This window comes from Rhizobium sp. 57MFTsu3.2, assembly GCF_012932765.1.
Classification (GTDB): domain Bacteria; phylum Pseudomonadota; class Alphaproteobacteria; order Rhizobiales; family Rhizobiaceae; genus Rhizobium; species Rhizobium altiplani.
In genome coordinates, this window is record NZ_JDWI01000020.1 from 1 (window position 1) to 57,671 (window position 57,671).

Annotated in this window: 54 protein-coding genes and 1 pseudogene (1 of these 55 running past the window's edge); 28 read left to right on the plus strand and 27 right to left on the minus strand. The window is 60.7% G+C overall.

Going from position 1 to position 57,671, the window contains the following annotated elements:
• Both petA and AF71_RS19920 read right to left on the minus strand, forming a co-directional pair.
• A partial coding sequence (petA, locus tag AF71_RS19915; protein ID WP_169682750.1) for a ubiquinol-cytochrome c reductase iron-sulfur subunit occupies positions 1-530 on the minus strand: 530 nt, incomplete at its 3' end.
• Positions 531-853: 323 nt separating this feature from the next.
• Positions 854-2,773 (minus strand): ABC transporter ATP-binding protein, encoded by a 1,920-nt coding sequence (locus AF71_RS19920; RefSeq protein WP_113471832.1) that lies wholly within the window; start codon positions 2,771-2,773, stop codon positions 854-856.
• Positions 2,774-2,955: 182 nt separating this feature from the next.
• Here AF71_RS19920 and AF71_RS19925 point away from each other — a divergent pair, with 182 nt between their 5' ends.
• Positions 2,956-3,165, plus strand: coding sequence for a ribbon-helix-helix protein, CopG family (locus AF71_RS19925; protein ID WP_018857615.1), 210 nt, complete (start codon positions 2,956-2,958; stop codon positions 3,163-3,165).
• Positions 3,166-3,225: 60 nt separating this feature from the next.
• On the opposite strand, the gene AF71_RS19930 is transcribed toward AF71_RS19925, so the two are convergent.
• On the minus strand, positions 3,226-5,082 hold the full coding sequence (locus AF71_RS19930; RefSeq protein WP_062370252.1) for an ABC transporter ATP-binding protein: 1,857 nt from the start codon (positions 5,080-5,082) through the stop codon (positions 3,226-3,228).
• 388 nt (positions 5,083-5,470) lie between these two features.
• Between AF71_RS19930 and AF71_RS19935 the strand changes: the two genes are divergently transcribed.
• Entirely contained in the window at positions 5,471-5,932 is a 462-nt protein-coding gene (locus AF71_RS19935) for a tRNA (cytidine(34)-2'-O)-methyltransferase (RefSeq protein WP_018857613.1), read from the plus strand.
• Positions 5,933-6,125: 193 nt separating this feature from the next.
• Positions 6,126-7,772 (plus strand): Na/Pi cotransporter family protein, encoded by a 1,647-nt coding sequence (locus AF71_RS19940; RefSeq protein ID WP_018857612.1) that lies wholly within the window; start codon positions 6,126-6,128, stop codon positions 7,770-7,772.
• Positions 7,773-7,777: 5 nt separating this feature from the next.
• On the opposite strand, the gene AF71_RS19945 is transcribed toward AF71_RS19940, so the two are convergent.
• Positions 7,778-8,038: a hypothetical protein gene (locus AF71_RS19945; protein ID WP_026371829.1), complete on the minus strand. Its 261-nt coding sequence runs from the start codon at positions 8,036-8,038 to the stop codon at positions 7,778-7,780.
• Between the two features lie 166 nt (positions 8,039-8,204).
• Between AF71_RS19945 and hemF the strand changes: the two genes are divergently transcribed.
• The 3 genes from hemF (at position 8,205) to AF71_RS19960 (ending at position 9,767) form a co-directional block, all read left to right on the plus strand.
• On the plus strand, positions 8,205-9,119 hold the full coding sequence (hemF, locus tag AF71_RS19950) for an oxygen-dependent coproporphyrinogen oxidase (RefSeq protein ID WP_018857610.1): 915 nt from the start codon (positions 8,205-8,207) through the stop codon (positions 9,117-9,119).
• 90 nt (positions 9,120-9,209) lie between these two features.
• Positions 9,210-9,470 (plus strand): hypothetical protein, encoded by a 261-nt coding sequence (locus AF71_RS19955; RefSeq protein ID WP_025660392.1) that lies wholly within the window; start codon positions 9,210-9,212, stop codon positions 9,468-9,470.
• Positions 9,471-9,581: 111 nt separating this feature from the next.
• Entirely contained in the window at positions 9,582-9,767 is a 186-nt protein-coding gene (locus AF71_RS19960) for a DUF1059 domain-containing protein (protein ID WP_018857608.1), read from the plus strand.
• Position 9,768: 1 nt separating this feature from the next.
• Here the strand turns inward: AF71_RS19960 and AF71_RS19965 are convergent, their stop codons facing one another.
• From AF71_RS19965 to AF71_RS19975, 3 genes are read right to left on the minus strand one after another with little or no spacing between them, the layout of a single operon-like run.
• Positions 9,769-11,019, minus strand: coding sequence for a CCA tRNA nucleotidyltransferase (locus AF71_RS19965; RefSeq protein WP_018857607.1), 1,251 nt, complete (start codon positions 11,017-11,019; stop codon positions 9,769-9,771).
• A complete protein-coding gene (locus AF71_RS19970) occupies positions 11,016-11,666 on the minus strand; it encodes a CoA pyrophosphatase (RefSeq protein ID WP_018857606.1) in 651 nt (216 codons plus the stop codon). The genes AF71_RS19965 and AF71_RS19970 overlap by 4 nt, the downstream gene beginning before the upstream one ends.
• Positions 11,663-12,286, minus strand: a complete 624-nt coding sequence (locus AF71_RS19975; protein ID WP_018857605.1) for a DUF1285 domain-containing protein — start codon at positions 12,284-12,286, stop codon at positions 11,663-11,665. Before AF71_RS19975 ends, AF71_RS19970 begins: the two co-directional genes overlap by 4 nt.
• A gap of 158 nt (positions 12,287-12,444) precedes the next feature.
• Here AF71_RS19975 and AF71_RS19980 point away from each other — a divergent pair, with 158 nt between their 5' ends.
• The 5 genes from AF71_RS19980 to AF71_RS20000 are packed head-to-tail and all read left to right on the plus strand — an operon-like array spanning position 12,445 to position 19,690.
• Complete coding sequence (locus tag AF71_RS19980; protein ID WP_018857604.1) at positions 12,445-13,455, plus strand: MoxR family ATPase; 1,011 nt, start codon at positions 12,445-12,447, stop codon at positions 13,453-13,455.
• Between the two features lie 12 nt (positions 13,456-13,467).
• Positions 13,468-14,388, plus strand: coding sequence for a DUF58 domain-containing protein (locus tag AF71_RS19985; RefSeq protein ID WP_018857603.1), 921 nt, complete (start codon positions 13,468-13,470; stop codon positions 14,386-14,388).
• Positions 14,385-17,198 carry a DUF4159 domain-containing protein gene (locus AF71_RS19990; RefSeq protein WP_018857602.1) on the plus strand — a complete coding sequence of 938 codons (2,814 nt, stop codon included), beginning with the start codon at positions 14,385-14,387 and terminating at the stop codon, positions 17,196-17,198. The genes AF71_RS19985 and AF71_RS19990 overlap by 4 nt, the downstream gene beginning before the upstream one ends.
• 1 nt (position 17,199) lies before the next feature.
• Positions 17,200-19,269: a hypothetical protein gene (locus tag AF71_RS19995; RefSeq protein ID WP_169682751.1), complete on the plus strand. Its 2,070-nt coding sequence runs from the start codon at positions 17,200-17,202 to the stop codon at positions 19,267-19,269.
• Positions 19,270-19,273: 4 nt separating this feature from the next.
• Entirely contained in the window at positions 19,274-19,690 is a 417-nt protein-coding gene (locus AF71_RS20000) for a GNAT family N-acetyltransferase (RefSeq protein ID WP_018857600.1), read from the plus strand.
• Here AF71_RS20000 and AF71_RS20005 read toward each other — a convergent pair.
• Positions 19,687-20,997, minus strand: coding sequence for an MFS transporter (locus tag AF71_RS20005; RefSeq protein WP_169682754.1), 1,311 nt, complete (start codon positions 20,995-20,997; stop codon positions 19,687-19,689). The two genes, AF71_RS20000 and AF71_RS20005, sit on opposite strands and share 4 nt — an antisense overlap.
• A gap of 72 nt (positions 20,998-21,069) precedes the next feature.
• Positions 21,070-21,570 (minus strand): N-acetyltransferase, encoded by a 501-nt coding sequence (locus tag AF71_RS20010; protein WP_025660399.1) that lies wholly within the window; start codon positions 21,568-21,570, stop codon positions 21,070-21,072.
• A 270-nt stretch (positions 21,571-21,840) separates the two neighbouring features.
• Here AF71_RS20010 and AF71_RS20015 point away from each other — a divergent pair, with 270 nt between their 5' ends.
• Positions 21,841-22,827: a glutathione S-transferase family protein gene (locus AF71_RS20015; RefSeq protein WP_026371828.1), complete on the plus strand. Its 987-nt coding sequence runs from the start codon at positions 21,841-21,843 to the stop codon at positions 22,825-22,827.
• A 9-nt stretch (positions 22,828-22,836) separates the two neighbouring features.
• On the opposite strand, the gene AF71_RS20020 is transcribed toward AF71_RS20015, so the two are convergent.
• Complete coding sequence (locus tag AF71_RS20020; RefSeq protein ID WP_051085592.1) at positions 22,837-23,274, minus strand: NUDIX domain-containing protein; 438 nt, start codon at positions 23,272-23,274, stop codon at positions 22,837-22,839.
• A gap of 83 nt (positions 23,275-23,357) precedes the next feature.
• Between AF71_RS20020 and AF71_RS20025 the strand changes: the two genes are divergently transcribed.
• From AF71_RS20025 to AF71_RS20040, 4 genes are all read left to right on the plus strand, one after another.
• Positions 23,358-24,296, plus strand: a complete 939-nt coding sequence (locus tag AF71_RS20025) for a metallophosphoesterase (RefSeq protein WP_169682756.1) — start codon at positions 23,358-23,360, stop codon at positions 24,294-24,296.
• 150 nt (positions 24,297-24,446) lie between these two features.
• A complete protein-coding gene (locus AF71_RS20030) occupies positions 24,447-25,007 on the plus strand; it encodes a hypothetical protein (RefSeq protein ID WP_169682758.1) in 561 nt (186 codons plus the stop codon).
• A gap of 169 nt (positions 25,008-25,176) precedes the next feature.
• Entirely contained in the window at positions 25,177-25,683 is a 507-nt protein-coding gene (locus AF71_RS20035; RefSeq protein ID WP_018857593.1) for an RNA polymerase sigma factor, read from the plus strand.
• 1 nt (position 25,684) lies between these two features.
• Positions 25,685-26,527, plus strand: a complete 843-nt coding sequence (locus AF71_RS20040; RefSeq protein ID WP_169682808.1) for an anti-sigma factor — start codon at positions 25,685-25,687, stop codon at positions 26,525-26,527.
• Positions 26,528-26,553: 26 nt separating this feature from the next.
• On the opposite strand, the pseudogene AF71_RS20045 reads toward AF71_RS20040, so the two are convergent.
• A pseudogene (locus tag AF71_RS20045) lies at positions 26,554-27,516 on the minus strand (zinc-binding dehydrogenase).
• Positions 27,517-27,615: 99 nt separating this feature from the next.
• Here AF71_RS20045 and AF71_RS20050 point away from each other — a divergent pair.
• The gene (locus AF71_RS20050; RefSeq protein WP_169682760.1) at positions 27,616-27,990 is read left to right on the plus strand and encodes a helix-turn-helix domain-containing protein; all 375 of its coding nucleotides are present in this window, start codon (positions 27,616-27,618) and stop codon (positions 27,988-27,990) included.
• 44 nt (positions 27,991-28,034) lie between these two features.
• On the opposite strand, the gene leuA is transcribed toward AF71_RS20050, so the two are convergent.
• The 3 genes from leuA to AF71_RS20065 form a co-directional block, all read right to left on the minus strand.
• The gene (leuA, locus tag AF71_RS20055; protein ID WP_169682762.1) at positions 28,035-29,750 is read right to left on the minus strand and encodes a 2-isopropylmalate synthase; all 1,716 of its coding nucleotides are present in this window, start codon (positions 29,748-29,750) and stop codon (positions 28,035-28,037) included.
• Between the two features lie 331 nt (positions 29,751-30,081).
• The gene (locus AF71_RS20060; RefSeq protein ID WP_018857589.1) at positions 30,082-31,266 is read right to left on the minus strand and encodes a benzoate/H(+) symporter BenE family transporter; all 1,185 of its coding nucleotides are present in this window, start codon (positions 31,264-31,266) and stop codon (positions 30,082-30,084) included.
• Positions 31,267-31,495: 229 nt separating this feature from the next.
• Positions 31,496-32,083: an ATP-dependent Clp protease proteolytic subunit gene (locus tag AF71_RS20065; RefSeq protein ID WP_018857588.1), complete on the minus strand. Its 588-nt coding sequence runs from the start codon at positions 32,081-32,083 to the stop codon at positions 31,496-31,498.
• Between the two features lie 214 nt (positions 32,084-32,297).
• Here AF71_RS20065 and AF71_RS20070 point away from each other — a divergent pair, with 214 nt between their 5' ends.
• Together AF71_RS20070 and AF71_RS20075 are read left to right on the plus strand one after the other, a co-directional pair.
• Positions 32,298-33,101 carry a DUF2076 domain-containing protein gene (locus AF71_RS20070; RefSeq protein WP_025660408.1) on the plus strand — a complete coding sequence of 268 codons (804 nt, stop codon included), beginning with the start codon at positions 32,298-32,300 and terminating at the stop codon, positions 33,099-33,101.
• A gap of 126 nt (positions 33,102-33,227) precedes the next feature.
• Positions 33,228-34,022, plus strand: coding sequence for a glycosyltransferase family 25 protein (locus tag AF71_RS20075; RefSeq protein ID WP_018857586.1), 795 nt, complete (start codon positions 33,228-33,230; stop codon positions 34,020-34,022).
• A 45-nt stretch (positions 34,023-34,067) separates the two neighbouring features.
• Here AF71_RS20075 and queF read toward each other — a convergent pair whose 3' ends face one another.
• The 8 genes from queF to AF71_RS20115 form a co-directional block, all read right to left on the minus strand.
• Positions 34,068-34,532, minus strand: coding sequence for a preQ(1) synthase (queF, locus tag AF71_RS20080; protein ID WP_018857585.1), 465 nt, complete (start codon positions 34,530-34,532; stop codon positions 34,068-34,070).
• Complete coding sequence (gene emfA, locus AF71_RS20085) at positions 34,533-35,447, minus strand: CDF family cation efflux transporter EmfA (RefSeq protein WP_169682764.1); 915 nt, start codon at positions 35,445-35,447, stop codon at positions 34,533-34,535.
• A 252-nt stretch (positions 35,448-35,699) separates the two neighbouring features.
• Positions 35,700-36,353 (minus strand): hypothetical protein, encoded by a 654-nt coding sequence (locus AF71_RS20090; protein ID WP_025660412.1) that lies wholly within the window; start codon positions 36,351-36,353, stop codon positions 35,700-35,702.
• Between the two features lie 11 nt (positions 36,354-36,364).
• Positions 36,365-38,524 carry a xanthine dehydrogenase family protein molybdopterin-binding subunit gene (locus AF71_RS20095; RefSeq protein ID WP_169682766.1) on the minus strand — a complete coding sequence of 720 codons (2,160 nt, stop codon included), beginning with the start codon at positions 38,522-38,524 and terminating at the stop codon, positions 36,365-36,367.
• A gap of 3 nt (positions 38,525-38,527) precedes the next feature.
• Positions 38,528-38,986, minus strand: coding sequence for a (2Fe-2S)-binding protein (locus tag AF71_RS20100; protein ID WP_169682768.1), 459 nt, complete (start codon positions 38,984-38,986; stop codon positions 38,528-38,530).
• Positions 38,987-39,240: 254 nt separating this feature from the next.
• A complete protein-coding gene (locus AF71_RS20105; RefSeq protein WP_169682770.1) occupies positions 39,241-39,948 on the minus strand; it encodes a DUF2161 family putative PD-(D/E)XK-type phosphodiesterase in 708 nt (235 codons plus the stop codon).
• A gap of 17 nt (positions 39,949-39,965) precedes the next feature.
• Positions 39,966-42,155, minus strand: a complete 2,190-nt coding sequence (locus AF71_RS20110) for an anthranilate synthase (RefSeq protein WP_018857579.1) — start codon at positions 42,153-42,155, stop codon at positions 39,966-39,968.
• A 248-nt stretch (positions 42,156-42,403) separates the two neighbouring features.
• Positions 42,404-44,707: a TonB-dependent hemoglobin/transferrin/lactoferrin family receptor gene (locus tag AF71_RS20115; RefSeq protein WP_169682772.1), complete on the minus strand. Its 2,304-nt coding sequence runs from the start codon at positions 44,705-44,707 to the stop codon at positions 42,404-42,406.
• Positions 44,708-44,971: 264 nt separating this feature from the next.
• Between AF71_RS20115 and AF71_RS20120 the strand changes: the two genes are divergently transcribed.
• Positions 44,972-45,823, plus strand: coding sequence for an extensin family protein (locus tag AF71_RS20120; protein ID WP_018857577.1), 852 nt, complete (start codon positions 44,972-44,974; stop codon positions 45,821-45,823).
• 53 nt (positions 45,824-45,876) lie between these two features.
• Here AF71_RS20120 and AF71_RS20125 read toward each other — a convergent pair whose 3' ends face one another.
• Together AF71_RS20125 and AF71_RS20130 are read right to left on the minus strand one after the other, a co-directional pair.
• On the minus strand, positions 45,877-46,131 hold the full coding sequence (locus AF71_RS20125) for a hypothetical protein (protein WP_018857576.1): 255 nt from the start codon (positions 46,129-46,131) through the stop codon (positions 45,877-45,879).
• A 57-nt stretch (positions 46,132-46,188) separates the two neighbouring features.
• Complete coding sequence (locus tag AF71_RS20130) at positions 46,189-47,868, minus strand: formate--tetrahydrofolate ligase (RefSeq protein ID WP_018857575.1); 1,680 nt, start codon at positions 47,866-47,868, stop codon at positions 46,189-46,191.
• A 155-nt stretch (positions 47,869-48,023) separates the two neighbouring features.
• Here AF71_RS20130 and AF71_RS20135 point away from each other — a divergent pair, with 155 nt between their 5' ends.
• Both AF71_RS20135 and AF71_RS20140 read left to right on the plus strand, forming a co-directional pair.
• The gene (locus AF71_RS20135) at positions 48,024-48,548 is read left to right on the plus strand and encodes a TIGR00645 family protein (RefSeq protein WP_169682774.1); all 525 of its coding nucleotides are present in this window, start codon (positions 48,024-48,026) and stop codon (positions 48,546-48,548) included.
• A gap of 241 nt (positions 48,549-48,789) precedes the next feature.
• Positions 48,790-49,515, plus strand: a complete 726-nt coding sequence (locus tag AF71_RS20140) for a LuxR family transcriptional regulator (protein WP_025660418.1) — start codon at positions 48,790-48,792, stop codon at positions 49,513-49,515.
• Positions 49,516-49,523: 8 nt separating this feature from the next.
• Here the strand turns inward: AF71_RS20140 and AF71_RS20145 are convergent, their stop codons facing one another.
• From AF71_RS20145 to AF71_RS20155, 3 genes are all read right to left on the minus strand, one after another.
• Positions 49,524-50,645, minus strand: coding sequence for a DUF2333 family protein (locus AF71_RS20145; protein WP_062370298.1), 1,122 nt, complete (start codon positions 50,643-50,645; stop codon positions 49,524-49,526).
• Positions 50,646-50,720: 75 nt separating this feature from the next.
• Positions 50,721-51,815, minus strand: coding sequence for a hypothetical protein (locus AF71_RS20150; protein WP_169682776.1), 1,095 nt, complete (start codon positions 51,813-51,815; stop codon positions 50,721-50,723).
• Between the two features lie 57 nt (positions 51,816-51,872).
• Positions 51,873-52,490 carry a thymidine kinase gene (locus AF71_RS20155; protein ID WP_169682778.1) on the minus strand — a complete coding sequence of 206 codons (618 nt, stop codon included), beginning with the start codon at positions 52,488-52,490 and terminating at the stop codon, positions 51,873-51,875.
• A 237-nt stretch (positions 52,491-52,727) separates the two neighbouring features.
• On the opposite strand from AF71_RS20155, the gene AF71_RS20160 reads away from it, so the two are divergent.
• The 6 genes from AF71_RS20160 to AF71_RS20185 all read left to right on the plus strand — a co-directional run.
• A complete protein-coding gene (locus tag AF71_RS20160; RefSeq protein ID WP_169682781.1) occupies positions 52,728-53,684 on the plus strand; it encodes a choline ABC transporter substrate-binding protein in 957 nt (318 codons plus the stop codon).
• Between the two features lie 81 nt (positions 53,685-53,765).
• Positions 53,766-54,611 (plus strand): choline ABC transporter permease subunit, encoded by an 846-nt coding sequence (gene choW, locus AF71_RS20165; protein WP_018857568.1) that lies wholly within the window; start codon positions 53,766-53,768, stop codon positions 54,609-54,611.
• Positions 54,608-55,660, plus strand: a complete 1,053-nt coding sequence (gene choV, locus AF71_RS20170; RefSeq protein WP_169682783.1) for a choline ABC transporter ATP-binding protein — start codon at positions 54,608-54,610, stop codon at positions 55,658-55,660. The genes choW and choV overlap by 4 nt, the downstream gene beginning before the upstream one ends.
• Before the next feature lie 32 nt (positions 55,661-55,692).
• On the plus strand, positions 55,693-56,448 hold the full coding sequence (locus AF71_RS20175) for a pyridoxamine 5'-phosphate oxidase family protein (protein ID WP_018857566.1): 756 nt from the start codon (positions 55,693-55,695) through the stop codon (positions 56,446-56,448).
• 96 nt (positions 56,449-56,544) lie between these two features.
• A complete protein-coding gene (locus AF71_RS20180) occupies positions 56,545-56,862 on the plus strand; it encodes a metalloregulator ArsR/SmtB family transcription factor (protein WP_018857565.1) in 318 nt (105 codons plus the stop codon).
• A 265-nt stretch (positions 56,863-57,127) separates the two neighbouring features.
• On the plus strand, positions 57,128-57,671 hold the 5' end (the start) of the coding sequence (locus AF71_RS20185) for an aspartate aminotransferase family protein (protein WP_018857564.1). The gene runs 785 nt beyond the window's last position; 544 of the gene's 1,329 nt are visible here — the first part of the coding sequence; it begins with the start codon at positions 57,128-57,130; its stop codon lies beyond the right edge, outside the window.

Below are 57,671 nucleotides of genomic sequence, written 5' to 3' on the forward strand. Positions count from 1 at the left end.
GCCAGGTTCTGCGGCGCCGGACCTTTGCGGATGCGGCCGGCCGTGTCGTAGACCGAGCCATGGCAGGGACAGAACCAACCATTGTATTCGCCGGCCTGGCCGAGCGGGATGCAGCCGAGATGGGTGCACGAGCCGATCATGACGATCCAGTTTTCCTTGTCCTTGCCGGCCGAACGGTCGACGCCGGTCGCCTGCGCATCGGACGGCAGGTTGGCGTTGCGCGCCACCGGGTCCTTCAGGTCGGAAAGCGGCACCTCATCGGCAGCCTTCACTTCCTCGGGCGTACGGTTGCGGATGAAGATCGGCTTGCCGCGCCACTTGGCCGTCAGCGACATTCCCGGCTCGAGGCTGGAAACGTCAACCTCGATCGAGGCCAGCGCCAACGTCGAAGCATCCGGACGCATCTGGTCGATAAACGGCCATGCAACCGCAACGGCCCCAACCGCCCCCGCCATGCCTGTGGTGAGATAAAGGAAATCACGGCGAGTCGGCTCGCCCGTGATCTCGCCTGTCGTTTCGTGTTCGCTCACGGCTTATAACCATCCTCTACGCAAATTTTGCGGAACTCCGCCCCTGCTCCTCGCGGCGGCGAATCTGTCGCGACACAATTCGACCATAGATTCCCCACCAATCCGGCGCGTTCTAAGCTTGATCGCAAATTATGTCCAGCCTTGGCAAGGCCATGTGGGCACAATGTCGCGGGAATTTTCAGATGATTTTCGAAGACAATCACATGCTTGCCACAGCTGCGCATTGCACCAACTCGAGCCTTCGGCACCAGCGTCGACGGCGTTCCCGCCGACCGGCCACTACGGCTGAAACCATTCCAGTGGACCGAAGGTAATACTGCATCTCAGACGACTTTGGCCTCGTCGCCGAGTTTACGGTGTGCCTTTGAACCGGGCGGTGGCGCCTCGACATCGGTTGCGATGAACCCACCGGATTGCCGTGCCCAGAGTTCGGCATAGAGACCACCCTGTTTCAGCAGAGCTTCGTGCGTCCCCTCTTCTATAATCCCCCCCTCGTCGACGACGATCAATCGGTCGAGGGCGGCGATGGTCGAGAGCCGATGCGCGATGGCAAGCACCGTCTTGCCTTGCATGAGGCCGATCAGATTGGATTGGATCGCCTCTTCCACCTCGGAATCCAGCGCCGATGTTGCTTCGTCGAGAACGAGGATCGGCGCATCCTTCAGCATGACGCGCGCAATCGCGATACGCTGGCGCTGACCGCCGGAAAGCTTCACGCCACGCTCCCCGACGTGCGCGTCGAAACCCCTGCGGCCATTCTGGTCCTGCAGGCGCTCGATGAAGCCAAGCGCTTCCGCGCGCCGAGCCGCTTCGACCAACCGCGCCTCGCCCGCATCAGGGCGCCCAAACAAGATATTGTCCCGGACGGAACGATGCAGGAGCGACGTATCCTGGCTGACAACGCCGATCTGCATGCGCAGGGTTTCCTGCGTGACGGACGCAATGTCCTGGCCGTCGATCAAGATCCGTCCACCTTCGAGGTCGTAGAGCCGCAGCAGGAGGTTGACCAGTGTCGACTTGCCGGCGCCCGAGCGCCCGACGATGCCGACCTTCTCCCCCGGCTCGATCGTGAGCGAGAAGTTGTCGATAACGCCATCTGGTCTGCCGTAGTGGAAAGAGACGTTCTCGAAGCGGATGCCGGGCTGTCGAATAGTAAGGTCGCGGGCACCGGGGCGATCGACCAGTCCAAGCGGCTGCGAGATCAGCTCGGCAGCATTCTGGATCGTGCCGAGGTTGCGCATGATGCCGTTGAACTGGGTCATCAGCCGGCCGAGAAGGAAGTTGAGGCGCAGCACAAGCGCCAGCGAGAAGGCGACCGCGCCGGAACTGATGAGCCCCGCCAGCCAAAGATGAACGCTCAGTCCGGCCATCGTAACGATCATGATGCCCGAAAGCAGTGCCATCGAGGCGCGTACCCCGGTGATGAAGCGCGTGAACCGCAGGACAGTGTGCTGATAGAAGTCGAAGCCTTGCCGCATGTAGCGGTCGCTCTCTTCGTCACGCGCAAACAGCTTCAGTGTCTGGATGTTGCTGTAGGCGTCCACCATGCGCCCGTTGATCATCGACGCCGCTTCCGCCGTTTCCCGGGAATGCAATCGGATGCGGGGCACGAAATAACGCGCGAGAACGCCGAACACGCCGAGCCAGCAGAGCACGACCACGGCAAGCGAGAGATCCAGCCGCGCGACGAGCACCAGCGTTGTCGCCGCATAGATGCCGACGAACCAGACGCTCTCCATCAGCGACGTCACCAGATCGCCCGTGGCCTGGCCCGCCGACCAGACCTTGGTGACGACGCGGCCGGAGAAATCGCTTTGAAAGAACGAGAGCGATTGCCTCGAAACATGCAGGTAGGATTGCCAGCGCGCGAGGTTATAGAAGCCGGGCGTGATCACCTGCTGATCGACGAGCGCAATCAACAGCGCGACGACAAAGCGGACGATGCCGATAAGGACGAGCATACCGAAGAGTTCGGCGCCGTGCGCGGCAAGAAGGCCGCTCCAGCCTGCGGCCGGCGTGATCGTCGCGAGGATATCGACAAGCCGGCCGACGAACCAGAAGAGCGCCGCCTCGATTGCCGCCGACATCCCGCCGAGCACGAGCATCGCGACGAAGGGCGTCTTCGCCTGCCCGATATAGAACCAGATGAATCCAAGCGTGGAACGCGGGGGCTGAATGTTTTCCCGCGGCGCAAAGGGATTAATCCAATTTTCAAAGACACGAAGGAGTCGTTTTATCAGCATAAATGCGATATAGGCTTATTAGCCAGGGCGGGAAAGCAACGGCCCCAGGGCGCAACCTTATATTTTCGTAACAATCGGTAACAACAACGGCATCGTTGTTGAATGAGACTGACCTCGTCACAATCTCGAGGTACAATGGATTCTTACGGGAGACGGCCGCGATGCAAGCAAGGAAGACAGTATTGTCGAGTATTCCGCTGCCCCTTGCGGAACGACTTGATGCAATCGTTGAACAGTTGGAAATGTCCTACGACGAGGCAATCGCCGAGGCGATCTCTACGTGGGTCGATCGCGAGGAAGAGCGACGTCTGTTCGCATTGCGTACGCTTGTGTCGACCAATAGCATGCTTGTCGAAGGAAACCGGGTGAAAGACTGGGCAGACAGCCTCTGACACCACATCCATGGACACGAAAAGAGAAGCCCTCCCCGCATCCGCAGGGAGGGCTTCTTTCTATTCGGCCGCCTCTTCCGCCTCTTCCGAGTGATCCGCCAAGAAGCCGCCGGACTGACGGTTCCACAGGTCAGCGTAAATACCGCCCTGCTGGACCAGCTCTGCGTGGGCGCCGGCCTCGATGATCCTGCCCTTGTCGAGCACGATCAGACGGTCCATCTCGGTCAGGGTCGACAGGCGATGCGCGATCGCAATCACCGTCTTGCCTTCCATCAGCGCAAATAGGTTTTCCTGAATCGCTGCCTCGACCTCGGAGTCGAGCGCCGATGTCGCCTCGTCGAGCACCAGGATCGGCGCGTCCTTCAGGAAGACGCGGGCGATCGCGACGCGCTGACGCTGGCCGCCGGAGAGCTTCACGCCGCGTTCGCCTACCTGCGCGTCGAGCCCTGTGCGGCCCTGCATGTCGACAAGCCCTTCGATGAAGTCCCAGGCATTCGCACGCCTGGCGGCTTCGATCACCTGGGCGTCGGTCGCGTCCGGGCGGCCATAGGCGATGTTGTCGCGGATCGACCGGTGCAGCAGGGACGTATCCTGCGTCACGACGCCGATCAGTTCACGCAGGCTTTCCTGGGACACGCCCGAGATGTCCTGCCCATCGATCGTGATGCGGCCGGCCTCCAGATCGTAGAAGCGCAGCAACAGGTTCATCAGCGTCGTCTTGCCGGCACCGGAGCGACCGACCAGGCCGACCTTCTCACCCGCCTTGATGTCTAGGGAGAGATTGTCGATGACACCTTTGCCCTTGCCATAGTGGAAGCGGATGCGCTCGTAGTGGATTGCACCCTTCCTCGCTGACAACTGCGGCGCGTTCGGCTTGTCGACGATGTCATGCTTCTTCGTCATCATCTCCATGCCGTCATAGACCGTGCCGATGTTCTCGAACAGCGCCGAGACTTCCCACATGATCCACTGCGACATGCCGTTGACACGCATGGCAAGACCGATCGCAATAGCAATGGCACCGACCGAGATCTGTCCGTTCAGCCAGAACCAGATGGACAGGCCGGACACCACGAACAACGCCACGCAGTTGTTCATATAGACGGATATATGAAACAACGTGACGCGACGCATCTGCGAGTGGACAGTTTCGAGGAACTCCTCCATGCCGCTACGCGCATAGGTCTCTTCGCGGCCGGCATGCGAGAACAGCTTCACCGTCGCGATGTTCGTGTAGCTGTCGACCACCCGCCCCGTCATCATAGAGCGCGCATCCGCCTGCTGTGCCGCGATCTTGCGAAGCCGCGGCACGAAGTAGGACACGATTCCGATATAGACAGCGAGCCAAACGAGGATCGGTATCATCAGCCGCCAGTCGGCAGCAGCGATCACAATGATCATCGACAGGAAGTAGGTGACGACATAGACGAAGACATCGAGGATCTTCATCGTCGTTTCGCGAACCGCAAGCGACGTCTGCATCACCTTCGTCGCAACGCGTCCGGCGAATTCGTTGGCGAAAAAGGTCATGCTGTGACGCAGCAGGAAACGGTGCATCTGCCAGCGTGCGATCATCGGATAGTTGCCGAGTAGCACCTGATGCATGATGAGTGAATCCAGCCCCGCCGCCAGCGGCAGGCCGATGAGGATCAACGATCCCATCCATGCCAACCTCGGCCATTCCGACTCCAGAAATGTCGCCTTGTCGGCTTTAGTCAGCCAGTCCACGATATCACCGAGGAACTGGAAGAGCGCCACCTCGCCGACGGCGATCAGCGCCGTCAGCACTGCCATGATGGCGAGCCACGGTGCTGCCGGCTTCGTGTAGTGCCAGCAAAATGCAAAAAGACCCTTCGGAGGAGCAACCGGCTCCTCGGTCGGGAAAGGATTAAGTCGCTGCTCGAACCAGCCAAACATGAAAATGCTCCGAAACCTGATCGGTCCAGCCTCCCCGGCTCGCGCAAAACGGCGCTTGAGAGCTCATATGGGAACCGGACGTTCACGGGACGAGGCCATAACGGCCGCGCAAAGGTTAGAAATGGGAACTCAGGAGAGAAATGGCACTACGCGTGCCAGGTCGCCACTCGCGGGGTCACGCATCGAGAGCGCATACGCGGCAATATTTCCATCTTGGCGCTCCCTTCTGGCGATTAAAAGATGTGCACCCTTAACGCGAATCAAGCAGAATTTCCAGCCCCGACCGGCCGGAAATTGAACAATTATCGGCCAAAATGCGCCCTATTGCGCTGAAATCACAGTTGCAATAGGCGTCCTTCGACGAAAACCGAAAAATACGGCCTAGACCATGGCGATCCTCAGACTAGCGCTCTATCAGCCTGACATACCCGGCAATACGGGAACCATCCTGCGTCTCGCCGCCTGTCTTGGCTTCGCTGTCGACATTATCGAGCCTGCTGGTTTCGACATATCCGACCGCAACCTCAAACGGGCAGGCATGGACTATATCGCCGCAGCCGCCCTCACCCGCCATGTCAATTGGGATCGCTTCGAGGACTGGCGAAAGGCTACCGGTCGGCGTTTGGTGCTGGCGTCCACCAAGTCGTCCGACCGCTATACCGACTTCGCATTCCGTGACGACGACATCCTTCTTTTCGGCCGCGAGAGCGCCGGCGTCCCTGATCATGTCCACGCGGCAGCCGACGCCCGGATCCTCGTTCCCATGGTGGAAGGCCAACGCTCGATAAACGTCGCCGTCTCGGCTGCGATGATCGTCGGAGAAGCCATGCGGCAGACCGTCTGGCGCTGATTTCCGACCTTCGCGACCTCGACGACGATACCGCTTCAAAATATGTCGCGAACGACGTTGTGAATTTCCCCAAGCAGCGTATAGTTTTTAGCCGAGCAATAAAAATTGCGCGCGTAACGCCATATTTTCAAACACTTGAGAACCTATATTCGAAGGAACACCCTTCCCGCATAAGAGGCAAAGAAACGGCAGCATGGAATCGACGATCGTCATGATCAACCTGTTCGGCGCGGTAGCGCTGCTGCTGTTCGGCCTGGCCCAGGTGAAGGACGGCGTGTCGCGTGCGTTTGGGGCGCGGTTGCGCACCGGCCTTGCCACCGGCACGCGCAGCGGCCTGCGCTCGTTCGTCTCGGGCTTCTTTGCGACGATTGCGCTGCAGAGTTCGACGGCAACCGCGCTGATGGTCGCCTCCTTCGTCGAGCGCGAGCTGGTGAAGCCGCGCATGGCGCAGATCGTCCTGCTCGGCGCCAATGTCGGAACCGCGGTGACCGCCTGGATCGTCGCCACCGGCATCGCGTGGCTGTCACCACTGGTGATCCTTGCCGGCATGGTGCTGCATCGCAGCGGCTCGTCGTCGCGCCAGGGCGGCGGCACCGCACTGATCGGCATCGGCCTGATGCTGTTGTCGCTGCATCTTTTGAGCAGCGCCACCGAACCGATGCGGCAGTCGCCGGCGCTCGGCGCCTTCATTGCCCTGCTCGACAATGCCTGGCCGGTCGCACTCGCCTTTTCCGCAGTCATCGCCTTCATCTCGTCGTCGAGCCTTGCCGCCGTCGTCCTCATTCTCTCGCTGGCCTCGACGGGCATCCTGTCAGCAGGGCTGATCATCGTTCTGGTGCTCGGCGCCAATCTCGGCGGCGCCATTCCGCCGGTGATCGCCTCGCTTGCCGGTCCGGCAGCCGCCAGGCGCGTCACGCTCGGCAATCTGATCGTACGCGCCATCGGCTGCCTGATCGCATTGCCGCTCGCAGGCTACGGCGCCGACCTGCTTGGAACGCTGCCGCTGACGCCGGCGAAACTGCCGGTCGACGCCCATCTAGGCTTCAACCTGATGCTGGCTGCGCTCGCCTGGCCGTTCTCCCGCCCCCTCTCGCGGTTGATGCTCAGGCTGGTGCCGGAGGAGGCCCAGGCGGAGGGCGGACCACGCTATCTCGACCAGCAGGAGCTGGCGACACCGGTCGTGGCGCTGGCCAGTGCGACAAGGGAGGTGCTCGGCGTCGGTGACCTGATCGAACGCATGCTGATGCGCGCCTCGGATGCCTTCGAGGCCAACAACCTGGCGAACCTGAAGGAAATCCCGTCGCTGGAAAAGCGGGTCGACAGCCTGCAGCAGGAGGTGAAGATCTATCTCTCCAAGCTCGGCCATGCCGGGCTCAGCGAAGAGGACGGGCGCCGCTCGATCGTGATCATCGACTACGCCATCAATCTCGAACACATCGGCGACATCATCGAGAAGGGGCTGATGCCGCAGGTGACGAAGAAGGTTTCGCTCGGCTTGAAATTCTCCGAGGAAGGCTATGAGGAGCTGCGCAAGCTCTTCCACCTTACGATCGACAATCTGCGCATTGCCCAGACGATCCTCGTCACCGGCGACTTCAATCTCGCCAGGCAGTTGATGGAGGTGAAGGTCGAGGTTCGCCGGATGGAAAAGCAATCGTCGGAGCGGCATCTGGAGCGCCTGCGCGACGGTCGCGCCGACAGCCTGCAGACAAGCTCGCTGCACCTCGACATGCTGCGCGACCTAAAGCGCATCAACGCCCACATCGTCTCCGTCGCCCACCCCATCCTCGACGAAAGCGGCCTGCTCATCGAAAGCAGGTTGAAGGGTGCGGCCGAGTAGACCGATCAATCGGCGGACGGCAGCCGGCGCATGGTGAATTCGATCTGGTCGCCTTCCAACTGACGCCAACTCTCGACCTCCGTCCAGTACGCGGCCTTGGGATACTCGTCGAACCATTCGCGCGCCTTGGCGCGCGCGTCGAGCAGATTGAGGCAATAGGTTTGTCGCACGAAACGATCGTTATTCCGGGGTGTGCCTTCCGCCCGGTGGGTAGCAATCCGTCGCTTGAGACCGTCGAACGACGGAGGTCCAGGGATTTTCGTCATGAGCCTACCTCTGTGACAAAAAGTTAGTATCGAAAGCCGCCTTTTGCGAGTCGAATCTGAGGAGCCCTCAGGCATCGCCTCTGCTGGCAGGACCCTGCCCTACCTGCTATCAGAGCAGCAAAGACGAAAGCGCGAGTCGATGGCGACCCGCTCGGAGAGAGATGAAATGGAACGACCCGAACTTCCGATCGGCCTGCCGGACGATATCGAAGAGAAGAAGTCAGTCGCCCGCGCCTGGTTTGAAAGTCTTCGCGATACTATCTGCGCCTCATTCGAAGCGCTCGAAGACGAACTCTCGGGCCCACTCTCCGATAGAGAACCCGGCCTCTTCGTGGCGAAGGAATGGACGCGCGAAAATGGCGCCGGTGGCGGCGGCCGCATGTCGATGATGCATGGCCGCGTCTTCGAGAAGGTTGGCGTGCATACATCCACCGTCTATGGCGAATTCGCGCCTGATCTGCGCGCCCAGATGCCCGGCGCCAAGGAAGATCCGCGTTTCTGGGCCTCTGGCATCTCGCTGATCGCCCATCCGGTCAACCCCAACGTACCGGCCGTTCACATGAACACGCGCATGGTCGTAACCTCGAGCCGCTGGTTCGGCGGCGGCGCCGACCTGACGCCAGTGCTCGACCGCCGCCGTACGCAGGAAGATGAGGACAGCCAGCTGTTTCACAAGGCGATGGAGATCGCCTGCCGCAGCCACTCGGGCGTCGCCGATTACGCCGCCTACAAGAAATGGTGCGACGAGTATTTCTTCCTCAAGCACCGCAACGAAGCGCGCGGCATCGGGGGCATCTTCTATGACTGGCTGCATTCCGGCGAGGAAGCCGGCGGATGGGACGCCGATTTCGCCTTCACCCGCGACGTCGGACGGGCTTTCGCCATGGTTTATCCACGCATTGTTCGCACCAACTTCAATAAGCCGTGGACAGACGCGGATCGTGACGAACAATTGATTCGCCGTGGGCGCTATGTTGAGTTCAATTTACTCTATGATCGAGGTACAATCTTTGGCCTCAAGACAGGAGGAAACGTCGAGTCCATTCTCTCATCCTTGCCCCCTCTTGTCCGTTGGCCGTGATCAGACAAAAAAGACGTCTGAAGGGCTTAAATTCGGAGACTGGACCACTAACTCTGTGCATGTACGCGTAACAATCGGAGGAGGATTGTCATGACGGTACAAAGTAGCTCTGCGGCATCGGCGGGTGCGCCAGAGCAACCCCCATCTATGGATGCACCCGAATTTTTGAGCCGGATTGCAGAACGGCTCCGGGCGAAAAGCGGCTCCGACCTTCCCCTTTCCTGCTTTGTGGAACAAGTGAAGCTCCAGCTGGCAGGCGGCAAGACACCGGAAGAACTGGACCGTCTGGCAAAGCGTCCGGACAACAAGGCGGCGACAGATTGCTTCAGATCCTGGGCGATGCCCGAATAACAAGAAAATGACCAACCGGCCGGTCCTTCGCGCCGGCCGGAACCTTCTTACCCCTCGAGCATTCAGCCATTGCATCATCGCGCAATCGCATGAAACCGAAGGAGGAAAAGAATGAGACTCTTCGAATGCGGAACGCTCGTTCCTGGATGCGACTGGCATACCCGCGCGAATGACGATGCCGAAATCGTCCGTCGCGTTGTCGAACATATGCGCAACGCCCACGGCGAGACCGTGATCCGCGAAAACATGGTAGAAAACATCAAGGCCCGCATCCGCAACGAGGCGACAGCGGCCTAAACTACCCCACCAGATCCTTCAGCCGGGCGAGCAACGCCGCCCGGTCCGGTATGAAGTTTTCCTCGATCCAGGCGTTTTCCAAGACCGACAGCGTCTCGCCGACCTGCTTCCCGGCCGGGACACCGGCAGCCATGACGTCGCCGCCATTGATCGGGAATTGCGGTTTCTTCCAGTTATCCGCCAGTTCGAGCAGCTTGCCGAGCCTTGCCGAGCGAGCCATCTCCTGTGTGTCACCTTCCGCCTTGCCGCGTGCTGTTGCCAGCGCAAGTTTCAAGCGGGTATTGATGCCGTCGGCGCCGTGCCGAAAAAGCAGTCGTGAAAGGGCGGCCGAGGACAATTCATCATTGATAACAGGCGCCTTGGCCCATGCCTTGAACCAGGCGGCCTCGGCATTGGCCAGCTTGAGGCGCGCCGCCATCTTCTCCAGCCGATCGGCATCGGGCGGAATGATGGCAGCAAGACGCAGAAGCGGATCTGGCTTCCAGGCAAGCGCTTGCTCCGTACCGATCAATGTCGGAATGGTGTCGATCCCCCATTTCTCAGTCTCTGGCAGGATTTCGCTGAGCACGCCGACCTGTCGCATCCACAGAAGTGCCCGTCCGGGATCTTCGGCGCTGAGTAGCTTGCGCAGTTCCGACCAGACCCTTTCGGCTGAAAGCGTCTTCAGCTTGGCGCGAGCCGATGCGCAGGCTCTCAACCCATCAGCATCCGGACGACCGGAGCCATAGTAGGCGAAGAACCGGAAAAATCGCAGGATACGCAGATAGTCCTCGGCAACACGCGTCGCCGCGTCCCCAATGAAGCGGATATTGCGCTTCTCGATATCGGCGAGACCACCGACCAGGTCGATCACATCGCCTTTGGCGTCGACATAGAGCGCGTTGATCGTGAGGTCGCGGCGTTCCGCGTCTGTCCGCCAATCGGAACTGAAGGCTACCTTTGCACGCCGCCCATCGGTTTCCACGTCTGCCCTCAGCGTCGTGACCTCGAACGGCTTGCCATCGATGACGAGGGTCACAGTGCCGTGCGCCACGCCGGTCGGCACAGCCTTGATCCCAGCGGCAACCGCCCGCTCGATGACCTGCTCCGGCGTAAGGGTCGTGGCGACATCAATGTCACTGACCGGAAGCCGCATGAGGCTGTTGCGGACCGCCCCACCGACGACGCGCCCTTCTCCATCAGAGTTGAGCAACGCAAAAACACGCGTCAGAGCCGGATCCTTGAACCATGCCTCGTTGCCAAGGTTGGTCATGCATAGAGCCTTTCATAGAGGGTGCGAACGATGCCGGCGGTAATGCCCCAGATCATCCGGCTTTCATAGGGCATCCGGTAGAATTGTCGTTCGAGACCGTCAAGCACGCGCCTGTCGCGGCTGTGGTTGGCCGGGTTCATGAGAAAGGACAGCGGTACTTCGAACACGTCATCCACCTCGGTGGGGTTGAGTTTCAATTCGAAGCCGCGCCGAACAACGGCGAGCACTGGCGTTATACGGAAGCCGGTCGACGCCAGATAGTTCGGAAGCCGCGCCACGGTCTCGACAAAGGAGCCGTCGATGCCGATCTCCTCTTCGGTTTCCCGGATTGCGGCCTTTTCGGCGGAGCCGTCGATGGCGTCAATCTTTCCACCCGGGAACGCGATCTGTCCGGAATGCTTGCGCAGCGTCGCCGTGCGCTGCGTGAAAATCACATGCGCATCGTCACCATCGTCGATAACAGGCACCAGCACCGCGGCATCGCGAAGTTTGAAGGTCTCCACCTGCGTGACGATATCGGGGTTGAGAATGTGATCGCCGTGATCACGCCAGGAGAGATCCACCGGACCACCGCTCTGGTGAAGAGCGCGACGGCGGAATTCAGCCGCTGAATAGAGCGAACGGTTTTCGGTCAAAACATTGTTCATCGGGAGAGTGCATCCAGTTCTTCCGCCGGCATGACAGGAAAGGTCACACCGCCGGAGCGCAGACAGAACATCGTCTTACCGTCGACTTCAAGGCGTTCGCCGAGCTCGACGAGTTCGTACATGATCGGTCGCGAAACCAGCGCCTCCAGCCGCCCGCGAACATGAAGATAGGGCTTCAACTCGCTGTTTTCGCCATGAACTACAAAACGCAGCGGATGCTCCGGCCCAGCCTCGACCACGTCACCGACATTGGTCCGGAAAGTTAACAGCGGCTCGCCATCCCTTTCTCCGGCATTCATTTCAACGGCGACGAACGGCGCATCGACAACCCGGATACCAACCCGTTCGACGGGGGTTACAAGGTAGGTCTTCTCATCTTCGTCCTTGCGCAGGACCGTGGAGAACAACCTGACGAGCGGCGCCCGGCCGATCGGCGTTCCCATGTAGAACCATGTTCCGTCCGCTCGGATTTCCATGTCGATATCGCCGCAGAACGGCGGATTCCACTTGTCGACGGGCGGAAGGCCTCGGGCTTTGGCCCCTGCATCACCGGCGGCGCGCGAAATCAGCGCAGCAAGACCGGCCGCGTCTGTTGTCGCCTTGATCTCTTCGGCTGCCATTCTTCTGTCCCGGTTTGTCTTTAACTCAAGAAGGTCACGAGATAGTCATTCGGAACGAACTTGTCAGCCCGCAACATCTCCATAACTCTATCTGGTATGACGCTTGCGTGTAAGTCTGCCGATTCGCGACGAATGATATCACCCGCTGGAGATGCCTTATGGGTATGATGAAGACCGAAGCCCCCCTCGATGAAAAGGCGATCATCGCCGCGGCCGAGAAGGCCCTTGCAGATATTGCCGCCGTGCGGGGTGAAGTCTCGAAGGTGATCTTCGGCCAGGAAAGCGTCGTCGAGAACACTCTTCTCGCGGTTCTTTCGGGCGGCCATGCCCTGCTGGTCGGTGTGCCGGGCCTTGCCAAGACCAAACTCGTTACTACCCTCGGCGAAGTGCTTGGCCTCGCCTCCAACCGCATCCAGTTCACACCGGATCTGATGCCTTCCGATATCTTGGGCTCCGAAGTGATGGACCAAGATGACAGCGGCCGCCGTTCCTTCCGTTTCGTCAAGGGACCGGTGTTCGCCCAACTCCTCATGGCCGACGAAATCAACCGCGCGTCGCCGCGCACGCAATCGGCCCTGCTGCAGTCCATGCAGGAATACCACATCACCGTTGCCGGCCACCGCTACGATCTGCCCGCGCCCTTCCACGTCCTGGCCACCCAGAACCCGCTGGAGCAGGAAGGCACCTATCCCTTGCCCGAGGCGCAGCTCGACCGCTTCCTTCTCCAGGTAGACGTCCACTATCCGGAGCTCGCCGCCGAGCGACAGATCCTGCTCGAGACGACCGGGACCAGCGAAACGACGCCGCAAGCGATCCTGAACGCGGAGCGCCTCGTCGAAATCCAAACGCTCATTCGCCAGATGCCGGTCAGCGACAAGGTTGTCGACGCCATCCTCGCGCTTGTTCGCTCGGCCCGTCCGGGTCAGGGAAATGCCGCGACCGACAAGAACGTCGCCTGGGGCCCTGGTCCGCGCGCCGGCCAAGCCATGATGCTTTGCGCCCGCGCCCGTGCCCTTTACGAAGGCCGCCTGGCGCCGTCTATTGACGACGTCCATGCCCTCGCGGAACCGGTGCTGCAGCACCGCATGGCGCTGACATTTGCGGCCCGCGCGGAAGGCATGTCGGTTCGCGATGTCATCGAAGGGCTGGTCAAGCAGGCCAAGGGATAAGGAAGCGTCTGCGTGGCACCCATCGGACAGATCGTCAATCCGACCTCGGGCAATGACGCCCTCGCTCGCGCAAGGCAGCGGGCGAGCCTTGTGCCGGATTGTCTGGTCGAGGCCAAGCGGATCGCCAACACGGTGATCGCCGGCTGGCACGGTCGCCGCAAGCGCGGCATCGGCGAGAATTTCTGGCAGTTCCGTCCCTATACCGAGGGCGAAAGTCTATCCCGCATCGATTGGCGCCGTTCGGCGCGCGACGACCATACCTACATCCGCGACCGCGAGTGGGAAGCAGCCCATACGATCTGGCTCTGGGCCGACATGTCTCCCTCGATGATGTACAAGTCGACCTTCGGAAACGCCTCCAAGGAAGGCCGCGCGCTCGTCATCATGCTGGCGCTTGCCGAAATCCTGGCGCGTTCCGGCGAACGCATCGGATGTCCCGGCGTCATGGAACCGATTGCCGCACGCAATGCCGCGGAACGGCTTGCGACGGCATTGATGCACGCGCCGCTGAGCGGAGGGCTGCCCGATACGGCGATGATCCGCGGCTGGAGCGAACTCGTCTTGATTGGCGATTTTCTCGATGACGCGCGAGCAGTGATGGCGCGCATCGCCCCCTTGGCGCGGCGCGGTCTGCGCGGCCACGTGATCGAGATCGCCGATCCGGCCGAGGAGCTCTTCCCGTATGATGGCCGCACCGAATTCACCGACCCCGAGACAGGGTCGAAGCTGACATCCGGCCGCGCCGAGCATGTTCGCGAAGCCTATACCCGCGCCTATCTCGACCGCCGGGACGATCTCGGCCAGGCGCTGCGCCACATGGGCTGGACCTTCGTCAGCCACCGCACAGACCACCTAGCCTCTGAAGCGCTGGTCGCCGTCCACATGTACCTTTCGGGCATGCCCGCAAGGATGACGCAGGGAGAACGCGCGTGAACGCTCTCCCCTTTGCTTTTGCCTATCCCGCAATCCTCGGCGCCCTTGTGGCCTTGCCGATCATCTGGTGGCTTCTCAGACTGACGCCGCCGCGCCCGAAGACAGAAGTCTTCCCACCTCTGAAGATTCTCGCCACGGTCCTGAAGCGGGAAGAAACCCCTGCCCAGAGTCCCTGGTGGCTGACGCTGCTGCGCATGCTGCTTGCGACCGCAGTCATCCTGGCCATCGCCGATCCGGTCTTCAATCCGCGCACCAATTCAATCGCTTCCGGCGGTCCGCTCGTGCTCTTTGTTGACAACGGCTGGGCCACCTCGCCGGATTGGGATCGCCGCGTGAAGACCGCTGACGCCCTGATCGACGACGCGGAATCCGCTGGTACTCCGGTGGCGATCGCCTTCACCGCCGACCCGACCAACGATGCCGTCCCCGGAACGGCAGCCGTCGCCCGCGACAAGCTGCGTGCCGCAGAACCGAAGCCGCTTGTGCCGGATCGCCAGCGTGCTTTCGAGGCTCTCCGCGCCGCGCTGAACGGCGTCCATCCCGGCACTCTCGCCTTCCTTACGGATGGCGCCGCCGCAAGAGAGAACGACACGACCGTCCGCCAGCTTTCCGACCTCTCGCCTGCCCAATTGCGATTGATCTCAGGAGACGCAAACGAAACGATTGCGATCACGTCCGCAAGCAATGCCGCCGACGCGATGACGGTCACCGCCACGCGCCTCGACAGTGGCGCTGCCGCCTCGCGCCCGATCACCGCGCAGGACACGCAGGGACGCGCGATCGCGACCGGCTCGATCGACTTCCAGCCGGGTCAGAGCGTCGCGACCGGATCAATCACCGCACCGTTTGAGATGCGCAACGATTTCGCGCGCGTCAGCATCGACAACCACGCGACGGCTGGCGCCGTGCATCTGCTCGACGACGGTTTCAAGCGTCGCCGCGTGGTTCTGCTATCAGGTGAGGTCGGTGACACTTTCCAACCGCTGCTTTCGCCGCTTTATTACATCCAGCGCGCTTTGCAGCCTTATGCCGATTTGATCGAGCCGAACACGCCTGATCTCGCGACCTCGATCCCGGATCTCCTGTCGCAGAATCCATCTGTCATCATCATGGCGGATATCGGTCGCCTACCCCAGGAAACCTACGAGCCGCTGCAGCGCTGGATCGCAAATGGCGGAACACTTGTCCGCTTCGCCGGGCCGCGCCTTGCCGCCGCACCCGCCGACGATCCGCTGGTGCCGGTGACGTTGCGCCAGGGCGAGCGTGCATTGGGTGGCGCGCTCTCATGGGCCGAACCGCAGCCCCTCGCCGAATTTCCAACCTTCGGCCCCTTCGCCGGCATGCCGAAGCCGACCGATGTTACCGTCAAGCGGCAGGTTCTCGCAGAGCCGACGCCGGATCTTGCCGAGCGCACCTGGGCGAGCCTCGCCGATGGCACGCCGCTGGTCACGACGAAGCCGATCAATGCAGGCAGGATCGTCCTGTTCCATGTCAGCGCAGAAGCGACGTGGTCTGACCTGCCGATCTCGGGCAATTTTGTCGAGATGCTGCGCCGCCTCGTCCAGTTGTCGCGTTCCGGTGGCGTTACCGCTGAAGCCGGCGGTGCATCGACCGCCGAAGCGCTGCCGCCTTTCCGATTGTTGACCGCCAAAGGCGCACTCACGACCGAAACTGGCACGGCGCGTCCGCTGATCCCGAACGCGAAGGTCACGCCGGTCGCAAGCTTCGACAACCCGCCCGGCCTTTACGGCTCCGAAGAAGGATTTACCGCGCTGAACATCCTGCCGAAGAATGCCGAACTGAAGCCGCTTGATACGTCGGGTCTCACAGTCGTGCGCGAAGGGCTGATCGGCGGCGAAACCTGGTCGGCAAAGCCCGCGCTGTTCCTGATCGCCTTCCTGTTGCTGCTGGCCGACAGCCTGATCGTAATGTTCATGAGCGGCGCTTTCTCGAGGCTGCGCCCGGCGGCGCGAACAGCGGCGCTTGTCGCTGTGGCGGTCAGTGCGGCCTTCTTCCTGCAGCCGGGGCAATCGCATGCCGACGACTCCAAGCCCGGCGACGATCAGATCTTCCAGCGGCTCGACAATACGCACCTCGCCTATGTCGTCACCGGCGAACAGGACGTCGACCACATATCCGAACGCGGGCTGGAGGGCTTGACGGAATTCCTGACATACCGCACCACGTTGGAGCCATCACCGCCTGTCGGCGTGGATCTCACCAAGGATGAGCTCACCTTCTATCCGATCATCTATTGGCCGATCTCGGCCACCGCGCCGATGCCCTCGGCAGCTGCAATCAACAAGATCGATGCCTATATGCGCGCCGGCGGAACCGTGCTCTTCGATACGCGCGATCAGTTCAGCGCGCTCGACAACAATGGCGGCTCGGTCAGCGCCAACGGCGAGCGCTTGCAGCAAATCCTTGCCAATCTCGATATTCCGCCGCTGGAACCGGTGCCGTCGGACCACGTGCTGACGAAATCGTTCTACCTGCTCTCAAGCTTCCCCGGCCGCTACACGGGTAGCCCGCTCTGGATTGAAGCACGCCAGGAAAGTCGTCCCGAAAACGCCAAGTCGGCGGCCACGGCCGACGGCGTTTCCCCGATCCTCATCACCGGCAACGATTTTGCCGGTGCCTGGGCCGTCGATGACAATGGGGTACCGTTGTTGCCGACGGTCCCCCCGGACGAGACACAGCGCGAATACGCCTACCGCAGCGGCGTCAACATCATGATGTACATGCTAACCGGCAACTACAAGACCGATCAGGTCCACGTCCCCGCCCTGCTGGAACGGTTGGGACAGTGATATGACGGTTGATTTTTCACCCTTCATTCCTTGGTCGCTCCTGGCGGGTCTGGCGGTTATTGTTCTCGCAACCGCTGCCTTTGGCATCTGGCGCGGCGTGCGCGGCGCATGGATTCGTTCGATCGCGGCCCTTGCCTTGCTGGCTGCCCTCGCCAACCCTCTCTTGCTGCAGGAAGATCGCGACCCACTGTCGACCGTCGTGCCCGTCATCGTTGACCGCAGCCAGAGCCAGCAAACGCCTGATCGCATCAAGATGACCGACGATGCCCTGGCGCAGTTGAAGGATCGCCTCTCGCGCTTCCCCAATGTCGAGCCGCGCTACGTCGACGCGACGGAGCCGCAAGATTCCGATGCTCCCTCGACCCGGCTGTTCAATGTGCTTTCGGCGGCTGTCGCGGACGTGCCGCCCGCGCGCATCGGCGGCGCGATCATGCTGACGGACGGCGAAATCCACGACGTTCCCGGCGTCAATCAGGCGCTCGGCTTCGACGCGCCGATCCACGGCCTGATCACGGGCAAGGCCAACGAGTTCGACCGCCGCATCGAGGTCGTGAAGGCACCGCGCTTCGGGATCGTCAATGAGGAGCAGCAATTGATGCTGCGCGTCTTCGACGACGGACCGAGCCCCGGCGGCACGGCAAGCGTCACGGTGAAACTCAACGGCAACGAGATCGCCACGCTCCAGGCAACGCCTGGCCGCGACACGCCCTTTTCGTTCAAGGTCGAGCGCGGCGGCAGCAACGTTCTCGAATTTTCGGTCGCCGATCTTCCGGGCGAAGTCACCGACGCCAACAACCGCGCGGTCCACCTGATCGACGGCATTCGCGAAAACCTGCGCGTTCTGCTCGTCTCCGGCGAGCCGCATGCCGGCGAGCGCGCCTGGCGCAATCTCTTGAAGTCGGATGCCTCGGTGGATCTCGTCCACTTTACCATTCTGCGCCCGCCCGAAAAGCAGGACGGCACACCGATCAACGAACTGTCGCTGATCGCCTTCCCAACCCGCGAGCTGTTCGTCGATAAGATCAAGGACTTCGACCTGATCATCTTCGACCGCTATCAGCATCGCGGCGTGCTGCCGATCCTCTACTACGACTATATCGCCCAGTACGTGGAAAATGGCGGCGCGCTGTTGATCGCTGCCGGCCCAGAACATGCCGGCCAGGATTCGATTGCCCTGACGCCGCTATCGTCGGTGCTGCCGGCCGCACCGACCGGGCAGATGATCGAAAAAGCCTTTTACCCCCGGCTTTCGGAGGAAGGCCGCAAACACCCCGTTACCCGCGGCCTCGATGGATCCGCTGACGAACCGCCGCATTGGGGCCGCTGGTTCCGCAGCGTCGATGTGGAGCCGCCGCAGGGCCAGACGGTGATGGTCGGCGCTGACAACCATCCGCTGCTCGTTCTCAATCGCGCCGGACAGGGGCGTGTCGCCATGCTGCTCTCCGACCAGGGCTGGCTCTGGGCCCGCGGCTTCGAGGGCGGAGGCCCGCATGTGTCGCTCTATCGCCGCGTCGCCCACTGGCTGATGAAGGAGCCCGCCCTTGAGGAAGAGGCCCTGACGGCACGCGCATCCGGCCGCACGCTGGAGATCACGCGTCAGACCATTGGCGGCGACCCGGGCAATGCAACGGTCCGATATCCCTCGGGAAGGACGGAAACTCTCCCCCTGACGCAAGCCGAGCCGGGCCTCTTCAAGGCCGAGAAGAAGATGGACGAGATCGGCCTTTTCGAGATCAGAAACGGCGACATGACGACGCTGGCGCATGTCGGCGCAGTCGATGCTCCTGAATTCAAGGCCATGATCTCGACGACCGAGGCGTTGAAGCCGATTTCCGACAAGTCGAAGGGGCTCGTCACCCGCGTTTCCGATAGCAGCGGCGCGATCAGCATCCCGCCGATCCTGCCGGTTCGCGGCCAGATCCGCGTTGCCGACGACGATCGCATGCAGATCCACCTTACCAACGAAACGGTGCTGAGGGGCATCAACACCCTGCCGCTGTTTGCCGGTTTCGCCGGTGTCGGCATTCTGCTGCTTGCCTTTGGCGCCATGTGGTGGCGCGAAGGGCGTTAGCGGCATGGCCGAGTTTGAAGTGACCGGCTCGCCCGCCGCCGATGATCTCAGCACGATCGGCGACGCGCTATCAGCCTTCAACGTCCATGACGTCGGCCCAGCCGAACGGCAACCGCTCGCGGTTCTCATTCGAGATACCGACGGGAACGTCACCGGTGGCCTGTCCGGCTATACCGCCTGGGGATGGCTCTTCACGCAGTTGCTGTACATTCCCGACAAGGAACGCGGCAAGGGCATGGCCGGCAAGATCCTTGCTTTGGCGGAAGAGGAAGCAGCGGCACGTGGCTGCCATGGGGCTTGGATCGACACCTTCAATCCGCTAGCCCTGCGAGCGTATCAACGGCAAGGCTACGAGATATTCGGCGAACTACCAGAGTTTCCGAAAGGCCGTACCCGCACGTTTCTGCGCAAGATGCTCTAGCTGAGCGCCGCCTGGCGTGTTTCAATATCGATCGCCGTTGCCGCAAAGGCCGCCACGACCAGCAGGCCCGCAAACAGGCCGATGGCCAGACCGAACCCACCCGTGACGATGAACGCCATCAGGGATGGAGCCAGCAGTCCGCCAAGGCGGGCCATCGCCCCCGCAGCGCCCATGCCTGTCGCCCGTGAGGCGGTGGGATAGAGTTCCGGGGTGTAGGCATAGAGCGCGCCCCACGTCCCGAGTAGCGCAAAACTCATGACCAGCAGCGACGCGCCGATCAGCATGTCGTCAGGAGAAACCACGAAGAGCAGGCAACCAAGCGCAGACAGCAGGCAGAAACCGATCAAGGTCGGCCTGCGACCCCAAGCCTCGACCCCGTAGGCGGCAAGTACATAGCCCGGGATCTGAGCCAGGGCGACGAAGACCAGAAAGCCGTATCCGCGGACGAAGCCGAACCCATCGCTGGCCAGCTTCGCCGGCATCCAGGTGAAGACCCCGTAGTAGGAAACGGAAACCAGGAACCAGATCGTCAGGATCAGTACACTTCGGCGACGAAGCTCGTCGGAGAAGATGCCCTCAGCCACCTGCGACGACGCGACGATTTGATCCTCGGGCAGCAGTGGTGCTTTCCGGTGCAGCGCCAGCATTCGGTTGACGATCACCTTGGCCTCGCCCGCCCGCCCGGTCCGCAGCAGGTAGAGTGGCGATTCAGGAACGAAGAAGCGCAGTGTCAGGCCCAGCAGCGCCGGAACTGCGGTGACGGCGAAAATGTAGCGCCAGGTATCGGCTACCCCGGCGACGCTCGCAGCCCAGGCAGCCAGTGCGACGATCAGCGTGCCGACCGCCCAGAAGCCTTCCAACGCCACCAGCCAGCGGCCACGGCTCTTGGCGGGCAGGAACTCCGCCATCATCGCATAGTCGACAGGCAACGTGCCACCGACCGCCACTCCTGTCAGGAAACGCAGCACGAGCAGGCTGGCAAAGCTGGGAGCGAAGATGGAAAGGGTGCCGAAAAGCGCATCGCAGGCAACAGTGGTGATCAGGACCCGACGCCGCCCGACCTTGTCGGCCAGGCGCCCAAAGGCGACAGCGCCGATGAGCATGCCGAGAAAGAACAGCGTACCTGTCTGCAGGGCTTGCGGAACAGTCAACCCGAAGGTGGCCGCGATCGAGGCTGCCGTAAAGCCGACGGCGAGGACCTGCATCGCGTCCGCTGTCCAGACAAGACCGAAGATGCCGATCAGGCGCCACTGGAAGGGCCCGGTGCCGGCGCGATCCAGCGCCTCGTCCATGGAAACGTTGCTCATGCTACCTCTCAAGCCGCTGAAAAATCACGCGAAGCGTGTCTCAGGCCTATGGCTCTCAATACCGCATGCAACCTATTTTCGCCAGCCGATAGTTCCCTTCAGCCTGCTATGCGCATCCTCGACAAGCGGCACGACCAGCACGCGAGACGGATCAACGGGACCGGGAAACGTGATCGCGTTGTGGGCCACCCGCTCGAAGCCGAGGGGGCAGTAGTAAGGCGGATCGCCGACGAGGATGACCGCTTCCGATCCCTTGCGACGCGCGGCGTCGATGGCAATCCGGACGAGTTCCCGGCCGATGCCGCGACCCTTGTGCGACGGCCGTACTGCAAGCGGCCCAAGCAGGTGCCCATTCACCGAGCCGGCCTGAACAGCCGTCATGCGCACAGATGCAATGGTCTCGCCATCATCGGCGCAAATGAAGGAGAGCGAGAGATCGTGCGGCCCCTGCTCGCGGATCCGGGCGGCCGCACGCGTATGCCGGCCAGGGCCGAATGCTTCTTCGTTGATGTGTTCGATAGCAGCGTCGTGCGACGCATCCTCAGTGAGGTAGACCAGATCGTGCTTGTGCATGATGAGACGGAAACCGGATAGACAGAGTTGATGGATCTCGAGCACGCCGTCAGGCGTTCGGGAGCATCAGCGTCGTCGCAGGTTTCTCGGTGCAAACATCAAATCGGTTTCCAGAAATGTGAAATCGCCGATAGCAGGAAAAATTTCAGTCGTCCAATGGAAATTTAGAAAGCGACGGCGCGGCGTGACGCAGTGTTCAATCTTTACCGCCCTGCAAATCGCCAGGACGTGGGATATGTTCGAGCCAAGGAAAATTTGAAGGATCACAATATGGGCATGCTGGTTGATGGCGTCTGGCATGACGTCTGGTACGACACGAAGGAAACCAAGGGGCACTTCAAGCGCACCGCCTCGCAGTTTCGGAACTGGATTACAGCGGACGGAGCGGCTGGCCCGTCCGGAACGGGTGGTTTCAAGGCAGAGGCAGACCGCTACCACCTTTATGTCTCGCTGGCGTGCCCGTGGGCGCATCGGACCCTGATCTTCCGCAAGCTGAAGAAGCTCGAAAACCTCATCAGCGTTTCGGTCGTCGATCCGCTGATGCTTTCGAAGGGCTGGGAATTCAAGATCGGCGACGGCGCCACCGGCGACCATCTCTTCGACGCCAAGACGCTATACGAAATCTACATGAAGGCCGACCCGCACTATTCCGGCCGGGTGACCGTTCCGGTCTTGTGGGACAAGAAGACCAACACGATCATCAACAACGAGTCCTCCGAAATCATCCGGATGTTCAACAGCGCCTTCGATCATCTGACGGGCTCGACCGCCGATTTCTACCCGAACGACCTGCACGCCGATATCGATGAGCTCAACGCTGTCGTCTACGACACCGTCAACAACGGCGTCTACAAGGCCGGCTTTGCCACGACACAGGAAGCCTATGGCGAAAATGTCGTCAGGCTCTTCGAAACGCTGGACATGCTGGAAGACCGTCTCGGCAAGGGTCGTTATCTCTTCGGCGATCGACTGACCGAGGCCGATTGGCGGCTGTTCACGACTTTGGTGCGCTTCGATGCTGTCTATGTCGGCCACTTCAAGTGCAACATTCGCCGCATCGACGACTACCCCAATCTGTCGGCCTATCTGCGCGATCTCTATCAGACGCCGGGCGTCAAGGAGACGGTCAACTTCCGCCACATCAAGGACCACTATTACCGCAGCCACAAGACGATCAATCCGACCGGCATCGTGCCTGTCGGCCCGGCACTGGATCTCGATCGCCCGCATGGCCGTGCCCTACTGGCAGCGGCCTAGCCCTGCGCTCTACCACACGTGGGCGGGCTCCCGCTCGCCCGCGAGTTCAGCCAGACGACGACGCGTTGCGTCCGTTGTGCCCACTGGCAGATCATCGATCGCGAAGAAGCCGCACTCGACGATTTCCCGGTCTGGCGGGCGCGGTGCCGTCTGCTCAACCTGCGTCTTATAGAAAAGGACATGATCGCGGCGGCTGGCCGCCGTATTGAAATAGATGTGGAAGAGCTCCGGCCGTCCGAGGATGCGCAAATTCCCTTCCTCGCGAAGCTCCTTGATCAAGGCTTCCTCGGCAGTCTCATTGCGCTCCAGCCCGCCGCCAGGCATGTGCCAGCCCGGCAGGTAGCTGTGCCGCACGAGAAAGATACGACCCGCCGAATCGAAGCAGGCGGCCCGCACGCCCATCGTCATTCCGCGCGCAACAGCGAAATACATATGCACGATGCGCATCAGCACTCGCGATTGCCAGGGGCGTATGGTTCTGGTCACGCTTTTTCCAATTCCGCTAATCCGTTCAAGCAGATGTGTTTGAATTGCAGACTGACTGGGCTATGTGTCGTCGCATGTTCAAGCTCGCACACATCTCCGATATCCATCTCGGCCCTCTTCCTCGCCTTTCGGTCCGCGAGCTCTTTTCCAAACGCATTACCGGCTTTGTGAACTGGCATCGCAACAGGAGCAAGCACCTTTTCGGTAGCACGCTCGATCTGCTGCTCGATGACATACACGCGAAGCAAGCCGATCATTTGGCGGTTACCGGCGATCTCGTGAACCTCGCAAGCGGACTGGAGATCCGAGCCGCAGCCGCTTGGCTGAAAGAACTCGGTGATCCCGAAGACAATTCAATCGTGCCGGGAAACCACGATGCCTACGTGCCCGGCGCCTACGAAAAGTCGGTGCGCGCATGGTACGACAATGTGCGCGGTGACCTCGCTCCAGCCGAATGGCAGGAAAATCGCCACGTCTTTCCCTATCTTCGCGTTCGCGGCAAGGTCGCGATCGTCGGCTGTTCGACGGCGGTCGCGACGCCCCCTTTCGCGGCCAGCGGCTTCTTCGGCGAGCGCCAGGCCCGCGATACGGTGAACATGCTGCGTGCCGCTGGCGAGGCCGGCTTGTTTCGCGTCGTGATGATCCACCATCCGCCGATCCGCGGCGCGACCTCCTTCCACAAGCGGATGATCGGCATCCGCCGCTTCGGCGCCGTGATCTCCACCGGCGGTGCAGAACTGGTGCTCCACGGCCATACCCATTTGAACACGCTGCACTGGCTGCGCGGCCAGACTGGTCCGGTTCCCGTCGTCGGTATCGCCTCTGCATCGCAGGGGCCCGGCGGGCTGAAACCCCGTGCCGGCTACAACCTCTTCTCGATCGATGGCGCACCGGGCGCTTGGGAGCTGACCGGGGAACGGTTCAGCATCAACTCCATGGGCGATGGCGTGTGCAGCGAAAGCGTCGATATTTTCAAGGCTTAGCGCCGTTTTTGGATTCATCTTCTTCGCCAAGCTGATTCAGGAATTCAAGATGACGATATCTTGAATTTGGCAAAGCATCCGAGGTCTTGGCAATTGGCGATTGCCACGTAAACTTGTCGCCTCGGCAGCACCAATTCACGGAGTTATTGCATGCCCATGGCGTCGATCAGTCTTCGCAGTCTGGCTTTGGCCGGCTCGCTTGCCCTCGCAGTCTCCTCATCCGCCTTTGCCATCGGCGACGAAAGCGACGAAACCAAGCCGCCGCCAAAGACCGAAACGACGACAAAATGTGCCGGCGGCAAGGTTTGGGATGCGAAGCGCAAGGAATGCGTGGTCCCGAAGAAGAATTCGTTCAACGACGATGAACTCTACAAGGCTGCCCGCGAATTTGCCTATGCCGGTCAATACGACAACGCCCTGACGGTGCTTCAGCTTGCCAGGAACCAGAACGATCCGCGCATCCTGAACTATCTCGGCTATGCCAACCGCAAGGCGGGCAGAATGGAGCTGGGGATGTCGTATTACCGCAAGGCGCTGCAGGCGGACGAGAATTATATTCTGGCACGGTCATATATGGGACAAGCTTTGGTGGAACAGGGTGACGTGCAGGGAGCGCGTGTCCAGCTCGTCGAGATCCGGGATCGGGGCGGCGAGCAGACCTGGGCCTATCGCTCGCTGCTGCAGGCACTGAATGGTTATCGTACATACTGACGTTGATCCGAGCCGAGCCTAATGAAGAAAAGCTTTGAGAACCCGTGGGATAGGCCGCCGGATGCTTGCGAAGCATCCGGTACTTGTTTCATAAAGGACACAGAAGCAATATAAATCGATATGCTGCTGGGCGCTCTCGCCGACCGCCCAAGCATTACCTGGAAAGACTATGCGTCAACCCGTGACGACCATCGATATCAGACGCGACCTGGTGGGCCTTCTGCCCCGGCTGCGGCGTTTCGCGATGACCCTTGCAGGTGACGCAGCGAGTGCGGACGAACTCGCACAAGTGGCGTGTGAGCGCGCCATCGCCAAGAGCGGACAATGGAATGGCGAAGGCCGCCTGGAAAGCTGGGTCTACGCCCTCGCCCGCCAACATTGGACGGACGAGCATCGGCGTCGGAAGCCGCACCCCACTCCCAGGGGCAATGTCACCGATATCCGGGAAGCGAACCGCGATCGCACCTCGCTTGTCAATCCCGATGTCATCCACCGCATGATCGCCGACATGCCGGAAGGCACATCCAGCGCCTTTTTGCTGGTTGTTGTCGAAGGGCACAGCTATCAGCAGGCCGCCGACATCATGGGTGTCACCATCAACATCGTCGTATCCCAGCTTGCCGCGGCGAGACTGCATTTCGCCAGTGTCGCGGACAACTATCCTCACAGGTACTGAATTGCTCGATTTCAAGAAACTGCCGCTCGATGCTCAGCTAGCCGCCCTGCTGGATGGCGAGACGACGCCCGAACAGAAGCATGAGCTTGAGCAGCGCCTGGCCACCGACGAGGGTGCCAAGCGGCTCTACGACAAGCTGCGACACGGCGCCGACTTCGGAAAGCACCGCCTCGACGACGTTCTCAGGGAGCCGGTTCCACTCGCCCTCGTGCGGTCGATCAAGAGCGCGCAGCCACCAAAGGCTCCGGTTGCACCGCGCGTTTCGCGGCCCTCCTTCAAACTTGCGCCGATCGGCCCACAGGCTCTTGCGGCTGCAATCGTCCTCCTCATTGCCGGCTGTGGCATCGGCTTCTTCGCCGCCGGCAGCATGAGCACCATGCAATCGCCTGCCGCGACAACGATGGAAGCCATTCCTGACTCCAACCAGTGGCTGACCGACGTCATCGCCAACCAGCGGCTTATCGCCCGCCAGCCCCGTCATATTTTCGAGGTTCCGTCGACCCAGGCAGAGGAAATTTCTACCTGGCTGACCTCAACGGTCGGCGTTGCATTCCGTGTCCCTGACCTGTCGGAACAGGGCTGGACCTTCCAGGGTGCCCGCGTCTTCATCGGCGACAGCAGGCCGGTCGGCCAACTCGTCTACACCAGCTCCGATGGCGACCTGGCTTCCATCTGCTTCCGCAAGGACAACCTGCCTTCCGAGGCAGACGATTTCAAGGAAACGATCAAGGACGAGATCGGCGTCGTTTCCTGGCACAATGCCGGCACATCCTATGTGCTCGTTGGCCCGTCGTCGGAAGCCTCGCTTGGCCAGCTCGCCATGCAGGTCGCTACATCGATCTGAACCTTTCAGGGTTGAATTGAAAAGCTTTAGGACATCAGGACCACCTTCCCCGTTGCCATGCGGCTTTCGATCGCCCGATACGCCTCCGCTGCGCCGTGAAGCGGAAACTGGCGCCCGGGTAAGAGCCTCAGCTCCCCGGAAGCGGCCAGTTCGAAGAGCGACTGGAGATCGGGAACAAGACTTGCTCCCAGCAACGGCAGAAGCGCAAGGCCTCTCAGCGACTGGTTCTTGTCGAGCATGCGGGTAATGTCCTCGGCTGTGGCTGCGAACCGGCCGAGCGCCGCAAAGACAAGTTCGCCGCCATCCGCGAGAACCGCGAGCGACGCACGCGTCATGTCGCCACCAATCGTGTCGTAAACAACGTCCGGGCGGAGGCCAGCTAAAGACGTTTCCCAGCCGGGGGCGCTATAGTCTATAGCCAGATTAGCCCCCATCTCCAGCGCCAGCGATCGCTTTGCTGCGCTCACTGCCGTCGCGATCACGCGCCGAGCACCACGACGCCTGGCAAGCTGGGTCAGCAAGGAACCCACGCCACCTGCCGCGGCATGAACAAGGACCGTTTTGCCCATCAGCGAGCTTTGCTGGACCATATGCAATGCTGTCAGTCAATGCACCACCAGGGCAGTTGCGCCGGAAAAGGGGAGCCTATCGGGTATAGGCACGGCATATCCTGCGTCGACCGCCACATATTCGGCGTATCCGCCTCCGTGACCGAGGGCAAAGAGCGGCACGGCAACTCGCGTCCCAAGCCGAGTGCCGTCGACGCCTTCACCCACTTTCTCGACCACTCCGGCAACTTCGACGCCCGGCAGCATCGGCAATAGAGGCGTCACCGCGTAGCGGTCAGCGCGCATCAAGACTTCAAAGAAATTGACGCCTACGGCGTGAACCCTAACGAGCACTTCGCCGGCCTGCAGTTCGGGCACCGGCAGCTCAACACAGGTCAAGACCTCGGGCGAACCGAAATGGTCGTAGCGGATGGCTTTCATAGCAAACCTCACGTTTGAATTGGCGTGAGATGCGCCTTAGCAATAAGCTGCGCTGCCAAAATACAGAGAATTTGGTGCTACACCCACCAGGAGGTGACCATGACCGCTCCGATCAAGAAGCTGCCCAGATTGCCTGTCGAGCGGGCGCTCAAGGTGATAGCCGGACGCTGGAAGCCTATCATCCTTTATTATGTCTTCGATGGCCCGAAGCGCCTGTCGGAGCTCAAGCGGATGTTGCCAAAGATCACCCAAAAGGTGCTGATCCAGCAGCTGCGCGAGATGGAGAAGCATGGTCTGGTGACCCGGCAGATCTTCGCAGAGGTACCTGCACGCGTCGAATATTCGGCAACTGAGGTGGGTTTGGAGTTGGAACCGGTTCTGCTGGCGCTCTGCAAATGGGGTCAGAAACATGCCGAAGCACAGGACGAGGCAAACGATATCGTGCCACGCAACCGGGCACGGCTGGCTGCCTGAGCCGGATAAAGTGCGCAGCAGAATACTCCGCTGCGCTGATTTCGTCAGGCCTTTCCGGCCCGCACCTCAAGCACGCGGTTCGCAGCCGAGACGATCGCCTCCAGCGACGCCCCGACAATGTTCGTGCTGATGCCGGCGCCAAAGAGCTTGCCGCCAGGATAGGACGTCTCGACGTAGGAGATCGCGGCAGCGTTCGAACCGTGCTGCAGCGAATGCTCCGAATAATCCTCGACCGACATCTCGATGCCGAGATAGTGCGAGAGCGCGTTGATAAAGCCGTCGACCGGGCCGTTGCCCCTGCCCTCGATATGCTTCGTCTCGCCGTTATCAGTGATTTCGGCGGCAACGATGCGTTGCCCCTTGCGCTCGGGATCGGCATAGGTGTGGTGCTCAACAAACTTGATGCGGCCTTGCGGCTGCGTCACGTAGCGCTCGACGAAACGGTCGTAGATCCGCTTCGACGGCAATTCCTTGCCTTCTTCATCGGTGATCCGCTGAATGTCTTCGCGGAATTCGACCTGCAGGTTACGCGGCAGATTGAGCCCGTAGTCCTGCTGCAAGATATAGGCGATGCCACCCTTGCCGGACTGCGAGTTGATGCGAATGATCGCCTCGTAGGAGCGACCGACGTCCCGCGGATCGATTGGCAGGTAAGGCACTTCCCACACTGGATGGTTGGCGACCTTGATCGCCTTCATGCCCTTGTTGATCGCATCCTGGTGCGAGCCGGAGAAGGCTGTATAGACCAGTTCGCCGACATAGGGGTGGCGCTCGCCGATCGGCATCTGGTTCGAATATTCGAAGACTTCCTTCATCCGCACGATATCAGAGCAGTCGATCTCGGGGTCGACGCCCTGCGTGAACATGTTCAGCGCCATGGTGACGACGTCGACGTTGCCGGTGCGCTCGCCATTACCGAAGAGCGTGCCTTCAACGCGGTCGGCGCCCGCCAGCAGGGCCAGTTCGGCGGCGGCGATGCCGGTGCCGCGGTCGTTGTGCGGATGCAGCGAAATGATCAGGTTTTCGCGGTTGTCGAGATTGCGGCACATCCACTCGATCTGGTCGGCATAGACGTTCGGCGTCGCCATTTCGACGGTCGACGGCAGGTTGATGATCAGCTTGTTATCGGGCGTCGGCTTCATCACCTCGATAACGGCGTTGCAGATGTCCAGCGCCACGTCGAGCTCGGTGCCGGTGAAGCTCTCCGGCGAATATTCGAAACGATAGCCGCCGCCGGCCTTCGCCGCCATGTCGGAGATCATCTTTGCCGCATCGACGGCGATTTGCTTGATGCCGTGGACGTCCTTGCCGAACACCACGCGACGCTGCAATTCGCTGGTGGAGTTGTAAAAGTGAACGATCGGGCGGTTCGCGCCTTCAAGCGCCTCGAAGGTGCGGGTGATCAGCTCCGGACGGCACTGCACCAGCACCTGCAGCGAGACGTCGTCGGGCACATTGCCCTGCTCGACGCACCAGCGCGCGAAATCGAAGTCGGTCTGCGACGCGGACGGGAAACCGATCTCGATTTCCTTGAAGCCCATGTCGAGCAGCAGCTGGAACATGCGGGCCTTGCGGTCGTGGCCCATCGGATCGACCAGCGCCTGATTGCCGTCGCGCAGATCGACCGAACACCAGATCGGCGCCTTGGTCAGCGTCTTCGACGGCCACGTACGGTCAGGGATATTTACCTGCGGATAGGCGCGATACTTGATCGCCGCCTCGGGCATGCCTTTGGTTTGGGAGCGGGTGTTCGTGTCCATGTCTTCTCTTCCTCTTCCCGTCATCTGGCCAGCCGCGTCGTAGCGTATTGGGTCTGGCTTGGCGATGACGAATCCGGTGCGAAAGCATCCGGCTGATCAGTTTTCGGGATTGGTCACGAGGAGCGATGGCCTGGGCGGGCTTTCGGCCGCCGGGCGCTCCTCAACGGACCCGGCAACCGCGCGTAAGGCCGAGGAGAAGAAGCGAGGTAAGGGCACGCGTGTTGTCACGGAGCGCGATGCGCCCGCGAGCAACCTGCTCAGAAATCGTGATGCCCGTGTTCTTCATGGTCGCGCTTATAGCCGGGGTACAAAAAACTGGCAATCCCTCCGTCTATTTTTTCGCCGCTTGCACGATACGTGACAGGGCCAGCATCAGCCCTCCGGCGAGCAATCCCCAGAATGCGCCCGAGATTCCTCCGAAGGAAACGCCCGATGCCGTCACCAGGAACGTGATGGCTGCCGCCTCCCGCGAGTCCTGTGCCTGGAAGGCCGACATGGCGGAACTGGAAAACGCCCCGACCAGTGCGAGACCGGCCACTGCCTGGATCAGGATCGGCGGCGCCAAGGCAACGAACGTCGTCACCGCGCCTGCCAGCAGGCCGAGAATAACGTAGGAGATGCCTGAGACGAGGACAGCCCAATAGCGTCGCGCGGGATCGGGGTGCGCGTCCTGGCCGGCGCACATCGCGGCGGTAATCGCCGCGAGATTCACCGCATGGCCGCCGAATGGCGCCGAGACTATCGAGAACAGTCCGGTCACGGAAAAAAGCGGCCCGGGCTTCGGCGCGTAGCCGCTCACCTTCAAGACGGCGATGCCGGGAATGTTCTGCGACGCCATGGTGACGATGAAAAGCGGCAGGGCGATGGAGATGAAAGCCGGCAGGTTGAAGACGGGCATAACGAACTCGACGGGCGGCCGCAGCGCTTGTTCGATCGAGCCGAGCGCTCCATCGGGAATGTCCACGCCAAAGGCAACCACCAGCACAAAGGCTGCGAGCGCCGCAGGCACTGCCCAGAGCCGCTTGAACGCGCCGACGACAATCCACGCCAGCGCTATCGGCAAGCCTAGCAACGCATTGAAACTGATCGCCCTAACCGGGGCAAAACACAAGCCGATCAGAACGCCAGCGAGCATTGCATTGGCCAGAGGCGCCGGAATGGCGGCCACCGCCCGGCCGAGCGGCTTGAACAGGCCGGCGATGACGATCAGCACCGCGCAAATCAGAAACGCACCGACCGCCGCATTGAACCCACCCTCAACCACACCGGTACTTGCAAGCAGCGCCCCACCCGGCGTCGACCAAGCAATGCTGATGGGCAGCCGCGTCACGCTGCTGAGCAAGATCGCACAGAGCCCCAGCGCGATCGACAGCGCCATAAGACCCGACGCCGCCTGCGCATCCGTCGCGCCGACACTCTGCAGGCCGTGCAGGACAACGGCAAACGAACTGGCAAATCCCACGAAGGTGGTGAGGATGCCCATGAACAGGGCCTGGATGGAAAAATCTTTGAGCATCGCGGGACTCGAGCAGCGGAAAGTCCGCATGGAGCACGAGGGAACGCGGCGAGGCAAGGGCAGAAAGAGCCGATATGGTTCTGCTTCCTGCTAGCGCGTTGTCTGGCGGGCCCGATGGCCAACAGAGCTCGCTCAGGCTAGCCACATCAAAGGGTCACGACGCATCAGACCACAAAAAAGCGCCCTCGCCCGCTGTCTGGCAGGCAAGGGCGCTTCTCATAGCTCAAAATCAGATCTCGGCCTGCGACGTGATGATGCGCGAGACGAGGCCGTAAGCCTTCGCTTCTTCAGCAGACAGCCAATAGTCGCGGTCGGTGTCGGCAGCGATCTTCTCGTAGGGTTGGCCGGTGGCTTCAGCCATGATCTTGTTCAGGCGCTCGTTCATCTTGATGATTTCACGAGCCTGGATCTCGATATCGGAAGCCATGCCGCGCGTGCCGCCGGACGGTTGGTGCAGCAGGAAGCGCGTGTTCGGCAAGCAAAGGCGCTGTTCCTTCGGAGCCGCGACATAGATCAGTGCGCCGGCGGATGCGACCCAGCCGGTTCCGATCATCCAGACTTTCGGCTTGATGAACTTGATCATGTCATGGATCGAATCGCCGGATTCGACATGGCCGCCGGGCGAGTTGACGTAGATGCGAATATCGTCGTCATTGGCCGCGGCAAGCGCCACGAGCTGCGTGCAGACCTTCTGCGCGAGTTCCTGCGTAATCGGCCCGTAGATGAAGATCGAACGCGACTTAAAAAGGTTCGCCTCCGTTTCCTTGCCGAGCGGCAGTTCCTTCGTCTTGTCGTCCTGTTCTTCTTCTTCGTACATTCGAACCTCTCTTACGTCCAATTCGGTTCACCGCACATAGTGCGACTCCATGCGTAAAACAATGCGGGAAAAAGACAAGCCACGGAACGGGTGAAGATATGGTTAGGCAGCCGGGCCGGGTTACGGCGATGTAACTTAGCGCGGCTTTGAAAAGTCGGAATCGGTTCCTACGTCATCCCTAGGCGCAAATCGCCAGCAACAAAGGAGACCGGCCATGTCACCTGAAGAACGCCAATTGCTGACCGCCCTTTTCGAGCGCGTCCGCACCGCATCGGCAACGCCGCGTGACCATGACGCCGAAGCGCTGATCGATCAGGGAACGCGCGAGCAGCCTTATGCCACCTATTATCTTGCGCAAGCCGTGATCGTGCAAGAGAAGGGCCTGGAAGCGGCAGCCAACCACATCAAGCAGTTGGAGGAGCGCATTCGTCTGCTCGAGGCCGACCAAAGCGAATATCACAAGGCCGAACAGGGTGGCGGCTTCCTTAGCTCGATCTTCGGCAGCAGCCAGGCACCGCAGCAGCCGGCGGCGCCTCCGCCCTCCTCCGGTCCGTGGGGAAGCGCCCCGCGTCAGCAGATCCAGCAGGAGCGCGGCTTCGACACGTCACCTCGAGCCGTGCCGCAGCAGCCGACCGGCCCCTGGAGCTCACAGGCGGCGGCACCTTCCGCGGGCGGCAGCTTCCTGCAGGGCGCGCTCGGCACGGCGGCTGGCGTTGCGGGCGGCATGTTGCTTGCCAATTCGCTGAGCGGGATCTTCGGGAGCCACATGTCGTCGCTTGGCTGGGGTAGCCCGCTTGCCGGCAACAATCCCTTCGGCAACGCGCCGACTGAAGAGACTGTCATCAACAACTATTTCAACAGCGACGGCGACAAGCAACAGGCATCGAATGATACCGGCAACGCACAACAGGTCGTCGACGATAATGACAACGATAACGACGATGCCAGTCTGCAGCAGGCCGCTTACGACGACAGCGACGACGATCAATCCGACAATGACGACAGCTTCGACGTCTGATCCGAGATCCGGCATCCGCCTAATCGGCCATTGGCCCCGAGTTTCCGTGGGCATGGCACCGCATCGATTGATAAGCCCCCGCCGGGCGGATAAGGTCCGCCGACATTGTCGAGCAGGCGGGCATCAGTGAAGATCCTTATCATCAGTCGGAAGGCCGAGGAGAAGAGACGACAGTTCCAGACGCAGCAGATGCGCAGACTTGGCCTCGATTTCAAGTTCCTGGATGCGTTCGAAGCCCGCGACCTTTCTGCAGAAGATTGCCAGAAGGCAGCAAACAGCTGGCCGAGCCCGACGCTGCGCGAAGACGTTGCCTGTTTCACCTCGCACAGGATCGCCTGGCAGATCATCATCGACCGCAACGAGCAGACGTTGATCCTCGAAGACGATGCGGTGCTTGCCGAAAGCTTTGCCGATGTACTCGCCAGCATTGAAGCGCGCGCCGAGGACGGCGACTGCGCCTACGATCTCGAATTCGCGCCGCGCCCGCATATCCTGGCAAGGACGCCCCTCTGGACCGACGGCATCTACAGGGCAACACGGGTGTTCCAGAACCGTGTCGGGACAGCAGGCTACGTCATCGGCCCGCGCACGGCAAAACGGATGCTCGAGGATACCAAGATTTACGGCCTCCTCGATGCCTATATGTGGCATCGCGCTTGGCTGAAGGCCTACCAGATCGAACCGGCGCCGGTCATCCAGATGCAGTTCCTGGACGGCAGCGCCGACAAGACGGCTTTCGTACGCAGGTCGATCGACCGCGCCTTCACCCCCCGGAGCAAGCTGCGCAAGAACCTCATGCGGCTCTGCCTCGAGGGCATCAAGACGAGAAACCTGATCCGGGGCTGGCTCGGCGGCGAGAAGCGCCCGCTGCGAATGGATCGCGCAAGCTTCCCGCTCGATCCCACCAAATCAGGCGACTGATACGACGGCGATACGAGACGATCGCCACCGACTCTTTTCAAATCATCAGCCGCGGCCGCGATAGGTCGCGACACCCTGGTCGGGCAGCCACACGCCCTCCGGCGGCTTGCCGGTCTGCCAGAAGACGTCGATCGGAATACCACCGCGCGGATACCAGTAGGCGCCAATTCGAAGCCACTTCGGGTCGAGCAATTCGACAAGCCGCTTGGCGATATAGACCGAGCAATCCTCGTGGAATGCACCATGGTTGCGGAAAGCATGCAGGAAGAGCTTTAGCGACTTCGATTCCACCAGCCATTCGTTCGGGATGTAATCGATCACGATGTGGGCGAAATCGGGCTGGCCCGTCATCGGGCAGAGCGACGTGAATTCCGGTGCTGTGAAGCGGACGACATAGTCGGTGCCGGCATGACTCGACGGCACCTTCTCAAGAACCGCCTCTTCGGGTGATTTCGGAGATTCCGTCTGGCTACCCAGCATGGACAGGTTGGATACGTCTGTTGTGGGCATTCAAGCCTCCTTGATGACTTTGACGCGGATGCCATGAGCCTTTTCGCCCTCCGGCTCCACGTGAATGGCGATGCTGGAGCCCCGATGCGCTGCACGGATGGCATCTTCAAGGCGATCGCAGATATCGTGCGCCTGCCTTACAGACATGGCTGCCGGCACGACAAGATGAAAATCGACAAAGGTGACCGCGCCCGCGCGGCGCGTCTTCAGATCGTGCACGCCGATCGAGCCGGCGGCATGGGTGGCAATCGCCTGCTTGATCGCCTCCTCCTCCTCGGATGTGACAGCCTGATCCATCAGGCCACCGATCGAATTCGAGATCACCTTCCAGCCCTGATAAAGAATGTTGACGGCAACCAGAATGGCAAGCACAGGGTCGAAGATTGCATAGCCGGTGGCCAGCGCCAGAAGCAGGCCGATAAGAACGCCGACCGAAGTGAAGACGTCAGACATGATGTGCTGGCCATCCGCCGTCAGCGCTGCCGAGCGATACTTGTGCCCGGTCCTGATCAGGATCTGCGCCCAGACGGCATTGATCACGCCGGCGACGAAGTTGATCGCAAGACCGAGCGCCGGCGCATCCAGCATCTGGGGATCGAAGAGATGCCCAATCGCCTCGTTGACGATCAAGAGCGCCGCCACGACGATCAACGCGCCCTCGGTTACGGCCGAAAGATATTCCGCTTTATGATGACCGAACGGATGATCGTGGTCGGCCGGTTTCTGCGCATAGCGGATGACGAAGAAGGCGATGAAGGCGGCAACGACGTTGACCGTCGATTCCAGCCCGTCCGACAGCAATGCCACCGAACCGGTTATCCACCATGCAAGCATCTTCAGGCCCATCACGCCGAGCGACATCGGGATGCCCCAGAGCGCCAACCGCCGAACCGTAAGATTGCCCTTCTCGTCCATCTTCATCCCCTGCGCAGACATCGGTGCGGATGCGAATGAATTGCAGAAACCAACCTATCCAAACGCAAAACCGCCCGCGCGAAAATCGCACAGGCGGCCAATGGGGTTCATATGGGCGAAGCCGTACCGTTTGTCAAAGGTCAAGGTCACAAAACCAGGCCCCTTACCAGACGCTCGGCTTGGAAAAAGCGCCTGGAGCTGAACCTTAGGGTCGTCAAGCGTCGAGACTGACCGACGCTTGACGCCGTCTCATCATCCGGCCGGACAGGCGGCTCCCGTGTCGACCCAGGCCTTGATCAACTCACCGAACTCCGCCTGGGTGCCCGGCGCGGGCTCGCGGCCCTCCCCGGGGTTCCAGCCCCAGCCGACGAGGCTGTCATGGGACATGTGCTCGACGATCTTGCTCAGATCCCTGCCGCCGTTGCGTGCCGGGTCCTTGAGCTGCTGACAGATTTCGCCGAGCGACTTGCCCACCCACGCCATTTCGATCGGCGCCAGATGCCAGGCCGGATTGCCGGGAATGCTCTTCAACGTCGGCGATTGCCCCACGACAGTGGCATTGTCCGCGCCGTGACAGGTATTGCACATCATGCCGGGCACACCCATTCCGCCATCGCCGCGGGTCACCGGCGGCTGATGCGGATGCATCGCCATCGTCTGCAGCGGCCTGTCGCCCGCCGGATGGCAGTTCAGACATCGGGGATGCTCGATCACTTTGCTTGCCTCTTCGAAGAGAGCGACCGAGCGCGCCTTCTGATCGGCGATCGACGAAAAGGATGCCGCGGGCTTGAGTGTCGACATGTCGGACGCGGGCGCCGTCTGCGCCAGCGCCATGAACGAGGCGGGCAAAGCCGCAAGAAGGGAGAGGCCGCCTGCTGCGCAGGCGAGTGCTAGTCTGCTTTTCATCTCCGCCTCCCTCAGCTCGTCGCCACGGCAACGATCGGAAGGCTGCGAACCGGCGCACCGGTCAGTCGCCGCCAGGCATTCGCCGTCGCGGGTCCGACGGGCGGTACGCCTGGCTCCCCGACACCCGTAGGCGGCGCATCGGATTTGATAACGGCGACCTCGACATCCGGCATCTCATTAATCCGGATCGACCGATAGTCGTGGAAGTTCGACTGCATGATCGCGCCGCCCTCCCCAAGCGTCACGGCATCGAACAGCACCGCGCCGAGACCATAGCCGATGCCGCCTTCCATTTGTGCCTTGATGACGTTCGGGTTGATCGCCACGCCGCAATCGACCGCACACCAGACCTTGTGGACACGAGGCACGCCATCGGTCCCGGCCGAGACTTCGACCACCTGGCCGACATAGGTGTTGAAGCTCTTGACCACCGCCACGCCGCGCTCTCTGCCTTCGGGGACCTTCCCTCCCCAATCGGCAAGCTCGGCGGCCTTGTTCAACACGCCCGCGTAACGCGGGTCCTCCTTCAACTGCTGGAGCCGCCCCAGAACCGGATCCTTGCCAGCCATCTGGAACAGTTCGTCGAGGAAAGTCTCGACCGCAAATCCGGTATGCGTATGCCCGACCGACCGCCACCACAGCGGCGGGATCGACAGGTTCACATTATGCGACACCACTCGCAGGTTCGGCACGTCGTAGGGCAGGTCCGAGGCCCCTTCGACCGAAGTGCTGTCGAGATCCGCCTTGGCCAAGATCGATTGGCCGACGATCGCCTGATCCCAGGCGACGATGCGGCCATCCGCATCGATGGCGCCGCGCATCTTGTGAAGATACATCGGGCGGTAATAGCCGCCGCGAATATCGTCCTCGCGCGTCCACATGTGCTTGACCGGACGCGACTGGTCGGTCGCCGCAAAGACTGCCGCCGCCTCCTGCATATAGGGCGAACCAAACTGCGCCTTGCGCCCGAAGCTGCCGCCGGTGATCTGGGTATTCAGCCGGACCTTCGACGGGTCAAGCCCGACGATCTTCGCCGCCGTCGCCTTGTCCATTCCGGGAAACTGCGCACCATTATAGACGTCGAGACTTCCATCCGCCGCCTTGATGAAGACCGCGTCGAGAGGCTCCATCGGGGCATGGGCAAGGAACGGAAAGACGATCTGGGCCTCCAGTATCTTCAGATTTGCATCGCCGAAGGTTTTTTCGACGTCGCCTTTCTCAGATGCCACGATGCCCTTTTCGCTCAGCGCCTTGGCGTAGTCGGCAGAGAGTTGGTTGCTGGAGCGCGTTTCCGCCTTCGACAGATCCCACTCGACCTTCAGCACTGACCGGCCCTTCAGTGCGGCAAAGGTATTGTCGGCATAGACGGCAACTCCCTGCGGCAGCTGCTTGACATCGACCACGCCTTTTACCTTGCGGGCTTCACTGTCGTCGAAGGATTTGACCGCAGCTCCGAAATGATCCGGGTGAGCCACCACCGCGACAAGAAGATTGTCGGGCACGATGTCCAGCGTATAGATCGCCTGGCCATTGGTCTTGGAGAACGTGTCGAGTTTCGGCAATTCCTGACCGATAAGCGTGAAGTTCGCGGGGTCCTTGAGATTGACGTTAGACGGCGGCTTGATGCCCGCGGCTTGCGTTGCCAGCGCACCGAAGCCGCTCTCCTTGCCCGAACCGGCATGCTTGACGCGGCCCTTTTCGACCGTGATTTCGCTAGCCGGCACGTTCCATTCATCGGCGGCTGCCGCAACCAGCATGGCCCGTGCCGTTGCGCCCGCCTTGCGGAACTGCTCGTAGGAATTGGCGATGGATGACGAACCGCCGGTGCCCTGCAGGCCAAAGGCGAGGTTGGCATAGACCTTGTCGTCGGCGGGCGAATGCACGGCGCGCATCTGCCCCCAATCGGCATCCAACTCCTCGGCCACCAGCGTCGCGAGGCCAGTGAACGGCCCCTGCCCGAACTCGATATGCTTGGAAAGGATCGTCACCATATCGTCGGTGCCGATCCTGACGAAGGTGTTCAGCGTCACCAGCGAATCCGGGCCACCGGCCTGCACACCGCTTTCGGCGGCGAAGGCGGATACCTTCGGCATCAGCGCAAAGCCGATCACCAATCCACCCGTGCCCGCAAGAAAGGCGCGGCGCGTTGCTGAAATTTCCTGGATCGTCATGGCTCAACCCTCCATCGAAGCAGCGGCGTTGTGAATGGCCGCGCGTATCCGGTGGTAGGTGGCGCATCGACAGATATTCCCGGCCATGGCACCGTCGATATCCTCGTCGGTCGGCTTGGGAATGTTCTGCAGCAACGAGACGGCCGACATGATCTGGCCCGACTGACAGTAGCCGCATTGCGGCACGTCGATCGCGATCCAGGCGGTTTTCACAGCCTCCGCTTCTTTGCCTTCGACCGCTTCGATCGTAATGATCTCGGAGCCCTCAGCTGTCGAAATCGGGGTAATGCAGGAGCGACGCGTAAAGCCGTCCATGTGCACAGTGCAGGCGCCGCATTGGGCGACGCCGCAACCGTATTTCGTGCCTGTCAACCTTTCGAAATCGCGGATAACCCATAGCAGCGGCGTATCCGGATCGCCGCCAAAAGTTCTTTTCTGTCCATTGAGCGTGAACGTAACCATGGTCGAGCCTCGGGATTGGCTGGACCCATTGCGGCCCCAGCGAGCGTCGCAGCATTTTTCACAACGGGTAAGCTAGGGCGATTGGAACGCCGCGACCACGGCCCTCCGATAAAGGTTGCGTTACTGGAGGTCCGGCCTATCGACCGCCGCACGTAGCTAAGCCGGCGTTCAATTGCGCGGTCCTGTAGCCAACAATCTTGGGGCTGCGTGCGCACAAGTGCTATGCCGGCGACCACTGCTCATTCCGGATGGCGTCAGAAATTCTCCGCCGGGTCGACGATACCTGTACTACCGCCTTCAGCAGCGATGCTGACGGATTGCGGCCAGCGGAGGAGCGCCGCTTCGCCCACTGCCGTCAGGGCATAGACGCCCTTGTCTCGCCGTTCGAACCAACCGTAGACATTGCCGAGCAGGATCTTCCCCGCGTCCGGCGCCAGCGTCTTCATGTCGCGCGGTCGCACCAAACCCTGCTGGAGTGCTGCAGCGCAGATCAGCGCACGCTGGCGATAGGCCGTCATGACAGGCGCACGCGTACTGCCGCCGACGGCGGGATCGCCGCACCGGCGCTGATGTTCCCTGACCAGCCGCGACCGGCGTTTCGGATTTGTGCGCGGCATCGGCGAAACCGAGCTAACGATGACACTGACGTCGCCGCCGTCGGACACGCCGAGCATGCCGATCCCGAGGCGGCGGCAAAGATCGCGGTAGCGCTTGTCAGCCTCGCGCCCGCGTCCCTTGGCGGACACGCGGGCAGCGATCCACACCTCGTCGCTCATGGCGGCGCGATCGACCGCCTGCAGGACGAGCTCGAGGTTGAAGCTGAGCTTCAACTCGCACACCACCACGACAGGCGGCTCGCCCTCGGTCAAGCCGACGAGATCGCATCCGCCGATCTCGCCTTTGACGACATAGCCTGCCGCCTCCAGAAAGCCTTTGACTGGCAGATAGAGCGAGGTTTCCATCGAGAGCCGCGCCGCCGTCAGGCCGCCTTGGTCTTTGCCTTGCGTGAGAGATGGGCGACGACGTTCTCGATCATCCGCATGCCGGCATCGCCGCCAAGCGTCATGATCGATTCCGGGTGGAACTGCACCGCCGCGATCGGCTCCTTGGTGTGCTCGATACCCATGATCGTGCCGTCTTCGCTTTCCGCCGTGATCATGAATTCACGCGGCAGAGTCGATGGATCGGCGAAAATCGAGTGATAGCGGCCCACCGTCACTTCCTTGCCAAGGCCGGAGAAAACCAAGCCAGGTTCAAGAATGCGGATACGCGACGGCTTGCCATGCATCGGCACTGCCAGATGGCGAAGCTCGCCGCCATAGGCTTCCGCCAATGCCTGCAGGCCGAGGCAGACGCCGAAGATCGGCAGGTTGCGCGCCCGCGCCTTCTTGATCGTCGCCTTGCAATCGAAGTCCTTCGGATTGCCGGGCCCCGGCGACAGCACGACGAGATCAGGATCCAGCCGGTCGAAGATTTCCTCCGGCACCGGTGTGCGCACGGTGGAGACCGTCGCCCCTGTCTGGCGGAAATAATTCGCCAACGTGTGCACGAAACTGTCTTCGTGGTCGACGAGCAGGATCTTGACGCCCTTGCCGACGACGGCAACGTCGCGGCTGACCTTGCCGGAGTTGCCGGCCTTGGCATCGCGGATGGCGGAAAGCATGGCGGAGGCCTTCAGTTCGGTTTCGGCTTCTTCTTCGTGCGGATCGGAATCGTTGAGCAAGGTCGCCCCTGCCCGGACTTCGGCGATGCCGTCCTTGATGCGCACGGTGCGCAGCGTCAGGCCAGTGTTCATGTCGCCGTTGAAGCCAACCATGCCGATCGCGCCGCCATACCAGGCGCGCGGGCTCTTCTCATGGCTTTCGATGAAGCGCATGGCCCAGAGTTTCGGCGCGCCGGTCACCGTCACGGCCCAGGCGTGGCTGAGGAAGCCGTCGAAGGCATCCATGTCGTCGCGAAGTCGGCCCTCGATGTGGTCGACGGTGTGGATGAGACGCGAATACATCTCGATCTGGCGGCGACCGATGACCTTGACCGAACCTGGCTCGCAGACGCGTGACTTGTCGTTGCGGTCGACGTCCGAGCACATCGTCAACTCGGACTCGTCCTTCTTGGAATTCAAGAGCTTCAGGATCTGCTCGCTGTCGGCGATCGGATCATCCCCGCGTTTGATCGTGCCCGAGATCGGGCAGGTTTCGATGCGGCGGCCCGACACTCGCACGAACATCTCAGGCGAAGCACCGACGAGATATTCCTGGTTGCCGAGATTGATGAAGAAGGAATAGGGCGACGGGTTGATCGCCTTCAGCCGCTTGGAAATGTCGGACGGCTTGCTGTCGCAGCGTTCCATGAATTTCTGGCCGGGAACCACTTCGAAGAGGTCGCCCTTGCGGAAGCTTTCCTTCGCCTTGACGACAAGATCGGCGTATTCGCCGGGGCGATGATCGCTCTTCGGTGGGATGGCATCCGTGCGCTGGAAGGGTTCGGCAGGAATGTCGCCCGCCTTGCCCTCGGTGGAAAGCCCGCCCTTTTCGAAATCGTAGCGGTCGATCCAGGCTTTGGCCGAGTAGTTGTCGACGACGAGGATCTCATCCGGCAGGTAGAGCACCATGTCGCGCTGGTCGGCCGGGCGCGTCAGCTTCAGATTGATCGCATCGAACTGGAAGGCAAGATCGTAGCCGAAGGCGCCATAGAGGCCGAGGCTCGCATCCGCCTTCGAATAGAAGAGATCGGTGACGGCGCGCAGCACCGTAAAGACGGTGGGGATCTTCGAGCGTTCTTCCTCGGTAAAGGCGCGCTCCGGCGTCTTCACCGTTAGGTCGAGACGGCGTGCCGAGGACGCGCCGAGCACGAGGTCGGAAATTGTCTTCAAGCGCTCGGCGACAAAGGCGAGGATTACCGCACCACGCTCGTTGTAGGCTTCGATCCAAACCTGGCGGCCATTGCAGGAAATACCGAGCGGCGGATCGACGACGGCGGTGTCCCAACGTGTGTAACGGCCCGGATATTCGTAATTCGACGAGAAGACGGCACCGCGGCGCTCGTCGAGCTTGTCGATATAGGAGGAGACCGCATCGGCGTAAGGAATCGCGCGCCGCTGCCGGGTAACGGTGATACCGCCCCGGGTCTCGTAAATTTCCGCTCCGTCATCACGAAGGATCGTTACCATTGTTCCACTCCGTTATCAGGCCCGGATGACAGGCAGCCTTAAAAACAAAAAAGCCGCCTGGCGTTTTCCGGGCGGCTCATCGTCGTCTTTGGACACGATTGGTCGAGGCCGCCTCAGCGAGCCCACCACCAAACTGCAATGTTCAAGGACGTATTCATGGGCGAAATTGTTAGCGTGAGATCGGACCAAGCGCAAGAGCCGAAATCCGGGAATAAAAAGGGCGGCACAACGGCCGCCCTTCCCTCGCGTTAGAACCGCTGTACGAGCGAGATCTTGAACACCCGGCCAGGCTCCGAATAGAAGTCCAGCGGTTGCGCCGTATTGCTATTGCTTGGGACCGTCGTGTTGTTGAGGTCCTTAAGCGCAACGGCGTTGTAGTAGGTCTTATCGAACAGGTTGTAGATGCCGCCCTGGATCCGCAGCCCCTTGGTCTGTTCCGGCTCCCACCAGGCCGTCAGATCGACAACGCCATAGCCAGGTGCGTCGAAGGTCCTGGTGTTGCCGTCACTGCGCATGCCGGCGGAGGTGACAAGCGACAGGTCCGTGCCCCAGGTTTCGCGCTGATAGCCGGCGCCGACAATTGCCTTGAGCGGCGCGACCGAGCGCAGATACTCGTTCGTGTCGGTGTCCTTGCCGTAGGCATAAGCAAGCGAGCCGTGGAGGTTGATGCCGTTGTCGAAGAGCTTATGTGCCTCCAATTCGACGCCCGATATCTGGACGCGATTTCGATTGAAATAGCTGGTCAGGCCCGCCGGATAGAGCGGATTGGCGAAGCTGGTCTCACTGTCGATGAAGTTCCGGTAGAGATTGTGGAACGCCGTGACGCGACCGCCCGTATCGCTATCACCGAAGTTCGCGCCGATCTCGAAACCGTTCGCCGTTTCCGGCTTCAGGTCGGGATTGCCGACGGTAGCGTAACCGAAGGCAGGGTTGGAGAAATCAAGATAGAGTTCATTGATGGTCGGCGCGCGGAAGGCCATTGACCATTGCGCAAAGAGTTCGACTGCGGGCGCGACCTGATAAGTTGCAAGCAGCTTCGGCGAGAAGCGCGAACCGTCGCTTCCATCAGGCAGGCCGTTGGCCGCAAAGCCCGGATTGTCTTCAAAGGCGGCCGTCTGCTTCGGGTCGTAGTCGTACCAGTCAAAGCGCAAACCGGGCGTGAGGGCAAAGCCGCTATTGCCGAAGGAGATCTTGTCATCGACGAAGAGGCCAAGGCGTGCTCCATCGACATCAGGAATATCAGCCTGGTCGGCATGAAGATTCGGGCATGAAAACGCCTTCGCGGTAGCGCTGGCAGTTCCGAGAATGCAAGCGTCGAGGCCGTCGATGAAGGATGTCGCGTTGAAGAGCGAGACATCCCCGCCAATATTGACCTCGTGCTCAAATGTGCCCGTCGCAAAGCGGGACGTGAGGTTACCCGTCAAACCATAGTCGTTTTCCTGAATCTGGTTGTTGCGCAGCCAGGGGCCGGCGACGGTGCCGACGCGGGTACCCTCGGCACCTGCCTCACGGGTCAGACGCTGCCAGTAAAGGCTCATCCGTGCCGCATCAAAGGTCGAGTCAGCACTGGACGCCTCGAACTGGTAATCCAACGAAACGCGTTCACGCCGATTGTCTTCCGTACCGTCATAGTCGCCGATCTTGTAGACTCGGGAAGAGCCGGTTGTTGCGCCCTGAAGGGTTTTCAGATCGGTCGTCGTATCGCGGCTGAAGCGTTCGGCGGTGATCCCAACCATGTGGCCGCCTTCCAGCTGCTGCCGCAGCTTGAAGAGCAGGTTGTTCTGGTCGTAGTCGGCCGGATTGGCCTCCGTGCGGGTCGGTCCGATGGTATCGACCTTGCCGTTGTTCTCGATCTCATGCCCCTTTCGATACGAGCCCTGGAACAGGACAGAGGTGTTGTTGATCTTCTTTGCAACAGCCAGAGAACCGCCAGCGCTGCGGTCGGTACCGTCATAGTCGAACTTGGTAACGCCGCCCCAATCACGGCCGGGCTCGATCAGATCCTCCGGCTCCAATGTGCGGAGGACAAATGCACCGGCGAGCGCGCCCGAACCGGCGCGGCTGGAGTCCGCACCGCGTACGACATCCAGCGTCGAAAGCGATTGGAAGTCGAAGGTATTCATGCCGCCGTCGGCGTTGGTGGTGTCCGTGATCGGGTTGGCGGCACGCGCAGCGTTCGACAGGAACGGGATCGGAACGCCATCCACCATCGTCGTAATGCGGGGACCACCAAGGCCGCGCAGGAAGGCACCGCCCTGCTTCGGCACATAGGTTACGCCCGGATCCACCGTGCGGCCAAAATCCGCAAGGTTGTTGACGTTCTTCTTGAGGATCGTTTCCTGCGTCGTCTGCGAGGCGAGCGGCGTGTCGGCCACGCTGCCGGGCTTAGCTGCAACGCGCTTGCCCTTGACCACGATCGGCTGCAGCACCGTGCTGTCGCCGGCAGACGCGGCGGGCTTCTCCGTCGTCTGTGCTAGTGAAATGGATGTAAGGCCGAGCGTGACGAATGCCGTGCAAGCCAAAAGAACCGAGCGCGAGTGCCGGACGATCATGAAAACAACCCCTTGAGAGAAATGTCACCGGGCTGGCTGGTCGTGGCGCGGTTGCGCTTTCGATGGGCTGGCTAGGCTTTCAGGCGAAGATTTCTCGCCTTCTTTTCGCCGCATAAAAAACATGACTATAATTGTCAATATATCAGACCCGAGATATCTTGATTTAATAAGTCATATTTACGCCGCAGCAATCAACGTTGCGAAATTGCAACGAAAACCGCATCCGCACGTTCTCTCCCGGGGCGAACGTACAAGGGTGGATGTGTGAAGAAGATCATCGTGATACTGGCGGCGCTGAGCTGCATTGGCCTCCTGACCAACGCAGGCCTGCCGGAGAAAGGCCCTCGACCTGAAATCCGTCCGGGTAAATCAATTACAGCAGAACCCACGCCAGGACTTCCCCCAAAGCCCGAACCAAAACCGGAAAGGCCCGATACCGAAACGCCGCCGGTCACTCAGCCGCCTTCCGGCTCTTCTCCTCCGTTGGAAAAGCAGGGGCCGAAGCTCCCCTCCCAGCAGACGCTCGAGGAGCAACACCTGACAATCGCCCCCGAGAGCGATGCGGAACATTCTGAATGTGTGAAGGAGCTTCAGGCCCTTGGCGTCGTCTTCAAGGACATCTCGCGCATCGATGATGGCAACGGTTGCGGCATCGACAAGCCCATCAAGGTCACCGAGGTCCTTCCGGGCATCAAGATAAAACCGGATGCCGTCTTCCGATGCCCCGTGGCTCTCGGCCTCGCCCGCTGGATGAAGGAGAGTGTCATCCCGGCCGCCCGCGTTGCCGCGCCGGATCAGGGGAGCATAGTCGGCATCAACCAGGCATCATCCTACATCTGTCGCCTGCGCAATGGTGCCGAGACCGGCAAGGTGTCCGAGCATGCCCGCGGCAACGCGATCGACATCGCAAGTTTCAGCTTCGAAAAAGGGAAGGATATCGCCGTGCAGCCTCGCCGCGAGGATTCGACTCTGATCGGTGCCTTCCAGCGCACAGTCAGTTCCGCAGGCTGCCTCTTCTTCACGACAGTGCTGGATCCGGAAAGCGATGCAGCACACGAAACCCACTTCCACCTCGATGTCTTGGAACGCAAGGGCGGATATCGCTACTGTCATTAGCAAGCTTCGCCAATGTCCCTTATCGCGGCTCTCGGCCATCCGTCGACGTCAACTCACTTGTCCGAACGCCGCGTACAGACATAAGGCTTCTTGATGCAGGCTATCTTAGGCGTGGAGCAATTGGCCTTGGCGTCGACCACGGTACAGATCGAACATTGATCGTTGAACTCCACGCAGTCGGGATTGCCCTTCATGAAGTCGGCCATGCTTTGTTCGGTAGCAACCGACTCACCGGTCGCAGCGCTGCTTGCCATCACAGAAACAACTGCAGCCACGCCAAAAACGCAGCTTCGCCAATAGGCCGACATTATCGGTTCCAAATTGATAGGCTGGGACAATAAGCTCTCCCCGTCCTTAATCGAAGATTAGAACAACCCTTCGATATACCCTTGATCGTTCAAGTAAATCCGCTCCGCCGACGGCGATCTCGGCAGGCCGGGCATGGTCATGATCTCGCCTGTGATGGCGACAACGAAGCCCGCGCCCGCCGATAGGCGAACTTCACGGACCGGCACGATATGCCCTTCCGGCGCACCCCGCAGGTTCGGATCGGTTGAGAAGGAGTACTGCGTCTTGGCCATGCAGACCGGCAGGTGTCCATAACCCTGCTCTTCCCAGGCAAGCAATTGGTCCCTCACCGCCTTATCAGCGGTCACCTCTCCTGCGTGATAAATCTTCGAAGCGACGATCTCGATCTTCTCGAACAGGGAGACATCGTCGGGATAAAGCGGCTCGAATCTCGACTGTCCCGATTCCGCGAGCTCGACCACCTTGTAGGCAAGCTCCTCGATACCGGCAGAGCCCTCGGCCCAGTGCCGGCAGAGGATCGCTTCAGCCCCGAGGCGCGAGACATACTCCTTCACCGCAGCGATTTCCGCATCGGTGTCCGAGATAAAATGATTGATGGCAACGACAACCGGAACGCCGAACTTGCGAACGTTGGCGACATGGCGCCCGAGATTGGAGCAGCCCTTTCTCAGCGCAGCGACATTCTCCGTTCCGAGATCTTCCTTCTTTACACCGCCGTTCATCTTGAGCGCACGCACCGTCGCAACGATGACGGCGGCATCAGGCTCCAGTCCCGCCTTGCGGCACTTGATATCGAAGAATTTCTCGGCTCCGAGATCCGCGCCGAAGCCCGCCTCGGTCACGACATAGTCGCCAAGCTTCAACGCCGTTTTCGTCGCAATCACCGAGTTGCAGCCGTGGGCAATGTTGGCGAAGGGGCCGCCATGGACGAAGGCCGGATTGTTTTCCAGCGTCTGGACGAGGTTCGGCTGCATGGCGTCCTTCAGAAGAACCGCCATAGCCCCATCGGCCTTCAGGTCGCGGGCGTAGACGGCCGACTTGTCGCGACGGTAGCCGATGATGATGTTGCCGAGGCGCTCTTCCAGATCCTCGAGGTCCTTGGCGAGGCAAAGAATGGCCATCACCTCGGAAGCGACCGTGATGTCGAAGCCGTTCTGCCGGGGAAAGCCGTTGGCCACACCACCCAGCGAAGAGACCATCTCGCGCAGCGCCCGATCGTTCATATCCATGACGCGCCGCCACGTGACGCGCCTGAGGTCGATATCCTGTTCGTTGCCCCAATAGATGTGATTGTCGACCATCGCTGCGAGCAAATTGTGGGCCGACGTGATCGCATGGAAATCACCGGTGAAATGCAGGTTGATGTCTTCCATCGGAATGACCTGGGCATAGCCGCCGCCCGCCGCCCCGCCCTTCACTCCGAAGCATGGCCCAAGCGAGGCCTCGCGGATGCAGACGATCGCCTTCTTGCCGATCCGGTTCAGCCCGTCGCCGAGACCGACGGTCGTTGTCGTCTTGCCCTCGCCTGCCGGGGTCGGATTGATTGCCGTGACGAGGATCAGCTTGCCGTCGGGCCTGTCTGCCTGCGCGGCAATGAATTGCGCGCTGAGCTTAGCCTTGTCATGCCCATAAGGCGCCAATTGCTCGGCCGGAATACCGAGCTTTGCACCGATCTCGAAGATCGGTCTCTTGTTCGCCGCGCGCGCGATCTCGATGTCGGACTTGTGTGCTGCCATCCCCGTTCCCCGGTTTTCTGCGCTCGATAGGCGCGCCCATATTGTTTCAACGGGATAGCGAAATATGCCGAGACTGTGAATAGCGCGCTGGTTGCCCAACGCTCATCCAAGCCGCTATCTGTCAGGTATTGATTCTAACATTGCGAGGACCGGACATGAAATCACTCGAACTGATTGTCGAGCGCATCATCCTTTCGAGCCGTTGGATACTCGTCGCCTTCTATCTCGGTCTCGCTCTTGCGCTCGCCGTGTACGCCGTGTCCTTCGGTTACAAATTCCTTAAGGTGGCGGGCGGCGTGTTTGTCCTCAACGAGGGGGAAATGATTCTGGCCATGCTCGGCCTGATTGACGCAGCCCTGGTCGCGAGCCTCATCGTCATGGTGATGATCTCCGGGTACGAGAACTTCGTCAGCCGCTTTGACGAGAGCGAAGAGGACGTCTCGTTCATTGGCAAGCTCGACGCCGGCAGCCTCAAGGTCAAGGTGGCCTCGTCGATCGTGGCAATTTCATCGATTCACCTCCTCCAGGTCTTCTTGAATGCCGAACAATACACCGACAGCAAGATCATGTGGCTGACGGCAATGCATCTTGCGTTCGTCGTCTCCGCGGTGATGCTCGGTTTCCTCGAGCAGCTGACAAAAAAGGCCAAGGGTGAAGGACAAGATCTGGTCGCCAAGTGATTCGAAGACGCTTTGCGCTATTCTCCGGCGAACCCGTGTGCTTTCCTGCGGCGTAGAAGAGGAACTCGATTGTGCCTGAAGTTGCGTTTTTGGAAAACAATAACGCAACCATGGGACGATCCGCTGTGGTTAAAGTAATACATTTGAAATTAATCGCTGCGCGCCTCCCCGTTTCGCACTAGCAAATATATCAGTTTGCATATTCTATGGCGCTGATATGAAGGTAAGCAGGGACGCATCGATGTCTTACATGACTACCTTGGAAAGACAGTTGTCCCTGGCCACAGAGATTTCAGCTGTCAATACCAGGGCCGAATTCGCGCAAGTTCTTGTAAAGGTAGCCCGCGCCTACGGCTTCCGGCATATCACGCTGTTGCTCGCGCCCGCTCCTGAAAGCGTCCTCCTCAAGGCCCTGGTCATCGAAACAACACTTCCGTCCGCATACTTCAATCAATTCGACCGCGCCCGCATCATGCGTTTTCCCATGCTGGCAATGGGCATGAGCGAGTCGGCCCTGCCGCGCTCATGGAGCCTTCTGGACAGTTCCTCCGCAGAAATTTTCCCCAATGAGTTGAGCAAACTTCTGCATCACTTCGGCATACCGACAGGCGTTGCGGTGCCCGCCTACACTCGCGACGGCGAGCGCATCCTGTTTTGGCTGGCCGGCGACCGCCCACTGCTCGCGCAGACCGAGCTCAACGAACTCACCATTGCGATCCTCCATCTGCTCGACGCGTATCATCGCACGCAGCATTCGAAGCTTCCGGAACACACGCCCCTTTCCGCTCGCGAACGCGAGGTCGTCCGGTGGACGGCGCAGGGAAAAACGTCGATCGAGATCGGCCAGATCCTCTCGCTATCCGACCACACAGTGAATGCCTACATGACGAGCGCCATCAAGAAGCTCGACTGTGTGAACCGGACGCAGCTTGTCGCCAAGGCGATCCGTATGAAGCTGATCAACTAAGCAAGCGCTCAGCGATCGAGCACGGAGCGGACCTCGACGAGGTTCGACCGGACGCGGAGAATATAGAAGCCCATCGTTGCCAGATGGCTCGGCATAAGCCAGCCGTCTTCCCGGCCGTTAGAAATGATTGCCGGCTGGATCTTCAGTGCCGCCTGGAACTGTCTCATTGTTGCGCCAAAGATGGCGCCCAGATTGCGCTCCGCGATAACTTGAGAAAAGTCTGACTGTGCAGCCGCCAGGATGGCGTAATAAGCGTAAAGCTGACCATAGGCGAACCAGAAGCGATCGTCTGCACGTGTATCGAACCAGCCCCGATGATGGTTCTGCGAGCGGTCCGCGAGCACGTCGGAGGTACTGCCGAGATCGTTGGCGATGCGGTCGATGAACTGGATCAGGTTATCCGCCCGCCCATCGAAGATGGCGTTGCAGGCGGCGAGGTCGGTATTGAACTTGCGCAGGCTGTCGAGCGCCGAGCGATAATAGCTCGGCGTCGGTGTCTTCGGTCCGAACGGATCAAGGCCGAAGTACCAGCTGTACTCGTCGAATTGCAGGTTGCCGCGCGCCTTCTGCAGATCGTTATTGATCCCTGACGTCCCGCGGACGCGCCCGAGCGTATCGACGAGTTCGACCGAGGTGCGGCGAACCGCCTGGTTTACGCCCCGCTGGAACGACGCCTTGTTGTCGAGAAACGGCGTGTGATCCCAGTCGATGCCGAAGAAGCCGAGACGGTAGAGAAGCATGGAGGAGATCCACGCATTCTGGTTGACGTTGAAATCGGTCAGGTCGGCTGCGACATCGACGATCGCCGACCGCTGGCAAGTCTTGGCTGCCGCTCCGTCTGTTGACGGCAGCTCCTGGCCGGCAGGAACCTTGCGCTCGGAAAGTCTGTACTCATTCACGAAGGAGGGATTGAAGTTAGACCAGACCTGCGTCTGCCAAATGAAATAGCAATAGAGGACAGCAAGAAGCGCGATCAGACCAAGGATCGGCAAGCGGATCATCCAAGTCCGCTGAACGTACCAGCCGCGGGCAGCGATGAATGGCCAGAAAGCCCAGGCAAAGAAAACCCGCGCCCAGCGTCCGATTGTTCGGCCGATCAGCCTGAAAAAACCGGCGATCCGGTCGAGCATCGTCTTCTCCTTGATAAGCTTGGTCTGCGCACTGACATATGCGCTCGCTCCAGGAAGAACAATATCGTGCTGATATTATTGTTTCTTCGGCCAGAAGCCAGGACGCAGAAAACGGAAGCGCAGTCGCCTGGAGATTTCCGTCGTATCGATGATCGGCACTGCGAAGCCCTCCTCCGGCTCCTGCCGGAAAGCTTCGAACTTGCTCGCGAAGACGGCGTCGGCGGCCCGCTTGCGCTGCTCCAATTCCTGTGGCGCCAGCATGTTGCGCTCAAACAATTCAATCGGACCGGCGATGGCGGGAAAGAGCTCCGCTGAAATCTGAACCTTCGATCCCGGGATGTCGGTGTCGACTTGCGCCTGATAGATCAGCAGCCGCTCTTCGGTGTCTATCAACATCTTGCGCCTGAGGGCGTTGCACTGGCCCACCTGGCTATTCAGCGCATCGACGAAAACCTGGAAGAGATTGATGAAGCGTTCGCGGCGCTGGCTCTCCTCGCGCATTCCGTGTTCCTCATCGGCAACACGGTCGGCCTCCGCTTTCAGCGAGCGCCGCTCTTGTTCCATAAGCTCCCATTCGGCTCTGCTTCCGTATAGGCCGATCCTGCCCTGCGTCGTCAGTGCCTTGGCGTTCAATTCCCGGATGCGAAGGCGGGCGATGTCGATCTTGTCGACAAGCCGACGGCGCTGCTCGACGATGCCGATCAGCCCATGCTCACCCAGCTTGTGAAAGTCGATCGCAATCGTGCGGTAGATCGCGATGACACCTGCCGTGGCTTCGGACTTCACCAGCAGGTCGCGAAGCCGCTCCACGACAGGGGCTGCGCGCACGCGCGCGCTGTGGCGACGCCACATCCGCTGGCGCGAAAAACGACCGATGAATCTTTCGCCGGCGGTCAGGCCACGGAAACCATCGAGATCCGCCGAAATCTTGACCGTCAGCGTGTCGAGGACGAAAACGAGCTCAGCAAGAATATTGGTCAAGCTCGCGCCGTTTGCAACAAACGCCTGGAAGCGGCCATTCTCGACCAGAAACCGTTCGTCATCGACGGCAGCCGCCTGGCGTGCGAACTCGTTGATGAATTCGACGCAGACCTTGGCTTCAAGACGCAATTGCTCCACGAGCGCTCGCGCGGCTTCGAGCTGGGTATCGAAGGAGAAGGGCTTGCGCACCGGGCGGCTCCATGAATCGGTTATCGCGAACCTAGCGCATAAGCTGCCAAACCGGAATCACTTTGAGGACCGGTCACACCGCCGTGGCGAGCCATCCCCGTACACTGCATCATCCCAGTGACGCCGGCAGAGCGAGACGTATTTTTCGTTGCCGCCGACATCGATCTGTGCGCCTTCGCGCAGCACCTTTCCATTTGCGTCGAGACGCACCACCATCGTCGCCTTGCGTCCGCAATGGCAGATGGTCCGCACCTCGCGCATCTCGTCGGCAATCGCCAGAAGCTCCTGCGACGCCGGGAAGAGGCGCCCCTGGAAATCAGTTCTCAGTCCATAGACCATGACAGGTATATTCATGCGATCGACGACCCGGGCGAGCTGCCAGACCTGCTCGCGCGTCATGAAGTGAGCCTCATCGACAAAGACGCAGGCGATCGGCTCTCCCTCCTTGCCGAGTTCGCCGATCAAGGCCTGGAGGTCAGCTTCCGGTTCGAAGGCGACGGCGCTTGCCTGCAGGCCGATCCGGGAACCGATAATCCCCTTTCCAGCACGCTCGTCGAAGGCCGCAATCAGCAGAACGACACGCATGCCGCGCTCCTCGTAGTTGTAGGCGGCTTGCAGCAGCATCGTCGACTTGCCGGCGTTCATGGTCGAGTAGTTGAAATAGAGCTTTGCCATCGTTTTCTCCGTCTTTCGCTTCTTGGAAGCTCGAAACCGCGAAGAAAAGTCCCTCATTCTAATAGTCACAGGAAATTCAGGACCAAAAATCGCGAAAAACCTTTGAAATCTCAGCGCTGGCGGAAAAATGACCCACGTCGCAATCGAGTACTGCAATGCGGCGCAAACGCGCTGAGGTCGCTTGTAAAACTCGGCTATTGGTGCTTGGCTTGGGAACGTAAGACTGGGAGTCTATAAATGAAAACGACAAGCGCATTCATACTGATCACCGCCACCGCAGTTGCCGCTCTCTCTGTCGCAACCGCTGCACTCGCCGCAGATCCAGACAGTTGTTCCACCGTTCATTTTTCGGACGTCGGCTGGACTGACATCACGTCCACAACGGCGACTGCAGCAGTCGTGCTGAAGGGACTAGGCTATACCCCTGACGTCAAAGTTCTTTCCGTGCCGGTAACCTACCAATCGCTAAAGAACAAGGACATCGACATCTTCCTCGGCAACTGGATGCCGACACAGGAAAAAGACGTTCGCCCCTTCCTTGATGATAAATCGGTCGAATCCTTCGGACCGAATCTCGTCGGCGCAAAATACACATTGGCGACCAACGCCAAGGGCGCTGAGCTCGGCATCAAGGATTTCAAGGATATTGCAGCTCACAAGGATGACCTTGACGGCAAGATCTACGGCATCGAGCCCGGAAACGACGGTAACCGCCTCGTCATGGATCTGATCGAAAAGAACACCTTCGGCCTCAAGGGCATGGAAGTGGTCGAGTCTTCCGAACAGGGCATGCTGGCGCAGGTGGCTCGCTCCGAGAAGGAAGGCAAGCCCGTTGTCTTCCTCGGCTGGGAGCCGCATCCGATGAACGACAACTTCAAGCTGACCTATCTGACCGGTGGTGACGATGTCTTCGGGCCGGACTTCGGCGGCGCGAAGGTTTTCACCAACGTGCGCGCGGGCTATCTCAATGAGTGCCCGAACGTCGGTGCATTGCTCAAGAACATGGTTTTCTCGCTCGAGATGGAAAACCAGATCATGGGCAAGATCCTGAACGACGGCGATGAGCCGGAAAAGGCAGCGACAGAGTGGCTGAAGGCCAATCCTTCCGCGCTTGACCCGTGGCTTGCCGGCGTCAAGGCGCGCGATGACAGCGGCGATGGCCTCGCGGTCGTTAAGAAGAGCCTCGGCCTCTGATAACGACGAGCGGGGCGGCTCGCGCCGCCCCATCTCGCTATCGTCGCGAAATGTTGTTGTTCCTAATGGATAGGCGCTCCCTTGACCTGGCTCACCGACACTAAAATTCCCATCGGCTCCTGGGCGAAAGCCTTCGTGGACTGGCTGACCTCCAACGCCGATTGGTTTTTCAATCAGCTCGCCTTCATTCTGTCCCACGTCATCGACGGGCTGCTTTTCATTCTGCAGAAACCTCACCCACTAATCGTCATCCTCGGGATCGGGGCGATTGCCTACTGGCTCCGTCGCTCGATCGTCGTGGCCGTCTTCACCTGTCTTGGCCTCCTCTTCATCGTGAACCAGGGGTACTGGAAGGAGACGACGGAGACGCTGGCGCTGGTACTCGCCTCAACCTTTGTCAGCATGATCGTCGGCATTCCTCTTGGCATCGCCGCCGCGCGCCGCGCCTGGGTCTATTCCGCCCTGCGCCCGATCCTCGACTTGATGCAGACCATTCCGACATTCGTCTACCTCATTCCTGCACTTATCCTTTTCGGACTCGGCATGGTGCCGGGCTTGATCGCAACCGTGATCTTCGCAATCCCCGCCCCCATCCGCCTCACGCGCCTCGGTATCATCTCGACCCCTTCCTCCCTGGTGGAAGCGGCAGAATCTTTCGGCGCTACGCCGATGCAGGTGCTGCGCAAGGTCGAGCTGCCCTTTGCCATGCCACAGATCATGGCAGGCCTGACGCAGACGATCATGCTATCGTTGTCGATGGTGGTCATCGCCGCGCTTGTCGGCGCCGACGGCCTCGGCGTGCCGGTGGTTCGTGCACTCAATACGGTCAACGTCGCCAAGGGCTTCGAAGCGGGTCTCTGCATCGTCATCCTGGCCATCATTCTCGACCGAATGTTCCGCACTGCGGGTGAAGGAGAAGGCGTATGACTGCGGTCCGTTTCGACAACGTCAGCATCGTCTTCGGCGACAAGCCGGAAAACGCCCTGGTTTTGGCCGATCAGGGCAAGAACCGCGACGAGATCGGTGCTGCGACTGGTCTTGTTCTCGGCGTGGCTGATGCCTCGCTCTCCGTGCAGGAAGGCGAGATCCTCGTCCTCATGGGACTTTCTGGGTCCGGCAAGTCCACCCTCCTGCGGGCCGTAAACGGGCTGGCGCCCGTCGTGCGCGGCGAGGTTTCGGTCGCAACGCCAAACGGCCCCTGCAATCCCTACAAGACCACCGCCAAGGGCCTGCGCGACCTGCGCATGCACACCGTTTCCATGGTGTTTCAGCAGTTTGCCTTGCTGCCGTGGCGAACGGTCGCGGAAAATGTCGGCTTCGGCCTTGAGCTTGCGGGCATGCCCGAGGCCGAGCGCAAGAAGCGCGTGGGCGAACAGCTCGAACTGGTCAACCTGACCAAATGGGCGGACCGCAAGGTCAATGAATTGTCCGGCGGCATGCAGCAACGCGTTGGCCTCGCTCGTGCCTTCGCGACCGGTGCGCCGATCCTGCTGATGGACGAGCCGTTCTCGGCGCTCGATCCGCTTATCCGCACGCGCCTGCAGGACGAGCTTCTCGAGTTCCAGCGGCGGCTGAAGAAGACGATCCTCTTCGTCAGCCACGACCTGGATGAGGCCTTCCGCATCGGCAACCGCATCGCCATCATGGAGGGCGGGCGCATCATCCAATGCGGCACGCCGCAGGAGATCGTCAAAAAACCCGCCGACCAGTACGTCGCCGATTTCGTCCAGCACATGAATCCGATCAGCATGCTGACGGCGCAGGACGTAATGCAGCCAGGCCTCGGCCACGCCGCCGCTGGCGCAAGCGTCAGCGGCACTGCGCGCGCCGAGACACCATTGATCGACATTCTCGATGCACTGTCGCGCCAGCCCGGCAGTATCGGGGTGGTGGAAAACGGCGCGATCATCGGTACCATTTCGGCCCAGGATATCGTTGAGGGTCTGACGCAGCATCGCCGCAAAGAAGAAGCTTGATCCGACCGTCCGCTTCGGTCAGAAAAGTGGACATGAAAGATCAAGCTTCCGTTCTCAGGGAAACGGACGGAGAAGCCCGCAAGCTCGCGCGCACGCTTCTCCGCTCCGCCCGTTATGCTGCAATCGCCGTCCTCGATCCCGAGACCGGCTTCCCATTTGCCAGCCGGGTACTTCTCGGCACCGACATCGATGGCGTTCCCGTCATTCTCGTGTCGGGCCTGTCGACGCATACCCGCGCGCTCGACGCCGATCGCCGTGCGTCGCTTCTGACGGGCGAGCCCGGCAAGGGCGATCCACTGGCCTATCCGCGCTTGACGACCCAATGCCTTGCCGAACTGGTCGAGCGCGACAGCGTCATCCATGCCCGGATTCGCAGCCGCTTCCTCAACCGCCATGCCAAGGCAAAGCTCTATATCGATTTCCCGGATTTCCGCTTCCTCCGGCTGGTGCCGCAATCCGCGAGCCTGAATGGTGGGTTTGGTCGCGCCTATCTTCTTGATGGAGACGACCTGACGATTCGATCCCCCGGGAACGAGAACGTGGCGGCGCAGGCCGATGCGATAGTGCAAGAATTACTAGGTACAAGCCCCGATCTCGCCCCCATGACCGCAGCGAGTTTGAAGGCCGGCAACGGCGGCGATTGGCGCATTTGTGGAGTGGACTGCGCCGGTTTCGATCTGATTTCGGGTGATTTGCTTCTGCGTTGCGAATTCGCTGCCGTCGCAGAGGACATCGAGGACGTTTATTTCCATATATCTAACATAAAATCCGCAATACCTGAAATTTAGCTATATACAATCTTGACGCCGTATTGATAGTTTTCGCCGTCCGGCATTGAGCGGGAACATGCGTTTTTGAAATTAGTTTCACATCGGGAAGAAGATATGGACACAATCGATTTAACCGCCAATGCGAATATTGCCGCTGCGCTCTTGTCCGCAATGGCAAACCCGAAAAGGCTTCTCATTCTCTGCAACCTCGTGAAGGGCGAAATCCCGGTCGGTGCGCTGGCGCAGGAGGTTGGCTTGAGCCAGTCCGCGCTGTCGCAGCACTTGTCAAAGCTGCGCGCCCAGAAACTGGTGAAGACGCGCCGCGACGCCCAGACGATCTACTACTCCAGCAGCTCCGAGCCGGTCCTCAGGATCCTCGAAGCCCTCACCGACATCTACTCTGTTCAAAGCCAGGCAAAGTCCGCGGCGTAAGGACAAGCTGACATAATGTCAGCTGATAAGCCCCACTGCCGTGAAATGCATCCGGAATAGTGTGGCAACCTCATTTCAGCACGTTTACATACTTTTAGACCGGCAGCGATGCCGGTCTATTTTTTGCGCGTACCTCCGATGCAACGGCCTGACGGCAATGTCAGCGGCTTGACGCCCGAAGAACCGCTGATAATTTGACCGGGCAGTAAAAAAACCGCATCAGCCAATACTGGGAAGGGCCTCCGAAACGGCCATGGAGAACAGCATGTCCAATCGCCTCAATACCACGCCAAACGACCTTCGGGCCTTTTGGATGCCCTTCACTGCGAACCGCCAGTTCAAGAAGGAGCCGCGTCTTTTCGTCAGCGCCAAGGACATGTACTACCAGACCCATGACGGCCGTCAGGTGCTCGACGGCACCGCCGGCCTCTGGTGCGTGAATGCTGGCCACTGCCGGCCGAAGATCACCGAAGCGATCCGCGAACAGGCTGGTGAGCTCGACTACGCGCCGGCCTTCCAGCTCGGCCACCCCAAGGCGTTCGAACTCGCGAACCGCCTCGTCGACATCGCGCCCGAAGGCATGGACCACGTTCTCTACACCAATTCGGGGTCTGAATCGGTCGAGACGGCGCTGAAGGTCGCCCTCGCCTACCATCGTGTGAAGGGGAACGGCTCGCGCTTCCGTCTGATCGGCCGCGAACGCGGCTATCATGGGGTCAACTTCGGTGGCATCTCCGTCGGCGGCATCGTTTCCAACCGCAAGATGTTCGGCACGCTGCTGACGGGCGTCGACCACATGCCCCACACGC

Coding starts and splice junctions, on each gene's coding strand:
- AF71_RS19920 (WP_113471832.1), bottom strand. CDS start 2,773: ATGCTGATAAAACGACTCCTTCGTGTCTTTGAAAATTGGATTAATCCC.
- AF71_RS19930 (WP_062370252.1), bottom strand. CDS start 5,082: ATGTTTGGCTGGTTCGAGCAGCGACTTAATCCTTTCCCGACCGAGGAG.
- AF71_RS19935 (WP_018857613.1), top strand. CDS start 5,471: ATGGCGATCCTCAGACTAGCGCTCTATCAGCCTGACATACCCGGCAAT.
- AF71_RS19940 (WP_018857612.1), top strand. CDS start 6,126: ATGGAATCGACGATCGTCATGATCAACCTGTTCGGCGCGGTAGCGCTG.
- AF71_RS19945 (WP_026371829.1), bottom strand. CDS start 8,038: ATGACGAAAATCCCTGGACCTCCGTCGTTCGACGGTCTCAAGCGACGG.
- hemF (WP_018857610.1), top strand. CDS start 8,205: ATGGAACGACCCGAACTTCCGATCGGCCTGCCGGACGATATCGAAGAG.
- AF71_RS19955 (WP_025660392.1), top strand. CDS start 9,210: ATGACGGTACAAAGTAGCTCTGCGGCATCGGCGGGTGCGCCAGAGCAA.
- AF71_RS19960 (WP_018857608.1), top strand. CDS start 9,582: ATGAGACTCTTCGAATGCGGAACGCTCGTTCCTGGATGCGACTGGCAT.
- AF71_RS19965 (WP_018857607.1), bottom strand. CDS start 11,019: ATGACCAACCTTGGCAACGAGGCATGGTTCAAGGATCCGGCTCTGACG.
- AF71_RS19970 (WP_018857606.1), bottom strand. CDS start 11,666: ATGAACAATGTTTTGACCGAAAACCGTTCGCTCTATTCAGCGGCTGAA.
- AF71_RS19975 (WP_018857605.1), bottom strand. CDS start 12,286: ATGGCAGCCGAAGAGATCAAGGCGACAACAGACGCGGCCGGTCTTGCT.
- AF71_RS19980 (WP_018857604.1), top strand. CDS start 12,445: ATGGGTATGATGAAGACCGAAGCCCCCCTCGATGAAAAGGCGATCATC.
- AF71_RS19995 (WP_169682751.1), top strand. CDS start 17,200: ATGACGGTTGATTTTTCACCCTTCATTCCTTGGTCGCTCCTGGCGGGT.
- AF71_RS20000 (WP_018857600.1), top strand. CDS start 19,274: ATGGCCGAGTTTGAAGTGACCGGCTCGCCCGCCGCCGATGATCTCAGC.
- AF71_RS20005 (WP_169682754.1), bottom strand. CDS start 20,997: ATGAGCAACGTTTCCATGGACGAGGCGCTGGATCGCGCCGGCACCGGG.
- AF71_RS20010 (WP_025660399.1), bottom strand. CDS start 21,570: ATGCACAAGCACGATCTGGTCTACCTCACTGAGGATGCGTCGCACGAC.
- AF71_RS20015 (WP_026371828.1), top strand. CDS start 21,841: ATGGGCATGCTGGTTGATGGCGTCTGGCATGACGTCTGGTACGACACG.
- AF71_RS20020 (WP_051085592.1), bottom strand. CDS start 23,274: ATGCGCATCGTGCATATGTATTTCGCTGTTGCGCGCGGAATGACGATG.
- AF71_RS20030 (WP_169682758.1), top strand. CDS start 24,447: ATGCCCATGGCGTCGATCAGTCTTCGCAGTCTGGCTTTGGCCGGCTCG.
- AF71_RS20035 (WP_018857593.1), top strand. CDS start 25,177: ATGCGTCAACCCGTGACGACCATCGATATCAGACGCGACCTGGTGGGC.
- AF71_RS20050 (WP_169682760.1), top strand. CDS start 27,616: ATGACCGCTCCGATCAAGAAGCTGCCCAGATTGCCTGTCGAGCGGGCG.
- leuA (WP_169682762.1), bottom strand. CDS start 29,750: ATGGACACGAACACCCGCTCCCAAACCAAAGGCATGCCCGAGGCGGCG.
- AF71_RS20060 (WP_018857589.1), bottom strand. CDS start 31,266: ATGCTCAAAGATTTTTCCATCCAGGCCCTGTTCATGGGCATCCTCACC.
- AF71_RS20065 (WP_018857588.1), bottom strand. CDS start 32,083: ATGTACGAAGAAGAAGAACAGGACGACAAGACGAAGGAACTGCCGCTC.
- AF71_RS20070 (WP_025660408.1), top strand. CDS start 32,298: ATGTCACCTGAAGAACGCCAATTGCTGACCGCCCTTTTCGAGCGCGTC.
- queF (WP_018857585.1), bottom strand. CDS start 34,532: ATGCCCACAACAGACGTATCCAACCTGTCCATGCTGGGTAGCCAGACG.
- emfA (WP_169682764.1), bottom strand. CDS start 35,447: ATGGACGAGAAGGGCAATCTTACGGTTCGGCGGTTGGCGCTCTGGGGC.
- AF71_RS20090 (WP_025660412.1), bottom strand. CDS start 36,353: ATGAAAAGCAGACTAGCACTCGCCTGCGCAGCAGGCGGCCTCTCCCTT.
- AF71_RS20095 (WP_169682766.1), bottom strand. CDS start 38,524: ATGACGATCCAGGAAATTTCAGCAACGCGCCGCGCCTTTCTTGCGGGC.
- AF71_RS20100 (WP_169682768.1), bottom strand. CDS start 38,986: ATGGTTACGTTCACGCTCAATGGACAGAAAAGAACTTTTGGCGGCGAT.
- AF71_RS20105 (WP_169682770.1), bottom strand. CDS start 39,948: ATGGAAACCTCGCTCTATCTGCCAGTCAAAGGCTTTCTGGAGGCGGCA.
- AF71_RS20110 (WP_018857579.1), bottom strand. CDS start 42,155: ATGGTAACGATCCTTCGTGATGACGGAGCGGAAATTTACGAGACCCGG.
- AF71_RS20115 (WP_169682772.1), bottom strand. CDS start 44,707: ATGATCGTCCGGCACTCGCGCTCGGTTCTTTTGGCTTGCACGGCATTC.
- AF71_RS20125 (WP_018857576.1), bottom strand. CDS start 46,131: ATGTCGGCCTATTGGCGAAGCTGCGTTTTTGGCGTGGCTGCAGTTGTT.
- AF71_RS20130 (WP_018857575.1), bottom strand. CDS start 47,868: ATGGCAGCACACAAGTCCGACATCGAGATCGCGCGCGCGGCGAACAAG.
- AF71_RS20135 (WP_169682774.1), top strand. CDS start 48,024: ATGAAATCACTCGAACTGATTGTCGAGCGCATCATCCTTTCGAGCCGT.
- AF71_RS20140 (WP_025660418.1), top strand. CDS start 48,790: ATGTCTTACATGACTACCTTGGAAAGACAGTTGTCCCTGGCCACAGAG.
- AF71_RS20145 (WP_062370298.1), bottom strand. CDS start 50,645: ATGCTCGACCGGATCGCCGGTTTTTTCAGGCTGATCGGCCGAACAATC.
- AF71_RS20155 (WP_169682778.1), bottom strand. CDS start 52,490: ATGGCAAAGCTCTATTTCAACTACTCGACCATGAACGCCGGCAAGTCG.
- AF71_RS20160 (WP_169682781.1), top strand. CDS start 52,728: ATGAAAACGACAAGCGCATTCATACTGATCACCGCCACCGCAGTTGCC.
- choV (WP_169682783.1), top strand. CDS start 54,608: ATGACTGCGGTCCGTTTCGACAACGTCAGCATCGTCTTCGGCGACAAG.
- AF71_RS20175 (WP_018857566.1), top strand. CDS start 55,693: ATGAAAGATCAAGCTTCCGTTCTCAGGGAAACGGACGGAGAAGCCCGC.
- AF71_RS20180 (WP_018857565.1), top strand. CDS start 56,545: ATGGACACAATCGATTTAACCGCCAATGCGAATATTGCCGCTGCGCTC.